Origin of the sequence: Parasaccharibacter sp. TMW 2.1891 (genome assembly GCF_023337675.1) — a bacterium.
Lineage (GTDB): Bacteria > Pseudomonadota > Alphaproteobacteria > Acetobacterales > Acetobacteraceae > Bombella > Bombella apis.
Map to the genome: position 1 here is coordinate 56,258 of NZ_QORT01000003.1, position 56,544 is coordinate 112,801.

General features: G+C 60.5%; 53 protein-coding genes and 3 tRNA genes (1 of these 56 running past the window's edge). 28 read left to right on the forward strand and 28 right to left on the reverse strand.

From position 1 onward, the window contains the following. Positions 1-115 precede the first annotated feature (115 nt). Positions 116-1,660 carry a GMC family oxidoreductase gene (locus DTJ15_RS07450; RefSeq protein WP_227431473.1) on the forward strand — a complete coding sequence of 515 codons (1,545 nt, stop codon included), beginning with the start codon at positions 116-118 and terminating at the stop codon, positions 1,658-1,660. A gap of 289 nt (positions 1,661-1,949) precedes the next feature. Beyond that, the gene (gene rho, locus DTJ15_RS07455) at positions 1,950-3,260 is read left to right on the forward strand and encodes a transcription termination factor Rho (RefSeq protein ID WP_043559152.1); all 1,311 of its coding nucleotides are present in this window, start codon (positions 1,950-1,952) and stop codon (positions 3,258-3,260) included. A 228-nt stretch (positions 3,261-3,488) separates the two neighbouring features. Here the strand turns inward: rho and cydB are convergent, their stop codons facing one another. From cydB to DTJ15_RS07470, 3 genes are all read right to left on the reverse strand, one after another. Continuing rightward, positions 3,489-4,508 (reverse strand): cytochrome d ubiquinol oxidase subunit II, encoded by a 1,020-nt coding sequence (gene cydB, locus DTJ15_RS07460; protein ID WP_043559149.1) that lies wholly within the window; start codon positions 4,506-4,508, stop codon positions 3,489-3,491. 1 nt (position 4,509) lies between these two features. Continuing rightward, positions 4,510-5,925, reverse strand: a complete 1,416-nt coding sequence (locus DTJ15_RS07465; protein WP_043559146.1) for a cytochrome ubiquinol oxidase subunit I — start codon at positions 5,923-5,925, stop codon at positions 4,510-4,512. Positions 5,926-6,164: 239 nt separating this feature from the next. Further along, positions 6,165-6,626, reverse strand: coding sequence for a methylated-DNA--[protein]-cysteine S-methyltransferase (locus DTJ15_RS07470; protein WP_249109753.1), 462 nt, complete (start codon positions 6,624-6,626; stop codon positions 6,165-6,167). Between the two features lie 88 nt (positions 6,627-6,714). On the opposite strand from DTJ15_RS07470, the gene mnmE reads away from it, so the two are divergent. The 9 genes from mnmE to DTJ15_RS07515 all read left to right on the forward strand — a co-directional run bounded on the left by mnmE (position 6,715) and on the right by DTJ15_RS07515 (position 15,004). Beyond that, positions 6,715-8,007, forward strand: coding sequence for a tRNA uridine-5-carboxymethylaminomethyl(34) synthesis GTPase MnmE (gene mnmE, locus DTJ15_RS07475; protein ID WP_249109826.1), 1,293 nt, complete (start codon positions 6,715-6,717; stop codon positions 8,005-8,007). Positions 8,008-8,017: 10 nt separating this feature from the next. Further along, on the forward strand, positions 8,018-9,889 hold the full coding sequence (mnmG, locus tag DTJ15_RS07480; RefSeq protein ID WP_249109754.1) for a tRNA uridine-5-carboxymethylaminomethyl(34) synthesis enzyme MnmG: 1,872 nt from the start codon (positions 8,018-8,020) through the stop codon (positions 9,887-9,889). After that, positions 9,889-10,467, forward strand: coding sequence for a 16S rRNA (guanine(527)-N(7))-methyltransferase RsmG (gene rsmG / locus DTJ15_RS07485; RefSeq protein WP_249109827.1), 579 nt, complete (start codon positions 9,889-9,891; stop codon positions 10,465-10,467). Before mnmG ends, rsmG begins: the two co-directional genes overlap by 1 nt. After that, a complete protein-coding gene (locus DTJ15_RS07490) occupies positions 10,451-11,251 on the forward strand; it encodes a ParA family protein (protein ID WP_408902176.1) in 801 nt (266 codons plus the stop codon). Before rsmG ends, DTJ15_RS07490 begins: the two co-directional genes overlap by 17 nt. A 5-nt stretch (positions 11,252-11,256) precedes the next feature. After that, the gene (locus DTJ15_RS07495; RefSeq protein ID WP_081562441.1) at positions 11,257-12,156 is read left to right on the forward strand and encodes a ParB/RepB/Spo0J family partition protein; all 900 of its coding nucleotides are present in this window, start codon (positions 11,257-11,259) and stop codon (positions 12,154-12,156) included. Between the two features lie 80 nt (positions 12,157-12,236). After that, positions 12,237-12,312: transfer RNA gene (locus DTJ15_RS07500), tRNA-Lys, on the forward strand. An 88-nt stretch (positions 12,313-12,400) separates the two neighbouring features. Beyond that, positions 12,401-12,751: a DUF3147 family protein gene (locus tag DTJ15_RS07505; RefSeq protein WP_043559132.1), complete on the forward strand. Its 351-nt coding sequence runs from the start codon at positions 12,401-12,403 to the stop codon at positions 12,749-12,751. 163 nt (positions 12,752-12,914) lie between these two features. After that, complete coding sequence (locus DTJ15_RS07510) at positions 12,915-13,331, forward strand: DUF805 domain-containing protein (RefSeq protein WP_249109756.1); 417 nt, start codon at positions 12,915-12,917, stop codon at positions 13,329-13,331. A 245-nt stretch (positions 13,332-13,576) separates the two neighbouring features. Further along, on the forward strand, positions 13,577-15,004 hold the full coding sequence (locus DTJ15_RS07515; RefSeq protein ID WP_249109757.1) for a hypothetical protein: 1,428 nt from the start codon (positions 13,577-13,579) through the stop codon (positions 15,002-15,004). A gap of 54 nt (positions 15,005-15,058) precedes the next feature. Here the strand turns inward: DTJ15_RS07515 and DTJ15_RS07520 are convergent, their stop codons facing one another. The 3 genes from DTJ15_RS07520 to DTJ15_RS07530 are packed head-to-tail and all read right to left on the reverse strand — an operon-like array spanning position 15,059 to position 17,995. Continuing rightward, complete coding sequence (locus DTJ15_RS07520) at positions 15,059-15,922, reverse strand: hypothetical protein (protein ID WP_249109758.1); 864 nt, start codon at positions 15,920-15,922, stop codon at positions 15,059-15,061. Between the two features lie 28 nt (positions 15,923-15,950). Next, complete coding sequence (locus DTJ15_RS07525; protein ID WP_052348979.1) at positions 15,951-17,318, reverse strand: lipopolysaccharide biosynthesis protein; 1,368 nt, start codon at positions 17,316-17,318, stop codon at positions 15,951-15,953. After that, positions 17,315-17,995, reverse strand: a complete 681-nt coding sequence (locus DTJ15_RS07530; protein WP_081563330.1) for a histidine phosphatase family protein — start codon at positions 17,993-17,995, stop codon at positions 17,315-17,317. The genes DTJ15_RS07525 and DTJ15_RS07530 overlap by 4 nt, the downstream gene beginning before the upstream one ends. A gap of 269 nt (positions 17,996-18,264) precedes the next feature. On the opposite strand from DTJ15_RS07530, the gene DTJ15_RS07535 reads away from it, so the two are divergent. After that, complete coding sequence (locus DTJ15_RS07535) at positions 18,265-18,450, forward strand: hypothetical protein (protein ID WP_043559129.1); 186 nt, start codon at positions 18,265-18,267, stop codon at positions 18,448-18,450. On the opposite strand, the gene DTJ15_RS07540 is transcribed toward DTJ15_RS07535, so the two are convergent. From DTJ15_RS07540 to DTJ15_RS07575, 8 genes are all read right to left on the reverse strand, one after another. Then, positions 18,437-19,273, reverse strand: a complete 837-nt coding sequence (locus DTJ15_RS07540; RefSeq protein ID WP_249109759.1) for a metal ABC transporter permease — start codon at positions 19,271-19,273, stop codon at positions 18,437-18,439. The two genes, DTJ15_RS07535 and DTJ15_RS07540, sit on opposite strands and share 14 nt — an antisense overlap. Then, positions 19,266-19,925, reverse strand: a complete 660-nt coding sequence (locus tag DTJ15_RS07545; protein WP_086431606.1) for a metal ABC transporter ATP-binding protein — start codon at positions 19,923-19,925, stop codon at positions 19,266-19,268. Before DTJ15_RS07545 ends, DTJ15_RS07540 begins: the two co-directional genes overlap by 8 nt. Then, a complete protein-coding gene (locus DTJ15_RS07550; RefSeq protein WP_249109760.1) occupies positions 19,922-20,848 on the reverse strand; it encodes a metal ABC transporter solute-binding protein, Zn/Mn family in 927 nt (308 codons plus the stop codon). Before DTJ15_RS07550 ends, DTJ15_RS07545 begins: the two co-directional genes overlap by 4 nt. 89 nt (positions 20,849-20,937) lie before the next feature. Then, the gene (locus DTJ15_RS07555; RefSeq protein WP_043559122.1) at positions 20,938-21,888 is read right to left on the reverse strand and encodes an HlyD family secretion protein; all 951 of its coding nucleotides are present in this window, start codon (positions 21,886-21,888) and stop codon (positions 20,938-20,940) included. Positions 21,889-21,896: 8 nt separating this feature from the next. After that, complete coding sequence (locus tag DTJ15_RS07560; protein ID WP_043559119.1) at positions 21,897-22,100, reverse strand: DUF1656 domain-containing protein; 204 nt, start codon at positions 22,098-22,100, stop codon at positions 21,897-21,899. Beyond that, complete coding sequence (locus DTJ15_RS07565) at positions 22,094-24,115, reverse strand: FUSC family protein (RefSeq protein ID WP_198027174.1); 2,022 nt, start codon at positions 24,113-24,115, stop codon at positions 22,094-22,096. The genes DTJ15_RS07560 and DTJ15_RS07565 overlap by 7 nt, the downstream gene beginning before the upstream one ends. Positions 24,116-24,250: 135 nt before the next feature. Beyond that, positions 24,251-24,326, reverse strand: a tRNA-Ala gene (locus DTJ15_RS07570). A 120-nt stretch (positions 24,327-24,446) separates the two neighbouring features. After that, entirely contained in the window at positions 24,447-25,037 is a 591-nt protein-coding gene (locus DTJ15_RS07575) for a nucleoside triphosphate pyrophosphatase (RefSeq protein WP_043559116.1), read from the reverse strand. A 223-nt stretch (positions 25,038-25,260) separates the two neighbouring features. Between DTJ15_RS07575 and hemE the strand changes: the two genes are divergently transcribed. The 3 genes from hemE to hemJ all read left to right on the forward strand — a co-directional run bounded on the left by hemE (position 25,261) and on the right by hemJ (position 27,511). Continuing rightward, entirely contained in the window at positions 25,261-26,298 is a 1,038-nt protein-coding gene (hemE, locus tag DTJ15_RS07580) for a uroporphyrinogen decarboxylase (RefSeq protein WP_154981108.1), read from the forward strand. Continuing rightward, a complete protein-coding gene (locus tag DTJ15_RS07585) occupies positions 26,295-26,984 on the forward strand; it encodes an HAD family phosphatase (protein ID WP_081562433.1) in 690 nt (229 codons plus the stop codon). Before hemE ends, DTJ15_RS07585 begins: the two co-directional genes overlap by 4 nt. 80 nt (positions 26,985-27,064) lie before the next feature. Further along, on the forward strand, positions 27,065-27,511 hold the full coding sequence (gene hemJ / locus DTJ15_RS07590) for a protoporphyrinogen oxidase HemJ (RefSeq protein WP_043559109.1): 447 nt from the start codon (positions 27,065-27,067) through the stop codon (positions 27,509-27,511). 148 nt (positions 27,512-27,659) lie between these two features. Here hemJ and DTJ15_RS07595 read toward each other — a convergent pair whose 3' ends face one another. After that, positions 27,660-28,364 carry a DedA family protein gene (locus DTJ15_RS07595; protein ID WP_227449746.1) on the reverse strand — a complete coding sequence of 235 codons (705 nt, stop codon included), beginning with the start codon at positions 28,362-28,364 and terminating at the stop codon, positions 27,660-27,662. 112 nt (positions 28,365-28,476) lie between these two features. Here DTJ15_RS07595 and DTJ15_RS07600 point away from each other — a divergent pair, with 112 nt between their 5' ends. Continuing rightward, complete coding sequence (locus DTJ15_RS07600; RefSeq protein WP_249109761.1) at positions 28,477-30,423, forward strand: prolyl oligopeptidase family serine peptidase; 1,947 nt, start codon at positions 28,477-28,479, stop codon at positions 30,421-30,423. On the opposite strand, the gene DTJ15_RS07605 is transcribed toward DTJ15_RS07600, so the two are convergent. Together DTJ15_RS07605 and DTJ15_RS07610 are read right to left on the reverse strand one after the other, a co-directional pair. Then, entirely contained in the window at positions 30,420-31,856 is a 1,437-nt protein-coding gene (locus DTJ15_RS07605) for an MATE family efflux transporter (protein ID WP_081847677.1), read from the reverse strand. The genes DTJ15_RS07600 and DTJ15_RS07605 overlap by 4 nt on opposite strands. Before the next feature lie 87 nt (positions 31,857-31,943). After that, positions 31,944-33,287 (reverse strand): TolC family outer membrane protein, encoded by a 1,344-nt coding sequence (locus tag DTJ15_RS07610; protein WP_043559475.1) that lies wholly within the window; start codon positions 33,285-33,287, stop codon positions 31,944-31,946. A 214-nt stretch (positions 33,288-33,501) separates the two neighbouring features. Here DTJ15_RS07610 and DTJ15_RS07615 point away from each other — a divergent pair, with 214 nt between their 5' ends. Together DTJ15_RS07615 and DTJ15_RS09135 are read left to right on the forward strand one after the other, a co-directional pair. Continuing rightward, entirely contained in the window at positions 33,502-34,902 is a 1,401-nt protein-coding gene (locus tag DTJ15_RS07615) for an HlyD family efflux transporter periplasmic adaptor subunit (RefSeq protein WP_081562429.1), read from the forward strand. Next, complete coding sequence (locus DTJ15_RS09135; protein ID WP_249109762.1) at positions 34,899-37,088, forward strand: peptidase domain-containing ABC transporter; 2,190 nt, start codon at positions 34,899-34,901, stop codon at positions 37,086-37,088. Before DTJ15_RS07615 ends, DTJ15_RS09135 begins: the two co-directional genes overlap by 4 nt. A gap of 406 nt (positions 37,089-37,494) precedes the next feature. Here DTJ15_RS09135 and DTJ15_RS07625 read toward each other — a convergent pair whose 3' ends face one another. Continuing rightward, on the reverse strand, positions 37,495-37,905 hold the full coding sequence (locus DTJ15_RS07625; RefSeq protein WP_193699497.1) for a hypothetical protein: 411 nt from the start codon (positions 37,903-37,905) through the stop codon (positions 37,495-37,497). Positions 37,906-38,252: 347 nt separating this feature from the next. Between DTJ15_RS07625 and DTJ15_RS07630 the strand changes: the two genes are divergently transcribed. After that, the gene (locus tag DTJ15_RS07630; protein WP_152332652.1) at positions 38,253-38,555 is read left to right on the forward strand and encodes a hypothetical protein; all 303 of its coding nucleotides are present in this window, start codon (positions 38,253-38,255) and stop codon (positions 38,553-38,555) included. An 86-nt stretch (positions 38,556-38,641) separates the two neighbouring features. On the opposite strand, the gene DTJ15_RS07635 is transcribed toward DTJ15_RS07630, so the two are convergent. Continuing rightward, entirely contained in the window at positions 38,642-38,851 is a 210-nt protein-coding gene (locus tag DTJ15_RS07635) for a heavy-metal-associated domain-containing protein (RefSeq protein ID WP_043559101.1), read from the reverse strand. Positions 38,852-38,979: 128 nt separating this feature from the next. Here DTJ15_RS07635 and DTJ15_RS07640 point away from each other — a divergent pair, with 128 nt between their 5' ends. From DTJ15_RS07640 to htpG, 6 genes are all read left to right on the forward strand, one after another. Further along, on the forward strand, positions 38,980-39,366 hold the full coding sequence (locus tag DTJ15_RS07640; RefSeq protein ID WP_249109764.1) for a hypothetical protein: 387 nt from the start codon (positions 38,980-38,982) through the stop codon (positions 39,364-39,366). Between the two features lie 63 nt (positions 39,367-39,429). Further along, a complete protein-coding gene (locus DTJ15_RS07645) occupies positions 39,430-41,148 on the forward strand; it encodes a copper resistance system multicopper oxidase (RefSeq protein ID WP_249109766.1) in 1,719 nt (572 codons plus the stop codon). A gap of 161 nt (positions 41,149-41,309) precedes the next feature. Continuing rightward, complete coding sequence (locus DTJ15_RS07650; protein WP_408734682.1) at positions 41,310-42,089, forward strand: copper resistance protein B; 780 nt, start codon at positions 41,310-41,312, stop codon at positions 42,087-42,089. Positions 42,090-42,371: 282 nt separating this feature from the next. Further along, the gene (locus DTJ15_RS07655) at positions 42,372-44,117 is read left to right on the forward strand and encodes a Hint domain-containing protein (protein WP_249109768.1); all 1,746 of its coding nucleotides are present in this window, start codon (positions 42,372-42,374) and stop codon (positions 44,115-44,117) included. A 112-nt stretch (positions 44,118-44,229) separates the two neighbouring features. Further along, positions 44,230-45,027 carry an SDR family NAD(P)-dependent oxidoreductase gene (locus DTJ15_RS07660; RefSeq protein WP_043559094.1) on the forward strand — a complete coding sequence of 266 codons (798 nt, stop codon included), beginning with the start codon at positions 44,230-44,232 and terminating at the stop codon, positions 45,025-45,027. Between the two features lie 173 nt (positions 45,028-45,200). Then, positions 45,201-47,075 (forward strand): molecular chaperone HtpG, encoded by a 1,875-nt coding sequence (htpG, locus tag DTJ15_RS07665; protein WP_043559091.1) that lies wholly within the window; start codon positions 45,201-45,203, stop codon positions 47,073-47,075. Between the two features lie 71 nt (positions 47,076-47,146). On the opposite strand, the gene DTJ15_RS07670 is transcribed toward htpG, so the two are convergent. Both DTJ15_RS07670 and DTJ15_RS07675 read right to left on the reverse strand, forming a co-directional pair. Continuing rightward, a complete protein-coding gene (locus DTJ15_RS07670; protein WP_143539845.1) occupies positions 47,147-47,644 on the reverse strand; it encodes a DUF892 family protein in 498 nt (165 codons plus the stop codon). A gap of 86 nt (positions 47,645-47,730) precedes the next feature. Next, positions 47,731-48,711 (reverse strand): bile acid:sodium symporter family protein, encoded by a 981-nt coding sequence (locus DTJ15_RS07675; RefSeq protein ID WP_043559087.1) that lies wholly within the window; start codon positions 48,709-48,711, stop codon positions 47,731-47,733. Positions 48,712-48,954: 243 nt separating this feature from the next. Here DTJ15_RS07675 and DTJ15_RS07680 point away from each other — a divergent pair, with 243 nt between their 5' ends. Then, positions 48,955-50,853, forward strand: a complete 1,899-nt coding sequence (locus DTJ15_RS07680) for a glycoside hydrolase family 32 protein (RefSeq protein WP_249109770.1) — start codon at positions 48,955-48,957, stop codon at positions 50,851-50,853. Positions 50,854-50,910: 57 nt separating this feature from the next. Here the strand turns inward: DTJ15_RS07680 and DTJ15_RS07685 are convergent, their stop codons facing one another. From DTJ15_RS07685 to DTJ15_RS07715, 7 genes are all read right to left on the reverse strand, one after another. Next, on the reverse strand, positions 50,911-51,771 hold the full coding sequence (locus tag DTJ15_RS07685; protein WP_193599752.1) for an aldo/keto reductase: 861 nt from the start codon (positions 51,769-51,771) through the stop codon (positions 50,911-50,913). Positions 51,772-51,935: 164 nt separating this feature from the next. Beyond that, positions 51,936-52,011, reverse strand: a tRNA-Phe gene (locus tag DTJ15_RS07690). A 131-nt stretch (positions 52,012-52,142) separates the two neighbouring features. Next, positions 52,143-52,340 carry a DNA gyrase inhibitor YacG gene (locus DTJ15_RS07695; RefSeq protein ID WP_043559082.1) on the reverse strand — a complete coding sequence of 66 codons (198 nt, stop codon included), beginning with the start codon at positions 52,338-52,340 and terminating at the stop codon, positions 52,143-52,145. Next, a complete protein-coding gene (locus DTJ15_RS07700; RefSeq protein ID WP_081562419.1) occupies positions 52,337-53,395 on the reverse strand; it encodes a ribonuclease E/G in 1,059 nt (352 codons plus the stop codon). Before DTJ15_RS07700 ends, DTJ15_RS07695 begins: the two co-directional genes overlap by 4 nt. Before the next feature lie 6 nt (positions 53,396-53,401). Beyond that, positions 53,402-54,022 (reverse strand): Maf family nucleotide pyrophosphatase, encoded by a 621-nt coding sequence (locus DTJ15_RS07705; RefSeq protein ID WP_154981062.1) that lies wholly within the window; start codon positions 54,020-54,022, stop codon positions 53,402-53,404. 31 nt (positions 54,023-54,053) lie between these two features. Then, positions 54,054-54,272, reverse strand: coding sequence for a translation initiation factor IF-1 (infA, locus tag DTJ15_RS07710; protein ID WP_043559458.1), 219 nt, complete (start codon positions 54,270-54,272; stop codon positions 54,054-54,056). 116 nt (positions 54,273-54,388) lie between these two features. Further along, complete coding sequence (locus DTJ15_RS07715; RefSeq protein WP_249109772.1) at positions 54,389-55,048, reverse strand: DNA-3-methyladenine glycosylase; 660 nt, start codon at positions 55,046-55,048, stop codon at positions 54,389-54,391. A gap of 172 nt (positions 55,049-55,220) precedes the next feature. On the opposite strand from DTJ15_RS07715, the gene DTJ15_RS07720 reads away from it, so the two are divergent. After that, complete coding sequence (locus DTJ15_RS07720; RefSeq protein ID WP_081563327.1) at positions 55,221-56,210, forward strand: energy transducer TonB; 990 nt, start codon at positions 55,221-55,223, stop codon at positions 56,208-56,210. A 119-nt stretch (positions 56,211-56,329) separates the two neighbouring features. Beyond that, positions 56,330-56,544: the start of a hypothetical protein gene (locus DTJ15_RS07725; RefSeq protein WP_193599751.1), read on the forward strand. It continues 805 nt past the right edge of the window; only the first 215 of its 1,020 coding nucleotides appear in the window; the start codon lies at positions 56,330-56,332; its stop codon lies off the right edge, out of view.

Genomic DNA, 56,544 nt, shown 5'->3' on the forward strand with positions numbered 1-56,544 from the left:
CATAAGGGGGTACAGTACCGTCCCCGGTACTCGGTACCTCTCCCGCTTCGGGCCGTACTGTCCCCATGTACCCCAGTACGAACATCTTTGATCCATAAGTGATGGAAACAGTTGCATGATGCAGAAAACGCATAATGATTTTTCACAGGAAACTGCCGATGTTGTCGTCATCGGGACGGGCGCTGGCGGCGCACCGCTCATTGCGCGGCTTGCCATGGCAGGGCGGAAGGTCGTGGCGCTGGAAGCCGGCCCTTCTTTCAAGGCCAGGTCCCACACGCCGGATGAGCCGACAGCACAGGAACTGTACTGGCTGCATGAGCGTCTGTCTGGTGGGGGAACACCGCAGGCCTTTGGGGGTAATAACAGTGGAACAGGGATTGGGGGGTCCCTGCTTCATTACGGGGCTTTCCTGCCGCGCATGGATCCCCGGGATTACCGCCTGTACAGTGAGAGCGGGAAAGGGGTGGACTGGCCTTTCGGGGCCGAAGAGCTTCAGCCTTACGTGGAAGAGGTGGAGCGCTTCATAGGTGTGAGTGGCCCAGCGTCTTATCCCTGGGATGAGAGCCGCCATTATGCCTATCCGCCCGCAGCACCCAACAATGCTGCCCTGAAGATGCGTCAGGCCTGTGACAATGTAGGGCTGCGTCATGCAGATGGTCCTCTGGCTGTCATCACGAAAGCTCATGACCAGCCTCATTTTGGCCGACGGGAAGCCTGCGTGAATTGCGGTGCCTGTCATCAGGGTTGCCGGAACGGGGCGAAATCGGGCGTGGACAACACCTATCTGCCACTGGCCTGTGCCCATGGGGCTGAACTGCGTCCTGGCTGCATGGCGACGGGGTTTGAGCGGGACAGCCAGGGGCGGATCACGGCGGTCATCTATGTCCGTGACGGACGGGAGGAACGGCAGAAATGCCGGGCTGTTGTCCTGTCTGCCGGAGCGGTGGAAACGGCCCGCCTGCTGCTGAACAACGGTCTGGCGAACAGTTCCGGGCAGGTGGGACGCAATTACATGACGCATGTATCCACGCAGGTCTGGGGTGTGTTTGATGAAGAAACCCGGCCCAACAAGGGTTACCCATCCCTGACCATTTCCGAAGACATGCTGAGGCCAAAGGATGCCGACTTTGCGGGAGGGTATCTGCTCCAGTCCCTGGGCATGATGCCGCTCACATGGGCTGCCAATCTGGTCCGGGCGGATGGGCGCCGTGGTGAGGCCCTCAGCCGCACGCTGGCAGCCTACAATTACAGTGCGGGTATCGGGATGCACGGGGAAAGCCTGCCACGGGATGAAAACCGTGTGACCCTGTCTGATGAAAAAGACGCTTTCGGTCTGCCCAAACCACGGATCGACCATACATACGGCCCCAATGAGGACGCCATGCATCGCCATGCATCCCGCCTGATGGTGAAGATGTGGGAGTCCATCGGGGCGAAGGACATCCGTGTCATCAGCCGGGCCGCACACATGATCGGCACCTGCCGGATGGGAACCGATGCAGGAGCGGCCGTGGTCAATCCATATGGGCGCAGTTTCGACATCGACAATCTGTGGATCAGCGACCACTCCACCTTCCCGAGTTCCGGTGCGGCCAATCCGGCCCTGACAATCATGGCCCTTGCCCTGCGCACGGCGGATGCCATGCTGAAAGTGGTCTGAAAGGCTGGCCCTGCCCCGCAAGGAGGGCCCGCTTGACAGTGCGGCCCTCTTTCACCTAGGAAGAAAGCCGACCTGATGGTGGCGGCGTCCTGCTTTGCCTTCCGGGTCATCTCCTTCGCACCGGAAGGCAGTTTTGCCAGTTCCCTGTGGGGCGGCAGCCCTGACTGTCCCTGAGGTCCGGCATGCCCCGTGGCGCATGGTCCTGCCGTGCGGGTACCCGGCCTGTATTCTGGTTTTTCGTCTATTCCGATTAGTTACCCCACCGGGGCATATCAAGGCGCATCATTTCATGCATCTCGCCGAACTGAAGAAGAAATCCCCTGCTGATCTGCTGGCTTTTGCTGAAGAGCTGGAGGTCGAAAATGCATCATCCCTGCGCAAGCAGGACATGATGTTTGCCATCCTCAAGACTCTCGCCGAGCGTGAGCAGGCCATTTATGGCGAAGGAACGCTCGAGATACTGCCGGATGGTTTCGGCTTTCTGCGCAGCCCGGAAGCCAATTATCTGCCCGGCCCGGATGATATCTATGTGTCTCCGGCCCAGGTGCGCCGCTTTGCCCTGCGGCCTGGTGATACGGTGGAGGGTGAGATCCGGGCGCCCCGGGATGGAGAGCGCTATTTTGCCCTCCAGAAGGTCAATACCATCAATTTTGAGGCACCGGAGCAGGTCCGTGCCCGTATCAATTTCGACAACCTGACCCCCCTCTTCCCCGAGCGCCGTCTCCGCATGGAAACCGAGCCGACAGGGGAAGCTTGCGCTGCTCCGGCCCCTGCCAAGGGCAAGGGGCGTGATCGCAAGGACCAGAAGGATTACACCTCCCGTGTGATTGATCTGGTCTCTCCCATCGGCATGGGGCAGCGTGCCCTGATCGTTGCACCGCCGAGAACGGGTAAGACGGTGATGCTTCAGAGCATTGCTGCTTCCATTTCTGCCAATCACCCGGATGTGTTCCTTATCGTTCTGCTGATTGATGAACGGCCTGAGGAAGTGACGGACATGGCCCGGTCCGTTCGTGGTGAGGTCGTTTCCTCCACCTTTGATGAACCGGCCCACCGCCATGTGCAGGTGACGGAAATGGTGCTGGAAAAGGCCAAACGCCTTGTCGAGCACAAGCGTGATGTGGTCATCCTGCTGGATTCCATTACCCGTCTGGCCCGGGCCTATAACACGGTCGTGCCCTCATCCGGCAAGGTGCTGACCGGTGGTGTGGATGCCAACGCCCTCCAGCGGCCGAAGCGTTTCTTCGGTGCGGCCCGTAACATCGAGGAAGGTGGCTCGCTGACCATCATTGCCACGGCCCTGATTGATACAGGTTCCCGCATGGATGAGGTCATCTTTGAAGAGTTCAAGGGCACGGGCAACTCCGAGCTGATGCTGGACCGCAAGCTGGCAGACAAGCGCACCTTCCCGGCCATCGACATCACCAAGTCCGGCACCCGCAAGGAAGAGCTGCTGGTGGACCGGGCCTCTCTTTCCAAGATGTGGGTCCTGCGCCGTATCCTTGCTCCGATGGGCACGATGGATGCCATGGACTTCCTGCTGGACAAGCTGCGTTACAGCAAGACCAATCAGGACTTCTTCGATGCGATGAACAACTGATTAACAGCCTGGTCTGTTGTCCATGAAAGAAAAGGCAGGGCCATGCATATGGCCCTGCCTTTTCTTTAGGTGAAGTCCATGTCAGACCATCAGCCATGGGGGATCAGAAGGTGAAGGAAGCTTGCCATCAAGATGATGGCAAGAGTGCCCATTCCCCAGAGGGCCAAGAACCACGCTAGACGTTTGGAGAAAGAGGCTGGCACCTTCTTCTTATCGTATGTGGTGAACTTAGTGATATCCATCGGCTTTTGTGACCTTTCCACGGAAAAGATAGTAGGAATAGATCGAATATCCCGTGATGATGGGGAGCAGGATGACGGTCCCGACGAGCTGGAAAAGCTGGCTGGGAACTGGAGATGCTACATCCCACAGGGTCAGGGTTGGTGGAACAGCGTAGGGCCAGATGGTAATGGCCAGGCCAACCAGGCTGAGCAGGAACCATCCAATGGCGCACAGGAAAGGCGTGATGGCGTGTTCCTTGTCTAGGGTCCGCCACATCAGGAAACCGGCCAGTGCCACCAGTAGAGGAACAGGCAGGCCGAACAGAATGTTCGGAAAGGCAATCCAGTGATGGAGATAGGGCGCATGGAGAAACGGCGTCCAGCAGCTAACAGCAATGATGCAGAGAATCATCAGAATGGATAATCTTTTGGACCAGCGGCGGCATCGTGCTTCCAGTTCATCGGATGTGCGCCAAACGAGCCAGGTCGTACCAAGAAGAGCATAACCTGTAACAACGGACAGGCCACAAAGAACGCTGAACGGTGTCAGCCAGTCCATGGCTCCTCCGGCAAAGGCACCGTGGCTTGTATGCACCCCCTGAACGTACCCGCCAAGAATGCAGCCCTGACAGAAAGCGGCAAGTGTGGACCCTGCCATGAAGCCCGTATTCCAGAAGGCCCGATGGTTGGGTGAGTGCGCCATGATGCGGAACTCGAATGCAACACCACGGAAGATCAAAGCCCCCAGCATGATGATGATGGGGATATAGAAGGCAGGCAGCAGCGTGCTGTAAGCACCGGGGAAAACACCGAACAGGGTTGCTCCACCCAGAACCATCCATGTTTCATTACCATCCCAGACGGGGGCAATCGTGTTGATCATGATGTCACGATGCTCCGGCTTTTTCTCGAAAGCAAAGAGCATGCCAATTCCCAAGTCAAAGCCATCAAGGATGACGTAGACCGAAATGGCCAGAATGACGATGAACGCCCAGATGAAGGGAAGATAGAATGCAAGGCCGGACATGTTATGACGCATCCTTGTTCTGAGAGATCGTATGATGATGGCTACCTAGGATCATGATGTCATCGCTGGTGTTGTCAGCAGCTTCTGGGGTGGCCCGTAGCAGGCGGATGAGCATCAGGAGGCCTGAGCCGAAAACAAAGAGATAGACCGCAACAAAAAACAGCATGGAGAAAGACAGGCTGGAGAGTGCCAGCGGTGAGGCGCTGTCTTTCGTGCGAAGCAGGCCATAGACCGTCCATGGTTGCCGCCCGACTTCTGTCGTAACCCAGCCACAGAGCAGAGCCAGAAACCCAGCTGGTGCCATGGTGAGTATCACCCGCAGAAAAAGAGGATGGTCGAACAAACGCTGTCGGCGCCGCAGCCAGAGTGACCAGAGGCCGCAGAGCAGCATAAGCCCCCCTAGGGCAATCATGATGCGGAAAGAAAAGAACACGATTGGCGCCGGGGCCCGCTGGTCTGCCGGATAATCTTTCAGGCCGGGCACCTTGCCGTTGATATCATGGGTCAGGATGAAGGAGCCCAGTAGCGGAATCCCTATGGCGTAATCCGTACGTTCTGTCTTCATGTTCGGGATGCCGAACAACAGTTCAGGGGCTCGTGTTTCGCTTGTCCAGTCGCCTTCCATGGCGGCAATCTTGGCGGGCTGATATTTCAGGGTGTTCAGCCCATGCATGTCGCCCGCTATGATCTGGAGAGGGGCTGTGATGACAATCATCCAGAGGGACAGGGAGAACATGAGGCGGATCGTACTGTCTGCCTGTGTACCTCCCTTTTTGGCCTTGAGCAGATGCCATGCACCTGCGGCAGCTACCGTGAAGGCCACTGAAAGCATGGCAGCCAGCCCCATATGGGTGATCCGGTAGGGAAAGGATGGATTGAAGATGATGGCCAGCCAGTCATGGGGCAGGAAATGGCCTGTCTTTTGGTCAATGACATAGCCTTGTGGGGTTTGCATCCATGAGTTGGATGCAAGGATCCATGTCATGGAGATCAGCGTTCCTGTAGTGACAGCACAGGTTGCAAAGAAATGCATTCTGCGGCCGACACGGTTCAGCCCGAACAGCATGACACCAAGGAAACCAGCCTCCATAAAGAAGGCCGTCATGACTTCGTAAGAGAGAAGCACGCCTGTGATGGGCCCTGCCTTGGCAGAGAAGCCTGCCCAGTTGGTACCGAACTCGTAAGCCATCACGATGCCAGAGACGACCCCCATGCCGAAGACGATGGAGAAGATTTTCAACCAGTATTTAAAGAGATTCAAATAACGGTTATCATTCGTTTTTAACCACATGCCTTCAAGAAAGGTAAGGAATACAGATAGACCGATCGAAAATGCTGGGAATATTATATGTACGCCAACGGTAAAGGCGAATTGTATTCGTGCGATTGTGAGAGGTAACTCATGGTCATTAACCATATATAATCATTCCTTTTCGTTGGAATGGGAGGAATTTGACATTTTTTCATTATTGATTTTGGCGAGTTTTCAACAATTGATTTTATTTTTCTTCTTATAAATATTTTTTAAATAAAAAATTCCCGTCATTTTTTGCGGGGTCAGGCCGATGGCAGGTGATGAAAATTTGCCATCATATTTTTGTAAGATCACGTGATGATCAGCTTTGGCAATAAGGTAAGGCTGGATGATCCCGTGTTTCAGGAACTGGATGCTTCTTGTTCCAGTTCCAGCAGGAAGGCCTTGCTCTCTGCGCCTTCAAACCCGCTATAGTCACCATGGCCCCTGCCGTGGGAGGGCAGGACACGGTGGCAGGGGATGAGAATGAGCAGCGGGTTGCGGGCCACGGCCTGACCGATGGACTGCGGGCTTCCACCGACAGTTTTGGCCAGGTCGCCATAGGTCCGGGTCTGCCCGTGCGGAATGGCACGCAGGGCCGCCCAGACACGTTTCTGATAGGCCGTGCCATCAAGCATCAGTGGAATGGATTGGAAATCCACCGGCTCTCCATCAAAATAATCCTGCATCATGTCCCGCACTTTCAGCAGGAGGGGCGTCTCACTCTGGTCCCGGCCCCAGCCTTCATCAAGGGAGACGATCTGCCCCTCTTCTTCGCTGAGGGTCAGGGCACCGAGGGGAGAATGGAAAGAAAGCTGTGGCATGGCTGTCAGGCTGCCCCTTTTGCGGGAGAGCGTCAATTCTTTCTTTGGCCCGCTGCTTTTCGGGCATGAGTGCTGTATGAAAGGCGGCATGACATCATCCAGCATTTCCACCAAGACGGTTTTTGCGTTGGCGACAGGCCCGGTGCAGGGGGCGATTGCGGTCATGCGGGTCAGCGGGCCGGAGAGTGCGGCCCTGCTGGCAGCTCTCTGTGGTGCCCTGCCAGCTCCCCGTCATGCCAGCCTGCGGGCCTTGCGGCATGAAGGTGACGTGCTGGATCACGCTCTCGTCCTCTGGCTGCCGGGGCCTCGGTCCTATACGGGGGAAGACAGCTTCGAGCTGCATCTTCATGCCGGTCCGGCCATCGTGGAGGCAGTGGCGCAGGCCCTTGTTTCCCTTGGTGCCCGCCCTGCCGAACCGGGAGAGTTCACCCGTCGGGCCGTGCAGGCAGGACGGATGGACCTGTTGCAGGCCGAGGCCATAGCCGATCTGATTGAAGCCGATACGCAGGCCCAGCGGCATCAGGCCCTGAAACAGGCTGATGGTGCCCTGAGCCAGCTTTACACAGAATGGGCGTCCCGCCTGCGGCAGGTTCTGGCCCAGCAGGAAGCCCTGATCGATTTCCCGGATGAGGAACTCCCCCCGGAGGTGGAAGACGCCCTGCTGGGTGACTGCCGGACCCTGGCGGAAGAGATGCAGGCCCATCTGGCCGATGAACGGGGCGAGATCGTTCGTGATGGTCTGAAGATCGTTCTGGCGGGGGCCCCGAATGTGGGAAAATCCAGCCTGCTGAATGCGTTGAGTGGTCAGGATGCTGCCATCGTCACGCAGAAGGCGGGTACGACACGGGATGCCATCGCCGTGGACTGGATGATAGAGGGCATCCGTGTCCGGCTGATTGATACGGCAGGCGTGCGGGAGACGGAGGATGAGATCGAGGCGGAAGGCATCCGCCGGACCATGCGGCACGTGAAAGAGGCCGATCTGCTCTTTCATCTTGTCGGGCCGGGGGATGAGACGCCCCTGCTGGCGGATCACGCCATAAGGCTGCGGACGAAGACGGACCTCGCCCCGGCACGGGAGGGTGAGCTTGGCATCCATACGAAGGATGAAGCCGGTCTGGCCCCTCTGAAGGCATGGCTGAAAGCCCATCTGGCCCGTCTCATGGCTCAGCGTGGCACCCCGCCCCTGACCCGTGCCCGCCATCGGGCAGGGCTGAAGGAGGCACAGGAACATATGACCCGTGCGCTGGAAGCCCCATGGCCGGAGGTGCGAGGAGAGGAGCTGCGCCTGGCCATGCAGGCCCTTGGCCGGTTGACGGGCCATGTGGATGTGGAAGCCCTGCTTGATACGATTTTTGGCCAGTTCTGTATAGGAAAGTGACGTTACCTCAATGAGCACATCACCTGCGCAAACCTATGATGTCATCGTGGTGGGGGGCGGTCATGCCGGGACGGAAGCCGCCGCTGCCGCTGCCCGCTTCGGGGCCCGGACATTGCTGCTGACGCACAGGCTGGACACCGTAGGCAGCATGTCCTGCAATCCGGCCATCGGAGGCATCGGCAAGGGCCATCTCGTGCGGGAGATTGATGCCTTTGATGGTCTCATGGGCAAGGCGGCAGACCGGGCGGGAATTCATTTCAAGCTGCTGAACCGTTCCAAAGGGCCAGCGGTACATGGGCCACGGGCGCAGGCGGACCGCTCGCTTTACCGGGCCGCCATACAGGACCTTCTGGCGGCCACACCAAACCTGACCATGCTGGCCGGGGCCGTGGGCGACCTGATTGTCGAGAAGGGCCATGTCCGGGGTGTGATCTGCGAGGATGGCCGCCGTTTTTCCGCCGGGGCAGTCGTGCTGACAAGCGGCACCTTCCTGCGGGGCGTGATCCATACGGGGCGGGTCAGCCAGCCAGCCGGACGCATTGGCGATGCGCCCGCCATGCAGCTTGGGGAACGGCTGGAAGCCCTGGGGCTGAAAATGGGCCGCCTGAAAACAGGCACCCCGCCCCGTCTGGCCCGTGACAGCATCGACTGGGAGGCCCTGCCTGCCGATGAGGGCGATGCCGAGCCGGAGGCCTTCAGTACGCTGACAGCCTCCCTGCCCAATAGACAGATCGTCTGCCGCATCACGCAGACAACCCCGCAGACACACAGGATCATTGAGGACAACCTGCATCTTTCGGCCATGTATGGCGGTGAGATCACCGGGCGGGGTCCCCGCTACTGCCCGTCCATCGAGGACAAGATCGTCCGTTTCGCAGGGCGGGACAGTCATCAGGTGTTTCTGGAGCCGGAGGCCCTGCCGGGCAATCCGGGTGGGGAGCTGGTCTACCCCAACGGCATCAGCACCTCCCTGCCTGCCGAGGTGCAGGCGCAGATGATTGCTTCCATGCCGGGGCTGGAGACGGCCCGCATTGTCACCCCCGGTTATGCCGTTGAGTATGATTATGTTGACCCACGGGAGCTGCGTCCGTCTCTGGAGCTGCGGGCCTTGCCCGGCCTGTATCTCGCCGGGCAGATCAATGGCACGACAGGGTATGAGGAAGCGGGCGCACAGGGTCTTCTGGCCGGTCTGAACGCTGCCCGGGCCGTGGCAGGCAGCGAGCCCCTGACGCTGGGACGGGAGGAATCCTACCTTGGCGTGCTGATTGATGACCTGACTCTGCATGGTATCAGCGAACCCTATCGCATGTTCACCTCACGGGCGGAATATCGCCTTCTTCTGCGGGCGGACAATGCGGACCTGCGCCTGACACCAAAGGCCATCGAGGCCGGATGTGTTGGCACAGAACGTGAGGCGGCCTTCCGTGAGACGGTGCGCCAGATTGATGAAGCGATGGAGGAAGCCCGGAAACCGGCCTTCCTGCCCCAGCACCTGCGGGAGCATGGTATCGAGGTCTCGCAGGATGGACGGCGGCGCAGCCTGCTGGACGTACTGGCGACACAGGCCGATGAGACACGGATTGCCAGTCTCTCTCCATGGTTTGCCGCTCTGCCGGTCCGTATCGGGCGGCATGTACAGACAGAGGCCCGCTATGGTGGCTATCTGCGCAGGCAGGAGCGGGAAATCCAGCAGCTGAAGAGTGAGGCGGCCTTGCGCCTGCCGGATGATCTGGATTACGGGGCGATCGGGGGGCTGAGCCAGGAAATGCAGGAGCGGCTGGGGGCTGCCCGTCCGGTCGATTTCGCCGCTGCGGGGCGTGTCCGGGGTGTGACGCCCGCTGCCCTCATTGCCCTGCTTGCCCATGTCAGGAGCCGTACATGATGACGCATGTTTCACATGAAACAGAAAAGAAGCTCGCCCATTTTGCCAGCCTGCTGATCCGCTGGAATGAGAAGATCAATCTTGTCAGCCCGAAGGATATCGCCCACCTCCGCCAGCGTCACATTGAGGACAGTCTCCAGCTCGTCCCGCATGTTGCGGCTGGTGTGCGGATAACGGACCTTGGTTCTGGCGGTGGTTTCCCCGGGCTGATCGTGGCGATTGCAACAGGAAACCCGGTCACGCTGATTGAGTCCGACCAGCGGAAGTGCGCCTTCCTGCGGGAAGCGGCACGGGAATGTGGTGCCCGTGTCACCGTGCTGGCAAAACGGATCGAGCAGGCAGAGGTGGAACCGGCGGACATTGTGACAGCCCGTGCGCTGGCCCCCCTGCCCCAGTTGCTCGACTGGGCACGGCCTCTGCTGAAGGAGGAAGGGTATTGTCTTTTCCTCAAGGGAAGAAAAGCGTCAGATGAGTTGACCAGTGCCCGTTCTGACTGGCACATGAGATATGAAAGTCTCCCAAGCCGAACAGACCCAGACGGGGTCCTTCTCAGGATCAGTGATTTCAGACGTGTCTAAAGCTGCTTCACATACACCGCACATCATCGCCATTGCCAACCAGAAGGGGGGTGTCGGCAAAACGACGACCAGCCTGAATCTGGCGGCAGCTCTGGCGCAGCGCAAGCGTGTCCTGCTGGTGGACCTTGACCCGCAGGGCAATGCGTCAACAGGCCTCGGGCTGGATTATGATGAGCGTGGCCGTGGCACCTATGGCGCCTTGCTGGAGGATGCCCCGGCGGAGACGCTTCTCCGTTCCAGCGTGGTGCCGAAGCTGGATGTCATGCCTGCCAATGGCGACCTGGCCGGAGCCGAGCTGGAGATGATCGACCAGGACCGGCGGGAATACCGGCTGCGGGATGCCCTGAAACCATTGCTTAACCGGTATGACATCATTCTGATCGACTGCCCGCCCAGCCTGGGGCTGTTGACCCTCAATGCGCTTGTCGTGGCCCAGAGTGTTCTGGTGCCGTTGCAGTGCGAGTTCTTCGCTCTGGAGGGGATCAGCCAGCTGGTCCGTTCCATCGAGCGGGTGCGTCTTGCCTTCAATGCGGACCTGCATCTGGAAGGGATCGTGCTGACAATGTTCGATACCCGCAACAATCTCTCTGCTCTGGTGGCGGAGGATGCCCGTGGCTTCTTTGGTGATCAGGTCTTCGAAACGATGATTCCCCGTAATATCCGTATTTCCGAAGCACAGAGTCATGGGCGGCCTGTCATGGATTATGCCCGCAGTTCCACCGGGGCACTGGCCTATGAGGCTCTGGGGGCCGAGCTGCTGAAACGGCTGAAGAAGAAAGGCTGAGCACCATGGCAAAGAAGGCATCCCCCTCCTCCCGCAAACTTGGCCGGGGTCTGGCTGCTCTCCTGGGGGATCAGGCGCCCAATCTGGCCCGTGTTGGGGCCCCGCAGGGTGAGGTTCAGGCTCCGTCCCAGCCAGGAAGTCTGGGGGTGGATCTGCTCGCTCCCAGTCCGTTCCAGCCGCGTCGGGACATGAATGAAGACCGGCTGGCCGAGCTTGCTGATTCCATCCGCTCCCGCGGGGTGATTCAGCCCATTCTTGTGAGACCGGACCCCGAGCAGAAGGGGCGGTATCAGATCATTGCTGGTGAACGCCGCTGGCGGGCTTCGCAGAAGGCGGGCCTGCATGAGGTGCCCGTCTATATCCGTCAGCTTGATGATACGGATGCCATGGCGGCGGCCATGGTCGAGAATCTCCAGCGGTCGGATCTCAACCCTGTTGAGGAAGCAATGGGGCTGCAACGGCTGCTGCAGGATTATAGCCTGACGCAGGAGGAACTGGCCGGGGCGATTGGCAAGTCCCGCTCTCACATCACCAATACCATGCGCCTGCTGAACCTGCCGGAGGCTGTTCTGGTCCAGCTGCGGGATGGTGGGTTGAGTGCCGGTCACGCCCGTGCCCTGCTGGGCCATCCCGACCCGGTGGCCGGTATGGCTGAGGTGCTGGCAAAGGGGCTGAATGTTCGCCAGACGGAAGACCTTGTGGCCCGGCTGAACAAGGCGGCCAGTGAGGAGAAGACCAAGGCTGCCCCGGCTCCGGAGATCACCCGGCTGGAGGAAGACCTCTCAGCCCGTTTCGGGCTGAAGACGCAGATACGCTTCAATGGGAAAAGTGGATCGCTGAAGATCAACTATTCCTCTCTGGAGCAGTTTGAGGCCCTCATGGCCCGTCTGACCGGACAGAGCTGATTTTTTTGAGAAAATATTTAAAATCCCCTTGTCAGCCTTCATGAAGGCTGATAGATAACCATCCATCGGTTACCGATTGTGGGCACATAGCTCAGTTGGTAGAGCAGCTGACTCTTAATCAGCGGGTCCTAGGTTCGAGCCCTAGTGTGCCCACCACAATCGGCCGGTTCCCCTGAAAAGATGTCGAAAACTTTCCGGATGCCAGCGGCAGGACACCCGCTCTGCGTTTTCTGCTGGAAAGAAGATGATCCCCTTTCTCCTAAAAACTGCTCTGTCCGCCGTGCTCGTGGCCTCCATTGCCACGGTGGCCCGTCGCCTTCCTGCTTTGGGTGCGCTCATTGCGTCCCTGCCGCTTGTGTCTGTTCTGGGGATGATTTTTCTCTGGGCTGAGAAACCGGACCGTGAGCTGATGGCCACTCATAGTGAGGCGACTTTCTGGTACGTTCTGCCATCCCTGCCCATGTTTCTGCTCATTCCCGCCCTCCTGCGGCGAGGCTGGCCTTTCTGGGGCAGTCTGGCGGTTGGCTGTGTATTGACGGTTCTGCTTTATCTTGTCGTGGTCTGGTGCGCCCGACGTTATGGCATGGTTCTGTAAATGGTCAGACAGGACATGCTCATGATTATTCTGCGTCTTGACTGACGTTACCCTGCGTTGACTTTTCATTTATTTTTTTGAAAAATTACTCTTTCTTTCTGGAGGATGAAACGTGAAGAGTGCCAGTCCGTTCGGCTATTTCATAAAAGGTATAAAAAATTAGGTGATATTCAGCGGACGGGAAACTTGTCCTGAATACTGGTATTTTAGGTTTTTTGAATGTATTTTTTATTTTGTTATTGAAATAATTTATTCTATATCTGGTAGTATATTTCCATTGATTGTTTTTTCTATTTTAATTTTTTTACCGGGTATAGCTGTTGGGATGCGACGGTTACATGATACTGGTCGGTCCGGTTGGTGGGTATGGCTGCCGTCAGCATCCTTCTCAGTGATCGTCGTTTACTATGTTGCGTTCCTGTATAAATTAAATCCGTCAGGGGGACATCTGTCCCCACTCGTTTTCCTTCCCATTATCCCATTCCTGCTTTGCCCGATCGCTACTCTCATTTTTTTGTGTCAGCCGGGGACGCCGGGGAACAACAGGTTTGGTCCTCCGCCTGGTAACGGCAGAGGCTGAGGGTAAAATCTGTTTCATGTCCTGAGAAAGGCATAAGCGATATTCAGCAAGTTTCGATGGCTGGCATCCTCATGGAGGTTGCCAGCCATTTTTTATGGGCAGACTGTTTCATGATGATGACGTGTTTCCTCATGTTAAGGATATATGGCTGGATCAGGGCACTTTATGCGGGCAGGCCGGCCATAAGTCTGTTATGGACAGGCAGGACAGGATAGGATGGCAGCGTCAGAGAAGATGAGAGTGCTATGCGTGTAAGCGATTTCAAGCCTCGGCCAGTCGCAGGGCGGCATCAGCCGGTGATAGCCCTGGTCGGGTGTGATGGAAGTGGGAAGTCCACCGTGGGGACGGCCCTGCTGGCGCTGTTGCAGGCCGAGCGGCCGACGGCTTTCTGCCATCTCGGCAAGCAGGCAGGTAATCTGGAGCGTACGCTTGCCCCCCTGCCCTTCATTGGCCCGTATGTGACAGGCAAGGCCAGGAAAGAAAACAGCCGGATACAGACCGGCAAAAAAGCAGGCGTGCTGGCGGCCATGTCGGGTTTCGTTCTGTCCATGCGGCGTGTGTTTCGTTTCGCACTCATGCGGTGCAAACATGAACGGGGCATGGCCGTGCTGACGGATCGTTATCCGCAGAACAGTGTGCCCGGCCCCATGGATGGCCCCACTCTGGCCAATCTGAACCGGGATGGCGTCCTGCTGCGGATTTTCAGCCGGGTGGAGCGGGCGCTCTATGCACGGATGGCCCGTTTCCGGCCAGATGTCGTCATACGGCTGAATGTTGACCTGGAGACGGCCCTGCAACGCAAGCCGGATCATGTTTCTTTCAAGCTGGCCCGCAAGATTGAAGACCTTGCCCGGCTGGATTTTTCTGGTGCTCCCATCGTTGATATCGATGCCACCGAGCCGCTGGCGCAGGTGCTGGCACAGGCAGAAGAAACAGTCCGCAAGGTGCTGGCACTCTATCCCCGTTCCGGCCAGGGATTGGCTGCGCAGCCCCGGGCAGGCTGTCTGGTTTCGCTGGTTGGGTGTGATGGGTCTGGCAAGTCCAGTATCAGCCAGTCTCTGGTCCAGCATTTTTCTGAAACACGTCCAACCGTTTATGGGTATCTTGGTCTTGGTTCGGGTGATCTTGGGCGGCGGATCGGGGCTCTGCCCCTTATTGGTCCAGCGTTGGAGAAGAAGCTGAACGGCAAGGCCAAGAAGGCCCGGACCAAGGGTGAAAAAATGCCGGGCCTGATGACGGGTCTTGTTCTGTTTGTCTTTTCTCTGGTGCGGCTGAAGCGCTTTCTACGGGTCAGGCGGGCGGTCGAGAAGGGATTTCTGGTGGTGACGGACCGTTACCCGCAAATGGAAATTCCTGGCCAGTGTGATGGTCCTGGTCTTTCAGCGGCTTATAGCAGCAATCCGCTGATCCGGTTTCTGGCCTGGCTGGAACGTGGCATCTATCGCCGGATCGTGGCCTTCCGGCCTGATCTGGTCATCCGGCTGAATGTGGATGCGGAAACAGCCCATGGCCGCAAACCGGACCATGACCTCGAGGCCCTGCGGATCAAGGCGGAGCTGATGCCGCAGCTGAATTTCAATCATGCTCCGCTGGTTGAGGTCGATGCCCGCCAGTCTTACGAAGCTGTGCGGCAGGACGTGCTGGATATTCTGGTACGGCACGGGCTTGTCTGAAGCAGGAAGGCCCATCCGTTTTTCTGAATGGGCCTTGCCGCAAGGGGCGGGCGTTCAGTGTGGGCTGCGTTCCAGGAAGGCCCGGATGCGCTGGGGAATTCCCTCCGGGGATTGGAAGCGGTCCCGCCGGTAATCCTGCGTTCCCTCCAGTTTTTTCTCGATCAGCCCGTCATGGAAATCGCCCATCATGCCGTTGATCGTGGCGAGATATTCTGAAAGCTGGTCCAGCGCTCTGGAGGGGCGGATCGTGCGCAGTGTGTCATTGAAGGCCACCCGGCGGCTGACGATCTTGCGCATGACATGGAATTCATGGCCGGTTGTGGCATCCAGCGTGCGTATCAGTTTTGCCAGTCTGGCATTTTCTTTCTTCTGGTAAGCGATGATGCCTGCCGTACTGTCTTCTTTCCAGAGGGCGATGGGGGCGGCGATCAGCCAGTAATAGACCGGTGAGAGCACGACCCAGAGGATGAGGCCGTTGATCAGCGTAGCCCGCCGCTGGTGGTTTTTGAAGGCATCCTGCATGTTGCCCATGATGATGGTGACAACATGCAGCAGGAGCGGATAATGGTGCTGCCTGGTGAAATTGGCACAGGCAAAGCGCATGTGCTTGAATTTGGCCCGTGCGTATTTGAAGGCCAGCTGTTCGTCCTTGCTGGCTGTGCCAGAGAGGGCAATCTTCAGGATCAGGCGACGGAAGGCCTTGCGGTCCACGCCATGTTCGAGAAGCTGCCAGCAGAGATTGTAGCCATCCCGGATTTCAGTCTTCTCACAGGCGGGCAGGACATCCTCGGGCAGGGGGGTGTCAGGGTGGGGAACGTCATCAAGGAGAACATGCTCAAAGACGGTATCCAGCATCTTCTGAGGGAAAGCCGGTGTGCTGCGGCGGCTGGCAGAAGGGCGGAAAGGGAAAATGGGCATGGCTGGGCTGGCATCTCCTGGCAAGGTATCAGCTGCCGGGCGAGGCGGGCAGGCTGTCGGTCTGGCGGATCTCCCTTTCATGAGGGAGGATGATCCTGTTGCGGCGCAGATAGGTTATACCCATTATGGCGAACGTGGTCATGGTAGCAAAGAACATGCCCAGGGCATAGGCAAGCCCGGCGCCGTTCAGGCCGTAGTGATGGCCCATGTAGACAAGCAGCGGGACGTAAAGAATCACGGAAACGAGCTGGGCCAGCATGATGTAATGGGAGCGTCCCGCCGTGTAGAGCACGCCTTCCATTGGCAGCCCGGCGGTGAAGAAGACCAGAGCCGGAGACATCCACATCATCAGGGTTGCGGCATCGCCAAAGCGGTGACCGAACATGCTGATGACGGGTTTTCCCCCGATATAGACAACCAGCATGGCCAGCATGCCCAGTGCGCCGGAAAGGACGCTGGTCCGCAGGGCCAGCTTCCATGGGGCGGAGGTCCGTGGATCCATGAGAACGACTTCGGGGTAGTAGCTTTTCTCCAGCAGTTTTGCAGGCCGCTGGACAGCATCCAGAAACTCCATGGCGAGGGAATAGAGGCCGGCTGCCGATGTGCTGACGATCTTGCCGACCAGCAGCTTGCTGATCGGCTCCCAGACCGTTTCCAGCAGGGTGGTGATGTTGGCGGTCCAGACGAAGCCCCACATGCCCTTTGGCATCTGCCGGGCTGCCTTCAGGATGCTGGGGCGCAGCCCTTTCAGCAGGTCATGGCGTTTCAGTTCCAGCAGGGCCGTGGCCCAGAGATATATCTGGCCAGCCAGAAGAGCCAGGTACCAGGCGATGACGAAACCGGCCAGCTTCATGCCACTGCCCCATGCCAGCAGGCAGCAGACAGCCCGGACAGCTGGCGTGATGAGCTGCTGCCGGGAGACGAGGTCTATGCGGTCGAAAAGGCGGAGGATGCCGTAGGCGGCCGTGCTGCCCATGCCGGGGATCAGCGTGCAGTAGAGCAGGATCAGCAGGGTTGGCTTGTCATGGACACCCAGCACTTTGCCCAGACAGAGGAAGGCCACCATGCCGAACACCATGGAGAGAAGCCCCGCACAGATATCCAGCCCCATGGCCAGGCTGATGCTGGTCTGAACAGTCTTGCGCTCTCCCTTCTGCCAGGGAACAGCAGCATAATGCAGGACAATCTGCCAGCTCTGGAACTGGCCGATGGCGGCAATCGTCTCGATGTAGGAGGCTATCAGTGTCAGCACGCCGAAATCATGCGGGCGCAGTGTTCGCCCGGTCACGACCAGTGCGACGAGGCCCATGACAGCCCCGATGAGTTTGGTCGATCCCAGCTTTCCCGCATTTTTCAGAACAACGCGGAAAAGATCATCCTTGAACCACCCCTTCATTCTGCGGGCTCGTGGAAGGCAGGAAGTTCATTGATGGCAACAACCCGCCAATGCCCGGCAATATGTTCGATGATGCTCAGGGAAAGATTCTGGATGCAGAAGCGCAGGGCCGTTTCCACGGGGATGTCCAGACAGTGGGCAAGAGCCATGCGAATGGCGCCGCCATGGCTAAGAATGACCATGTCTTTTCCGGCATTCTGTCGGGCATGGCTTTCCAGCGCCAGGCCGATGCGCTGGCGGACATCCACCATGCTTTCACCCTCTGGTGGACGTTCATCTGCTGCGATGGACCAGAAAGGGGGAGCCGGTTTTCTGAGCAGGGATGGAAACGTGTCGTGGGGGGTACCGTTCCATTGCCCGATGGACTGTTCAATGAAGGCGGGGTCAATCCTCATGGGAGTGGAGAAATTGCCGGCTTTCTGAATGGTCAGGCCGGTGTCGCGGGCCCGCTGGAGGGGGGAGGAAAACCATGTCGCCTTGCGGGGCAGGCGCCGGGCCAAGGCCTCGTAGGCGGGCTTCTGGCTGCGGAGATGCTGGGGACAGAGGGGCACGTCCAGCGTGCCGTACATGGTCTGTCGTGCTGCTTCTTCCACGATGGCATGACGCACCAGCCAGAAACGTGTCACACCGGCGGGGAGGTCCGGTCCATCCAGAAAATGCTCCTGAGGGTCTGGCATGGCGGGCTGCGTCACAAAAAAACCTCTCGAATGGGTCAGACAGCTGTGTCGGTTTGCCGGGGGAGGGCTGACAGGCTGATCACAGATTCATGATAAGGCGCATAGCGGGGAAAGAAACAGCTCTCAAGGAGAAGTTTCATAATTTGTGAAAACTGTTGCGGTCCTGGATGCGGTTTTTCATTCCGTTCTGACGCCGGGACAGCTATCTGATAAGCATGGCCCCGTCAGGTGGGGAACAGGCCAGAAAGCCACGAAGGAGAGAGACGGACATGAAACTTTCAGCAGGGCCGGTCATGGCTCCGGGTTTCTGGGTCAGGCTGTTCCGCACGGTCTGGCCGAAGAGCGACAATGAAGTATTCGTGCTGGATGGCAAATGGGTGATCCTGTTTCATGTCGTCATTGTTGCCATCCTTATCGGCGTCCATCTGATTCTGATGAACCTCAAGGATTTCTGACAGGACGCAAGGCTTTCCGGGTCATGACGGTTCCAGCCAGCAGGTAGAGGCCGACACCGCCCAGACTGATCCAGAATGGCAGGGGAATGTCGCTGTACCAGGCGAGGAGCAGCCCGCCCCATGAGAGCAGAAGCGCCCCCAGAACGGAGCAGACCATGCCCCGGAAGGGGGAGAGCTCCAGCTTCAGGGCAGCGGCAGCAGGGCCGACCATCAGGCTGAAACAGAGCAGTGCTCCGGCGATTTCCGCACAGGCCGCCGCAGCGAGGGCGGCAAGCAGGAGGAAGAGCTGGCCCAGCCGGGTTGGCGAGAGGCCCTGTGCCTCTGCCAGGCTGGGGCAAAGGCTGCTGAAAAGCAGGGGGCGCCAGAGGATGGCCACTCCTCCAAGACAGACAGAGACCAGCCCTGCCAGCATGCCAAGGGTTGGGCCATCCAGCCCCAGAACATCGCCAAAAAGCAGGGTCGTTGTCTGGGAAGACGCTTCATTCGCTTCATGAAGACACCAGACACCAATCCCCATGCTGGCGGCCAGAATGAGGCCGGTCATCGTGTCCCGCTGGGTGGGATGCTGTCTGCCCCGCTGTTCCTGCCCCATGAAGAGACCGCCCACCATGCTGGCGGCCATCATGCCTGCCAGTGGGGGGAGATGCAGCCACACGGCCGCTGCTGCCCCACTGAAGCCGATATGCGGCAGGGCATGGGCTGCAAAAGCCTGTCGCCGCAGCAGCATGAGCCAGCCCAGCGTGCCAGCCAGCAGCGAAACGAGAAAACAGCCCAGAAAGGCATGCTGCATGAAGGGGAAAGAAAAGGGATTGGTCTCAGACATGCAGCGCTCCCTTTGACAGAGTGATCTCTCTCATGGGCAGGTCAAGGCCAGTGGTCTGTAGCGGCCCATGAACCGTGATGAACAGACTGACCTTTTTCTGCTGGTGAAGCTGGCTGAAAAGCTGGAGCAACGCTTCATGGCTGGCACGATCCAGGGCGGCAAAGGGTTCGTCAAGAATGAGCAGCCTCGGGGAGCCGGCAAGGGCCTGTGCAAGGGCAACACGTTGTCTTTCGCCGCCAGAAAGCGCTCCGAGCGGGCGTGAGGCCAGAGGCAGGGCCCCGACTTCAGCCAGAAGGGCCCTGGCTTTCCTGCGGGTTTTGCGAGGGGCAGGAAAGCCCCAGTGCGTGCCATCCAGACAGGCCATGACATGGCTGATGACTGGCAGCATGGGCGCCGTGTCGTCAGCCTTCTGCGGCATGTACCCACAATGGCGGCGGGCTCTGGCGGGTGGGTGGCCATTGATGAGAAGCTCTCCCCCCTGTAGGGGAAGCAGCCCCATGAGGGCTCGGAGAAAACAGGTTTTTCCGGCTCCATTCTGTCCACGCAGGATGGTCAGGCCCTCCAGGGGAACATCAAGAGTGGCATGATGCAGGACAGGATGGCCCCCTACCTGGAGGCTGACATCCCGGCAGGTAAGGCGGGCTTCCTTCATGGATGGGGGGGCAGCGGGGTGTTGCGGGGCGCTGTCTGGTACAGGGCCTGTTCGAGCGATGTGAGGATGCCGTTCAGCCAGTCCTGCCAGTGTTGCCCGGTGGGCAGGCTTTCCCCGATGGCAAGGACTGGAATGCCGGACTGACGGGCCATGTCCTCCATTCTGCTCGCCTGTGGGGCGCTGATGGCCGGATTGCTGACCAGAAAGCGGATGGTCTTCTCGTGCAGGGCTGTTTCCAGCATGGCGGTGTCACGGGGGGACAGACCGGATTCGTTCATCAGGGCACGGGCCCAGCTCTGGTCTGTCATGACCAGCCCAGCCGCCAGCAGGAGACGTTCCCCGGCTGGTTCGGTCATGGCGAAGGGGGCGCCATGGTCTCTCTGCTGGATGGCCTGCTGGCGGGTGGCGATCTGGTCGATCTGCTGTTCGAACAGGGCGAGGCGCCTGTCGATGTCCTGCTGGGCCTGGGGGCGAAGCCCGGCAAGCCAGACGGCGATTTGTCGGGCCGTATTCCGGACCGTGGGGAGATCAAAAAAGAGATGCGGGTCTTCTCCGGTCTGCCAGCCCCCCTGACTGGCAGCAAGGAAGAGCTTCACAGAGGCGGGAAGCAGCTTCATGGCCCAGTCATCATAGGTGGCTCCATTGAGCAGCACGGCATCACTGGCTGCCAGCTTGCGGGCCATGAGGGGTGAAGGCTGGAGATGGTGCGGGTCCAGCCCCTCGCTGGTGATGAGCGAGCGTGTCCGTAGCGCTGGGCCACCAATCTGCTGGGCGATATCGCACCAGACGGGTTCCACGCAGCTCAGCAGGGGGGCTGGTCGGTCCGGTCCCGTTTCCGTGCTGGCCCGGGAAGGAAGGGGCAGCAGGCCTGTCAGCAATGTCAGAAAAAGCGGCAGGCAGGGGAGAAAACGCACCGTGAACATGGAAGCCTTTCAGGGCCATCAGCAGACGTGGATGTTATATAATAACATTTCGTTTGTCTGAAAAGGCACGGTCCTCCCCTCCCCTTCTCTCATTTGTGCCCGAACAGATGGCGGAGATCGTCACTGAGATGCTGGAAGGCATCCTCGTTGCTGCGCCGCCGCCTGTTCCCTTTCTCGGAAATGGCTGTAACGGTGACGGTCATGCCGGCAGCGAGGTTGAGGTCCGGCGGGATGGAATCCAGGCTGATGCGGACGGGAATGCGCTGGGCCAGCCGCACCCATGTATAAACAGGGTCCACGGTGGGCAGGCCGAGGGCATTGGTCAGGGCGTTCCTGCTCGCAATGCCACGGGTGATGCTGTGGACATGCCCATAAAGCGGGGTGTGATAGCCCATCAGATCCATGCGGACAGGGTCTCCCACGCTGAGGTCATGGACCTTCACTTCCTCGAAATACCCATCCACCCAGAATGAATTCGTGTCGATGACATGAATGTTCACCTGCCCGGCGGAGGCATAGTCCCCCGGCCTCATGGTCAGGTTTGTGATGATGCCGTCTATGGAGCTGCGGACGGTCGTGCGGTCCAGATTGATCTGGGCCTGTCTGCGCTGGGCAAGGGCTGTGCTGTAGATGGCCCGGGCCTGCTGTGCCAGAGCTTCATACTGCGTCTTTTCTTCCTGCGAGACGGCCGCTCCCGGGATGGCATGGCGCCACCGGGCCTGATTCAGGCGGAACTCCAGGTCTGCCTTGGCCTTGTTCACATCGGCATCGGCTTTTTCGAGGGCGACCTGATAGTCGAACGGGTCGATGACATACAGCACGTCTCCAGCATGGACCTGCTGGTTGTCATGGACAGGAACGGTGATGATCTGCCCGGAGACACGGGGAGCAATATTGGCCACCTGTACACGCACCTGCCCGTTACGGGTCCACGGGGCGGCGGTGTAATAGTCCCAGAGGACAACAGCCACGAACCCGGCCACGCAGAGGATGGAAGCCGTGACAGCAAAACGGATGAGGCGGTAGGCACGGGTAAACACTGGCAGCCTTATAGCAGGATGGTGAACAGGCCGAGCAGGCAGATCATGATGGCAAACTGTGCCAGAGGCGGGTTGGCGAAGAAACGCCAGAGCCTCATCCACTGGAGCATGAGGCGGAGCAGGAAGGTCCCCAGCAGGGCCAGGGCCAGGTCGATGATGAAGGAGGACACGAACAGCCCATCCAGATTGATGACAAGGTGGCGTGTTACCATCGCCTGCGCCCTATTCCGTAATGGCGGAGCGCGGATCCGTTCTGCTGGAGGAGGAAGCGGACTTCCTCCAGCCCTGCAGCACATAGAACCGCTGCAACATGGGCAGGCCCGCTGGAGGCTGGCGCCCGGGAGAGCATCTTCTCTGCCATGAGGGGCAGATGGTCTGCCAGTGAAAAGAGCTTCATGCGGGTCAGGCTCCTCTGCATGGTGTCCGCCAGTGGTGCCAGTTCCGTGTACTGGCGGGCCGTCTTGAGGTCCAGCTCCAGCCGGGCCAGGGCTGTGGTGAGGTCTGCCAGACTGATGAAACGCTGGCAGACCCTCCAGGCTGCCTTGCCTTTCTTCTCCTGGCTGATGGTCTGGCTCAGCATGTAGAGCTGGTGAAGCCGGTCATATTTGCGGCTCAGCAGGGCTGGTGTGAAGGATGGTGACCGGGCGGCAAACTGGCGTTCCAGCTCCCTAGCGATGGAGAGAGTGATGCGGAAGCGGGTCCGCCGTGGCCGTGGCGGCAGGAACAGGATGAGGAAGAAGGCGGTGATGCCAGCCGCACAGAGATAGAAGGTGTTGCGGTCCACAAAGGCAAGAAGGTTGTAGTCATGGTGATTGTTCAGCCCCAGAAAGACGAAGAAAAAGGCGCCGTAATGTGAGCCTGCGGCCGCCGTTGCGGGATTGATGATGAGCAGGCAGCTGAACATGACCTGGAAGAGCATGACAATGGCCATGCCCATCATGGTGTTGACATGCGGCAGGATGAAGAACGAGGTCAGCCCCGCCGTCAGGATGCCCAGCGGTGTTCCGATCAGGATACCCCGGCCGAAAGCGGCACTGTTGGGCTGGGTGATGCCCAGGCAGAGCAGCATGGCGCATTGAGAGAGTGCCGTGGCGGCATTGGGCAGGCCGCTGCCGATGAAGAGGGCCGCTGCCGCACTGAAACAGAGCAGCACCCTGATGGCATTGACGAGAGCTGCGATCCTGTCCGGGTGGAAGGCGAACCGGCTCATGGTTTTTACTTGGCCCAGTGGGGCTGCCTTCAGCAGCGTGTTGAGACCTTTGCGGCTGATGTGGCGGCTGGCAATCAGGCTGGCCGTGCGCTCCAGGCGCCAGGCATCGGCCAGGGTCAGCCGGGGGGCCTCTGGCGGCAGGCGGCCGAGCAGGTCTGCCAGGATGGTTTCTCTGTCCGTGCCAGAAGGGGCGTGTATGTCGAAGCGTGTCAGGGCCAGCACGGCGGGGGCGATGGTGGCCTGGCGCATGAGAGCCAGCAGGCTGCGGCAGCAGGACAGGGCCGTCACCATGCCAATGAGACAGACCTGTGCCCCTTTTGCGCGCAGCCGACCTCGGGTCAGTTCCGTGCGTGTATCATGCACCTGGTGGGTCAGGGCAAAGACCGTGCTGGAAAGCGCTATGGTTTCCAGCGGGGAAAGGGTTGGCACGGTGTCATCAAGGGCGAGACGGGTTTCATGGCGTACTTCGGCTGCCGTTTTCTGCAGACTGCGCACGAGTCTTTGCCAGACATGCGGTGTACCGGAAAGCAGGGCGACCGTGGCAATGGCGGCAACGCCGATCATCACGGTGGAGACACGGGCCACCGTGACATCAAAGGCATTCTGGGGGGCATCAATGTGGGAAATGGCGATCAGGGCCACGACATAGCCTGAAAGGACGGCCCCATAGGCCCGGAATCCTCGGCGCAACGTGCCAGCATAGGCGCATATGGCCATCCAGACAGCACAACCACCCAGCAGAAGCTGGCGTTCCTGCCCGAACATGGAGACAAGGCAGAGGGCCACGACACCACCAACCAGAGTGCCGACCACCCGGTAGAAGGCTTTGCTCAGGGCCTGCCCCCGCAGGGGTTGTGCCAGCAGCATGACGGTCACGGCAGCACTGGCGGGAGAATCAATCTGCGCCCAGAAGGCAACCAGCAGGGCCAGCACGAGCGCTGCCCAGATGCGCAGGGTGAAGCTCCACCAGCCCGGTGGAAAGATGCTGCCTGCGGCCACCCGGAGACGGGACATCATGGCGAGGGGTGCCTGCATCAGGAAAAACGCACGACCGGGCATGAAACAGCAGAGTAGCCAAAGCCGGGACAAGCACTGCCATCAGGCAGGTAAGCTGGCTGATGTTTCACATGGAACAATTTGTAAGAGGATATCTGGTGGAGCCAATCGGGATCGAACCGACGACCTCTTGAATGCCATTCAAGCGCTCTCCCAACTGAGCTATGGCCCCACTTTTGCGGTGTGTCGATAACGCACCGTGTGGGGAGCATATATCCCCACATGGGAGGAAAAGGCAAGGGGGAAGATGCAATTTTTTCCATAAATTATTGCACGGGCTTCCTGCTGCCTGTCAGCCAGGCAGGATACCATGCTGTCGCAGGGCAGCCAGCAGCGGGATGAGCGGCAGCCCGGCAATGGCATCACTGCTCCCGGTTACAGTGTCAAAAAGCTGGATGCCCAGCCCTTCGATCCGGTAGCACCCTACGCAGGAGAGCAGAACGTTCCCTTCCTTCTGGAGATAATCGTCCAGAAACACCTCCGAAAAGGAGCGCATGGTCAGGGTCGGGCTGCTGATGTGGGACCAGAGGGGCTGACCGTCCCTCCAGAGGGTCACGGCGGCATGGAGGGCATGGGTCCGGCCCCGCAGGGCCAGAAGATGGGTGCGGGCCTCGGTCAGGTCAGCCGGTTTGGCGAAGGCCCGGCCTTCCAGCTCCAGAATCTGGTCTGCAGCGATGATGAACCGTCCGGGGTGCTGGCCGGAGGCTGCTTCTGCCTTGGCCTGGGCCAGGGCAAGGGCCGTGTCCCGCAGGGAGAGACCTTGCGCTTCGGCCTGCCGACGCAGGGCGTCTTCATCCACATCAACCGGGCTGGCCGTGACAGGGACTCCGGCGGCATGAAGAAGCTGAAGCCGGATGGCAGAACCGCTGGCAAGAACAGGCATGGGGACCCTCCGTGTAAATGATCGGGCAGCCGCTATCATATCATGCCATCGCATGACAGAGCTTCATTCCATAGTTGACGCCTTCCGCCCCAGCGGGGCAAGGATAGCCGTATGGGTGCCATCATGGCTATGGCCGTGGGAGGGGGTATCTTCCCTTCCCTTTTTTCGGGATGTTGGACAAGGCGCAGGCATGACACAGCAGGACAGAGCAGTTCCTTCAGGGATGGACAAACAGGGCAAGCCGCTTCTGCGGGCCTTGCGGGGCGAGGCCGTCTGGCCGCCGCCTGTCTGGCTGATGCGACAGGCAGGGCGTTACCTGCCGGAGTTCCGGGCCATGCGGGAGCAGGCGGACTTCATCACACGCTGCATGACGCCCGATATCGCTGTGGAGCTGACCCTGCAACCCATCCGTCGCTATGGCATGGATGGAGCGATCCTGTTTTCGGACATCCTCATCCTCCCCTGGGCCATGGGGCAGGACCTGCGCTTTGAGGAAGGGCGTGGCCCGGTGATGACGCCCATCCGCAGCGAGTCTGACCTTGCCCGGCTGGATGAAGGCCGGATGATGGAAGCGGTGGCCCCCGTGCGGGAGGCCCTGCGCCGCCTGCGTGTGGAACTGCCGGAGGAGACGACCCTGCTCGGCTTTGCGGGCAGCCCCTTTACGGTGGCCTGCTACATGGTCGAAGGAGGCAGCTCCCGTGATTTCGCCCATATCCGGGCGATGATGCAGAAGAACCCGGCCCTGTTCGACAGGCTGATGGAGAGTCTGACCCGCAATACGGCAGAGATGCTGTGCGGCCAGATCGAGGCCGGAGCGGAAGCAGTCATGCTGTTCGATTCCTGGGGGGGTATCCTGCCGCCGGAGGCTTTCCGCCGTCATGTGATCGAGCCGACACGGCAGATCGTCGCCCATATCCGTGCCCGCCATCCTGATGTGCCGCTGATCGGCTTCCCTCGGCTGGGTGGTGTCATGGTGGCGGAATATGCCGAGAAGACCGGCATCAATGCCCTGGCCCTCGATACGGTGGCGGACATGGCCAAGGTGGCTGAAATGGTGCCCGAGACAGTGACCCTCCAGGGCAATCTCGACCCGATGATCCTGCTGAATGGTGGCGAGGCCCTGAAGGCAGAAGCCCGCCGCATCCGGGACAGCCTCAGGGGGCGGCCACATGTGTTCAATCTGGGACATGGTGTCATCAAGACCACGCCGCCGGAGCATGTGGCCACGCTGGTTGAGACGATCAGGGACATCCAGTCATGAAAAATGCATTACGGCCAGGGCTGAAGCTGGTCATTTTTGATTGTGATGGCGTGCTGATTGACAGTGAAGGGCCATCCTGCCGGGCGACGGCGGGGTTTGCCCGCTCGCTGGGCCTGAACATTTCCGATGAGGAAGGGCTGGCCCGCTTTGCGGGCAAGGCCCTGCCGCAGGTAGTGAAGGAGCTGGAGGCGGAGCTGGGCCATCCCCTGCCCCCGGGCACCCACACGAAAATGCGGGACAATCTTGTCAGGCTCATGAAGGAAGGTACGGAACCCGTGGCTGGGGCCGTTCCCCTGCTGGAGGCTCTGGCGGCACGGCATGTTCCTGTCCGTGTCGGCTCCAACTCATCCATGGCGGAGATGGAGGCAAAATTCGGTTTTACCGGGATGGATCGCCTCCTGCCGGAGGCCCGCATCCATTCGGCTGCCGATATGGGGCATCCCAAACCGGACCCGGCCGTCTATCTGCATGGGGCCGAGGTGGAAGGTGTCCGGCCGGAGGAAACGGTGGTGATCGAGGACAGTGACACGGGGGCGGAAGCAGCCCGCCGGGCCGGCATGTCCTGCATCCTGCTGCGTCCGGCATCCCATCCCCTGCCGGGCTTCTGGCCCGTGGAGGGATTCGTGCGGGTGGAGCATCTCGATGAGGTCATGCCCCTTCTTGAGGCGGCTCTGGCCCGGAAATGACATGACAGCCGGAGAGGCTGTCTGATGTGCGGGAAGACCGCCCCATGATGGAGGCGGGAAGAACGGAAGGTAACGGGATTATGGCACTGTTTCTGCTGAAGCATCTGAACTGGTTTGTCTCACTGCACATCATGGCTTTCGTGTCATGGATGGCAGGACTGTTCTATCTGCCCCGGCTGTTCGTCTATCATACGCAGATAAAAGCAGGCTCTGAGGAAAGTACCCGTTTCAGCCTGATGGAGCGTCGCCTTCAGAAGCAGATCATGGCACCGGCCATGATTGTGACCTTTTTTACCGGTGCTCTGATGGCCTCTCTCCCGGGGGTGGTGAGCTGGTCCTCCGGCTGGTGGTGGGTCAAGGTTTTCTGCCTGTTGGGCATGTTCATGTTCCACGGGGCCTGCTCTGTCTGGCGCCGTGATTTTGCTGCCGGGCGTAACCGGCATGGTGAGCGTTTCTATCGCATTGCCAATGAGATTCCGACCATCCTGATGGTCCTCATCGTCATCATGATCGTGGTGCGCCCATAAAGGGAGGGGGATTCCCCTCCCTCAGGCTTCAGTGGGAATGAGGGCAGAAGCCGTATCTGTTCTCTTCCGGCTGGCTCTTCAGGCAGAAGACAGTGCAAAGCGGCAGGAGACCCACGATGGTCACGGGCAGGAAACGTCTCCTGCCCGATCAGTGCTGATGCGCCCGTTTCTTTCTGGCCTCACGCCGTTTCTCATCGGCAAGGGCTTTCCTGATGAGGGCATGTTCGTGGTGGCGGAGAAAAAGGAACGACCCGCCCAGCACTGCCAGCATGACAACGGCAAGCCCGATGCCGAGAGGCCCCGTAAAGCTGTCGATCTGGCTGCCCAGTTCGTAGGGGACGAGAACATAGCATGTTCCCCAGAGCAGCCCGCCAAGGGCATTGTAAATTGAGAAGGGCAGCCAGGGCATCCGGGAGGCCCCGGCGAGGAGGGCGATGAGAATGCGCAGGAAAGCGATGAAACGGCCCAGCAGCACGCCCGCTCCGCCAAACCGGCGGAAGAGATAGCGGCCAAGGGTGAGGCGGTCCTTGTGCAGGCCGATTTTGCGCCCGTGTTTTTCCAGCAGATGATAACCGAGCTGATGGCCGATGAGGTATCCGACATTGTCCCCGATGATGGCCCCGCTGACAGCGGCGATGATCAGCCCCTCCGGTGTGAAGTGGTGCGTGTGGGAGGCATAGAGGGAGGCGAAGATGAGCAGGCTCTCGGCTGGCAGGGGAATCCCCGTGCTTTCCAGCAGAATGATAAACCCTAGTGTCAGATAGGCATAAAGCGGGGGGAGATGCTCAAGAAAGGCGGAGAGATGCTGTATCAGGGGATGGGCTTCCTCTAGAAAGGGGGCACTGCGCCGCACCAAGTCCAGTCAGAAGAAACCCGGTCCAGCAACGGCCTGCCAGTGCTTTCTCCTGTCAGAATACTGGGGTAGGCAGAAATAAGGCAAGAACGTTTTTTGCAGGAGAGACATCATGACAGCAGCCCCTTCCCTGCCCTGGGTCACGCCGGAGCTGATGACACGCCGGACACGCAGCCTGTCGGAGATCAGGGCCGTGGCGGGATGGGTGCTCTGGCTGGAGCGGCGGCCGGATGAACAGGGCCGGAGTGTCGTGGTCGGGCGTGCGCCGGATGGCACCCTGCACGATCTCACCCCACCAGAGGCCCAGGTGGGTACGGACATGCATGTCTATGGTGGGGGGGCCTGGGCTGCGGAACGTCATGGGTCGGACATGGTCGTGCTGTTCAGCGACAGCAGGCAGGGTGGCCTCTGGCGGAGCCGCAACGGTCAGGCTGCCCAACCGCTCTGCCCGGCTGCCGGTGATGATGGCGTGACATGCCGTTATGCGGACCTGTCCCTTCAGGACGGACGGCTCGTCTGCGTGCGGGAAGTGGAAACGCCCTCCGGGGAGGAAAAGGCCGACCTTGTGGAGGTTGATGCACAGGGGCGGCTCCATTCCCTCCAGAGTGGGGCGGATTTTTACATGTCGCCCCGGCTTTCACCTGATGGGCGGTTTCTGGCCTTCATCGCATGGCAGAATCCGCATATGCCATGGACGGAAACGGGCCTGTATGTGACGGACCTGTCCGGTGCGGGCGGGACGGTCTGCCTGACTGGTGGAACGGGGCAGGACTGTAGCGTCATGGGGCCGTTCTGGGATGGGCGGCGGCTTCATGCGCTGTCCGATGCCGCTCCGGCTGGTGCCTCGCCTGAGTCTGACCGGCACTGGACGCCGGTTGCTTTTGAGCCGGAAGACATCACCGGGGGCGGCACGGCATGGCGGGCCTGTCCCCTGCCCCCGGCTCCGGCCGAGGTGGGGCTGCCTGCCTGGGTGTTCGGGCAGTCCTGCTGTGCGGCCCTGCCGGGGGGGCGGCTGCTGGCCCGTGGTGTGCGGCAGGGCGTGCCGGTAACCCTGCTGCATGAACCGGCTTCAGGCTGGCGGGACGTGCTGGCAGGGGCCGTGCCGGATGATGTTCCCGTGCCGCTGGAGGGAGGCTCACGCTTTGCATGGCTGAACAGCCCGCCGGATGGTCCCCCTGCCCTGATGCTCGGCACGCTGGACGGAGCTGCGGAAGACCGGGAGGTCATCCGCAGGGCTTGGGAGATGCCGCCTCATGTGGTCGCGGCGGACATCGCCCTGCCGGAGACGCTGTCCTTTCCCGTGGAGAACGGGCCGGGGCCGCTCCATGCCCAGTTCTACCTTCCCGCCCGGGGGCCGCACTGTGAAAAGGTGGCGGGAAAGCCCCCTCTTGTGGTGATCGTTCATGGAGGGCCGACCGGGCAGGCCCGGACGGACCTGTCCTTCAAGGTCCAGTGGTGGACATCCCGGGGCTTTGCGGTGCTGGATGTCAATTATCGTGGGTCCACCGGTTTTGGCCGGGCCTATCGGGCGGCACTGGATGGCCAGTGGGGCGTGCTGGACGTGCAGGACTGCTGCCGGGCCGTTCAGGGGGTGATCGAGCAGGGGCTGGTGGACCCGCAACGCTGTGTCATCCGGGGCAGCAGTGCCGGGGGGCTGACGGTCCTTTCCGCTCTGGCCCGGTCCGACCTGTTCGTGGCGGGCACATCGCTCTATGGCGTGACGGACCTTCGGGCTCTGGCCGAGGAGACTCACCGTTTCGAGGCCCGGTATCTGGATGGTCTCGTGGCGCCGTGGCCGGAGGAGGAGGCCGTGTATCTGGCCCGGTCTCCCCTGTCATGGCCGGAGAAGATCACGGCTCCCGTCCTGTTCCTTCATGGGGATGCAGACCGTGTCGTGCCGCTGTCTCAGGGGCAGGCTTTGCAGAAGCAGCTTCCGGCCTCGTCGCTGCATGTCTATCCGGGTGAAGGGCACGGCTTCCGGGATGCCGGGGTGATTGCGGATTCCCTTGCCCGGGAGCTGGCTTTCTACCGGGACGTGTTCGCTGGCAGGAGAGGCTAGCGCATTTTCCCCTTCCGCTGGGGCAGAGTCTGGCCGAGGCGGTGGATGACGGTGAGGGCAGCGACAAGGGCCAGTGAGCCGATAAGCGTGACGCCCAGGGCCTGACCGATCATCACCCCTTTTGGCCCGTAATGGATGCCGATGGCTATGAAGGGAATGGTCCCTACTGTGGCCCTGCTCCAGTTGAAAGCTGTGGAGTAGAGGGGGTGCCCCAGATTGTTGAAAGCCGTGTTGGAGACGAAGAGCAGCCCGACAAACATGTAGCTGGCCACGGCCCAGTGGCAGAAGAGCCGTACCAGCTCCACCCCCGTGCCCTGGACATGGAATATCTGGAGGATCAGCGGCTCGCCAAGGGCAAAGACCAGCCAGTCCAGCCCGACACAGAGGGCCGTGAGCTTGAGGGCGCAGAGAAAGGTCTCTTTTACCCGGTCCGGCTGCCGTGCTCCCAGATTCTGGGCCATGATGGGGCCGACGGAGCCTGTCAGGGCGAAGACGAAGGCAAAGGCGACCGGCACCATGCGGTCCACCACGGCCTGCCCGGAGACGGCCTCCAGCCCGAAACGGGACATGGCGTGCGTGACGATGAGATTTCCGATAGGGGTAGCCATGTTGGTGCCGATGGCGGGCAGGGCAATGGCCCCTATGGCCCGGCTGGCATTGGGGATCGTCCTCAGGCGGGGACGCTCCAGCATGTCATGCCCCCGGAGATTGAGGAACCCGCTGAGAGAGATGACACAGCGGGACAGGACCGTGCTGATGGCCGCCCCTTCCAGCCCCAGATGCAGGCCAAAGATCAGGATGGGGTCCACGATGACCGTGCAGGCGGCCCCTGTCAGGGTGACCCGCATGGCACTTCTGGCATCCCCCACGGCCCGCAGCAGGGAGGAGAGAGCCATGCCGAGGCAGACCAGCGGCAGGGCGGGGGAGGTGATGTAGAGAAAATGCGTGGCGTGTTCCAGCGCTGCACCATGGGCGCCGAGCAGGGCCAGCAGGGGGCGGGCCAGAAAGGCCGTGATCAATCCCAGCGTGCTGGTGACAGCGAGCATGAGCACCAGAAAGGCGGAAGCCTGCCGTCTGGCCCGGAAATGGCGGCAGGCCCCGATAAGCCGGCCGGTGCTGGCTCCCAGCCCGATGGACATGCCCAGAGAGACGGCCACCTGCACGAACCCCAGAGAGGTGGCGAAGGCGATGGCCGCTGTCAGCGTCGGGTCATGCAGGTGTGAGATGTAGAAGAAATTGAGCAGGTCCACGAAAAAGACGGCCATCAGCCCGATGGCGCCTGTCCCGGCCATGGTGACGACATGGCGCATGATGCTGCCATGTACGAATCTGGCCCGTCTGGCTCTCTGCCGGGCGCAGGGGGACTCCTTGCCCCCGGCAGGAGTGACGGGGGAAGAAACCGGGGTGAGGGTAGGATCAGGCTTCGGCTGCATGGCTCTTCATTCTGCCCTGTTTGCCGGGGCAGGGCCAGTGCAGAATGAAAGGAAAGCAGCGTGTCTGCCATGTCTGGGGGAGGAGACTTACTCCATTCCGATGAGTTTCCATTTCACCTGATGGTAATGGGCGCGCGGGTCATACAGGGAGACGTGCAGGTTGAGCTCTTTGGCTGTCAGATGGCCTGTCGCAGCGGCCAGATGGTAGGAATCCTCAATCAGGTTGGCTGCATTCTGGACGAGGGTTTTCTGCTGGTCGAAGAGCAGTTCCTGCTGCTGGAGAACTTCAAAGGTGGTCCGTACGCCCAGCAGTTCCTGCTGCTGGATGGCATGGAGGGCCTCCACACCGGTGGCGACGGCTTTCTGGTTGCGGGCGAGCTGGTCGCTGTCGGCTGTCAGTTTCTGCCAGGCGCTCATGGCATTCTCGCGGGCCTCACGCCGCTGTTCGGCCAGATTGTGGAGAGCTGCATCAACGGCCTGCTTGGCGGCACGGATGCGGGCATATTCCGCACCGCCCTGATAGAGCGGAAGAGAGGCCTGAAGCATCACGGCTGTGGCGTCTTCCGAGAATTTGCCGTTCCCCTGGTTCACCTGCCTCTGGTAGGAGGCCTGGGCGGATATCTGGGGCAGCAGGTCGGCGATGGCCAGCCGGACATCATGTTTTGCTGATTCCAGCTGGTACTGGGCCTGCATGACCTGGGGAAGGTCATTGATGGCCAGCTGGTTTATTTGCGCCTCCGAAACGAAAGGGGACGGAAGCCGCTCCGCTGGAGACAGTTTCTCTGGCGGAATGATACCTATGACACGCTGGAACGTTGCCTCTGCCACGCGGACCTGTCCCTCGGCCTGACGGGTGGAGGCCTGTGCTGCCTCAAACTGTGATTCCGCCTGGAGGGCATCGGTGCGGGTGGCCTGGTTCAGGGCAAGCTGTCGTGTAGTCAGCTGGACCTGCCCTTCCAGCGTGTGTTCATTTTCCCGTGTCAGGGTCAGCAGGGCCCGGGCCTGTGTGACGGCAACATAGGCGGAAACAACATTGACGAAGAGCTGCTGCTCGATGTCCACAAGGTGTGCCCGTTCCCCGAGGATGGAGCTGCGGGCCTTGTGCATGGAAGCCCATGTCTTGCCTCCGCGGAAGATGGGCTCGGTGATGGTCACGCCCGCTGCATAGCCGGGGGCCCTGAATTTCTGATTGTACCGGAAGCTCCCGCCATACGGGAAGGTGACGTAGTTGGACTCGTTGTAGTTGGCGGTCGCACTTCCGCTCACGGTGGGCCGCCATCCGGACAGGGCCTCCGGCATGGATTCATCAGTCTGCCGCAATATGGCCTGCTCACGGAGTATCTGCGGGTTGGAGCGATAGGCAATGGCCATGGCTTCCGGCAGGGAGAGATGCGTGACGGGTGCAGGAGCAGGGTCCGGGTCTGCCGCCATGGCAGGAAGCGGCGAAAAGAGCCCGATGGACGCTATCAGACGAAAGGCGTGTCTTTTCTCTGGCAAGCAAAAGAAAAGATACATAAGTCATTAACCCTAAATTAATAAAGCATTAGCCATTTAACGACTTGCTTGTTTTGTGGACCACTATAGTATTATTCCTGAAAATTATTAATATTTCCTTATCGTTTTGTTTAACTGTACTGTGTGGTGTATGGCGGAAGACTCAGCAAGCCCGCTTTTCAGGGGGGAGGCTCTGAAATGGCGGCAGGAGGCGTGGATCGGCTCCGTCCAGTTGATCGAGCCTCTCTCGGGTAAAATTGCAGCGCTCTGTACGGTGGCGCTCGTTATCTGTGTGGGGATTTACGTTTTTTTCGGGTCTTATACGCGGCGCATCCATGCCAATGGTGTCATGCTGCCACCAGAGGGACTGGTCGTTGCGGAGGCAGATCAGGGTGGTGTCGTTGCGGCCATCCACATTCATGAGGGCGATCATGTTGCGGCGGGGGAACGGCTCTTCAGCGTGGATGTTTCCAGCTGGTCGGAGGATGGGGCCACCGGGCAGCAGCTTGTCGAAGGGCTGCGCCGACAGAAGGACCTGCTGGAACATCGCCAGAATCTGCTCGCTGCTGATGCGCCCGTGGAGCTCTCCTCCCTGAAGGATGAGCTGGAGTCCCTGCGTCAGCAGTATGGCATGTTGCAGGAGCAGTCAGGACGGGACAAGAAGTCCCTGCCGTTGATCGAGCGGGCCATGAATGAGATGCGGACAGCCATGGACCGCCACCTCGTGACGGAAACGCAGTTTCAGAGTCAGCTGTTCAGCTATGTGCAGTTCATGGACACGCAGTCCCAGACATTGCGGACGCTGGTTGAGATGAACGGGCATATGGCGGATCTTCAGTATCGGATCAACCGGCACCAGTACAAGGTGGCCGAGGACATGAATGATCTCGCTGTCCGCCTTTCGGACGTGCAGAGGCAGCTCATCCAGGCGCATGGGCAGAGCATGGGGGTCATCAATGCCCGTGTGAGCGGTACGGTTGATGGTATCCGCACGGTTGTAGGCCAGCGTGTCAATCCGGGGCAGTCCCTGCTGAGCATCCTGCCCGACAGGGCGACCCTGCAGGCAGAACTTTACGTGAACAGCCAGGCCATAGGGTTTGTTCGGCCCGGGCAGCATGTTCTGCTGAAATATGCTGCCTATCCGTACCAGCGTTTCGGTCTTTATGAGGGCGAAGTGGTGGAGGTTACCAAGGCGCCTCTGCCGGAGCGGAGCAACTACGCTGCCCGGACAGGGCAGCAGGGCGGCAGTGCTTCTGCGCCCCAGCCGGGGGCGGATGTGTACCGTATCCGTGTCCGTCCGAACCAGGAATTCGTCATTGCTTATGGCAAGCATGAAAAACTGAAGCCCGGCATGGCCGTGGATGCCGAAATCGCCATCGACCAGCGCAAACTCTACCAGTGGCTGCTCGACCCGGTCGTATCCATGGTGGATACGGTCCGCTCCATATCGGGTGGTGGTGCACCGGCACGGTCCCTGGCCGATAGTGCCGCCCAGCCGGATACGCCCTCACCTGCTCCATCCAGACAGAATGACACGAAGGGGACGCCGTGAATCTCCATACTATCCATACTGGTTTCCGGCGTAAGGTTCCCGTCATCCTTCAGACAGAAATTGCAGAGTGCGGACTGGCCTGTCTGGCCATGGTGCTGTGCCATTATGGGCGGCTGGTTGACCTTGTTTCCATCAGGCGGGAGACGTCTGTCTCCGGTACGGGGCTCAACCTGCGGGCCCTGATGACAATTGCCGGACGTTACGGGCTGCACTGCCGGCCTGTCCGGCTGGAGCTGGACGACCTTGGCAAGCTGGCCCGTCCCTGCATTCTGCACTGGGATTTCAATCATTTCGTTGTCATGACGAAGGTGACGGATACCGGTATCGTCATCAATGACCCAGCCCGTGGTGAACGGAAGATATCCCTTGAGGAAGTGTCCCGCCACTTTACGGGTGTGGCGCTGGAGCTGACGCCTGAGACGAAGTTCGAGAAGAAGGATGACCGCCGCCTGTTGAAGGTGGGGGACATGTTCCGCCACATCGTGGGGCTGAAGACGGTCCTCTGGACCCTTGGAGGGCTGTCCCTGGGGCTGGAAGTCCTGGCCCTGATCAACCCCATGCTGGGGCAGGTCGTCATTGATGAAGTGCTGACAACGGGGGACAAGTCCCTTCTCTGGACCATCGCTGCCGGGATGCTCATTCTCGTCATCGTGCAGGGTGTGATCTCTACCTTCCGCACATGGTTGGTGATGATTTTCTCCACCCGCATTTCCCTGCAGTGGAATGTCAGCCTGTTCACCCACCTGCTCAGCCTTCCGCAGGACTTTTTTGCCAAGCGTGGGGCCGGTGACATCATGTCCCGCTTTGGCAGTCTCGGGGCCATCCAGCATACCTTCACGACGGATCTGGTGCAGAGCATTCTGGATGGCATCATGGCTATCGGTATGCTGGTGATGATCATCATGTACGGCAAATGGCTGGCAGCGCTGGTGACCATCACCGTGCTGGTGGATCTGGTCGTGCGGTTCATCCAGTATGGTCCGTACAAGGAAATGACCGAGGAATCGCTGGTTCATTCGGCTGCACAGCAGGGGCATTTCATCGAAACCCTGCGGGGTATCCGCAGCATCAAGCTGATGGGGTTGCAGCGGCGCCGGACGGTTGTCTGGACCAACCGGATGATTGACAACATCAATGCCGGGCTGCGTATCCAGCGGTATGATCTCATTTTTGCCCGTGCACAGGAATTCCTGGTTGCTCTGGACAAGGTGGCAACCCTTGTGCTGGGGGCCAGGATGGTGATGTCCGGTGCCATGTCCATCGGTATGCTCATGGCCTTCATGAGCTATCGTGACCAGTTCTGTGGCCGGGTGGGCAATCTGATCAGCGTCGTGTTCAAGATCAAGAACCTCAAGGTCCAGTGTGACCGTCTGTCCGACATTGCTCTGGCCGAGGCTGAAGGAACCGAGGCAGACAGTCCGCTGGGCGAAACGGCGGGTGTTTCCGATGATGACGGCATGGAGAATCCGGACATTCCCATGCTGGAATGTCGCAATCTTGGCTACCGGTATGGCAAGGAAGATGCGTGGGTTTTCCGCAACCTGAATCTCAAGGTCCATCCCGGAGAGAGCCTGGCGATCATCGGTCCGTCCGGCTGTGGCAAATCCACCCTCCTGGGGCTGCTGATGGGGCTCATCCAGCCGGAAGAGGGCCAGATATTCTGGAAAGGCATGGAGCTGAAGGCCGCCAACAGGGACGCTTACCGCGCCCGGATTGCCGGTGTTCTTCAGGATGACATTCTTTTCTCTGGCAGCATTGCGGAAAATATTTCCGGCTTTGACGATGAGATGGATATGGAATGGGTGGCCGACTGTGCAAGGAATGCACAGATATATGAGGACATCCAGCGAATGCCGATGACCTTTGAAACCATTGTGGGCGAGATGGGCAGCACGCTTTCTGGTGGGCAGAGGCAGCGCCTGATTCTGGCCCGGGCGCTGTATCAGGCCCCTCGCATCCTTTTCCTTGATGAAGCGACCAGCAACCTTGATCCTGCTTCCGAGCAGGCTGTGGAAGCGGTTCTGAATGAACTGCCCATCACGAGGGTGATCGTGACGCATCGCCCTGGCACGGCAGAGAGGGCAGACAGGATTTTTGCCATGGGGTTGCCGCAGGAGATCGTGGACACTCTGGCGAAAGAAACGTCGGCCATCGTGACCGGTCTGCCAAGTCCCAGCTCGGCCTGATACTGGCTCTGGGGGAAGCAGGAGGGGGGGGATGGATGATTGGACATGATCACATGTCGGCAGGTGCTTTTTATTATTGCGGATAAAGTTATTTGTGTTTTTGGTCTTTGGTGAGGGGAGGTGCGATCAATTGCAAAATATGGCCGCGTTCTTTTAGGAATCTGCGTCCGGAGTGTCTGCAGATCATCAGAACGATCTAATAAGAACCTTGGATATGGAGAGAGGAGTGTGAGTTACTTTTGCAGACATAATGTGGCGGGCGTCTAAGAACCTTGGATATGGAGAGAGGAGTGTGAGTTACTTTTGCAGACATAATGTGGCGGGCGTCATAAAAAACACCCGCCAAGCCCGGGAGGCTTGACGGGTGTTCCTCAGACTTCAAGGATACATTGATGAAGACTTGGTATCAGATCCGGATTGCTGCTGCATTCGGACCCTGGCCAATTGTACCATTGGCCGTGCCCTGGATAAGCTGGTTGATCCATGTCTGGCCATTGCTGAAGCCATAGATCGCACCAAGGATACCACCGTCGATAGCCCCCATGATCGTCGGAATGACCAGACCAACAGCCTGACCGATAGATCCAATGCCCAGAACGCCACCGCCGTCACCACCATGGATACCGCCGATGATCATACCGCTGTTTGCGCCAATGGCAGCCCCGGCAATAGCACCGATGATGGAGTCACCGAGACCGGAAGATGTACCGCGGCCAGCTGCCTGATTGGCAGCCTGATTGTTGCCAAAACCAAGAAGGTTACCCAGGAAGCCGCCACCAGAAACGGAATCCAGTTCCGCAACGCTCAATTCACGCATTGTGTACCTCAAAAAGAAAGAATGTGGTTCATTGTGATATGAACCGGGAGTATTCTTGTACTATTTTTTTGAAAAAAACGTGAATAAAGAAGAAAAATAGTATGAAAAGCGGTAAAATTGTATAAAAAAAAATTATTACAGTGTTAGACCATAATTATAACATAATTTAATTGCTTTTAAGTATCGCTCGCATCTGCTGTTGGGTGCGGGTTATTTCGATAAGGTTCTGGATGATGCGTGAACTTTCTTTTAACGAGCTTGGCGCGGTATCTGGTGGTGGTCTTTTCGGCTACCGCGACGGGACGGCTTCTTCAGGAAGCAGCAATAGCAGCACTGGTCTTTTTCCTGTGCGCGCTTCGCTTGGTTTTGCGGACAGCCTCGTTGGCGGCGTCGTGGATGGTATCGTCGGCGCAGCCGTTGGTGGTCTCACGGGTGGTGCCAATGGTGGTGCCAACGGTACGGGCGGTGTTATCGGTGTCGGCGTGATCGCCGAGGCTGTCGGCGTGATCCTGGGACTGACGGTTGGTGGCCTGACGGGCGCAATGCTGGGTCTGTCCGGTGGTTATGTCGGGACGCAGGGCTACCGCGACGGTGCGGTGCAGGCCTTCCTGACAGGCAGCCTGTTGCCCAAGGGCGGCGGACTTTTCTGATCCGTCATGACATGACCGCCTGTCCAGGGCGGTGACATGGATATTGAAGAACCACCGGGGGGCCATGGACCCCGGTGGTTTTTTCTTCAGACCGTCCCGAAACCGGCCTTCTGGATGAGGAGCGCACAGTCTTCCCTGGAGAGGGCGGGGCCAGTGAAAATGATGTGTGCCTGTGGCGGGTCGAGCGTGACGGTGGCCGTCTCGATGGCTGGAGAGGCTTCAAGGGCACGGGTCAGAGAGCGGACACAGCCATCACATTTCAGGCCGGTGAGAGGGAGGACGAGGGTTTCGCTCATAAAAAATTCCGTTTCATGATAAGGGATGGCAGGGGGGACTGTCTTCCCACAGGGGAGGAACCTTCCTGATCTGGTGTCCGTTCCGGAGCGAGAAAAGGCATTTCATGTCTGTTGGGCGGTTTTTTTGCATGATGATGGGAGTGGTGCTGTACCTGATGATGCAGCTGCCGTCTTTTGTCATGCCCATGGCCATGGTGGACGGCATGATGATGTCCGCGCCTGCGCATCAGCTTCTGCCTGCCCGTGACATCGCTTCTCCTGATGCCGTGATGGTTCCGCCGGGGGGGGGCATGGTGATGGAGGCGGCTGTTTCTTCCCGGCCGGATGCGGAAGAGGATATCGCTCCCTGCTGCCAGAGTCACCATGCTGTCTGTGAAGCCGGCATGTTGCCGGAGGGGCAGAGGCTGGAACCGGCCGGTCTCTGGCAGAGGGCGGTCCCGTTTCACGATGTCAGGCTGCTGCTGCGTTCTGCTGTCGTGCTTCCCTGGCGCCCTCCAGCAATCCTGCCTGTCTGACCTGTCTCTGTGCTGCCTGTTTCCGGGCGGCATTTCTGTGTCACGTTTTTCAGGTAGTTTGTCATGTCACGTCATGTTTTGCTGCGCCGCCAGTTTCTGGGCGGGCTGGGCGCAGCTGGTCCGCTCATGGCTCTTCTAGGGCTGGGCCGGGCTGCGGCCGCCACGGCCGGGGCAGTGCCCCCGCTGGAGATGGACCTGCACATCACCCGCCGCAATGTCCGTATCGCAGGCCGCACCGGGGTAGGATATTGCGTCAATGGCCAGATGCCCGGCCCGGTTCTGCGTTGGCAGGAAGGGCGGGACGTCCGCATCCACGTTCATAATCACATGGATGAGCCAACATCCCTGCACTGGCATGGTGTCCGCCTGCCAAGTGATCAGGATGGTGTTCCGGGGTTGAGTTTTGCCGGGATTCCGGCAGGCGGACGGTTCACCTATTCCTTTCCGGTCCTTCAGAGTGGGACATACTGGTATCACAGCCATATGGGGCACCAGGAATCGTCCGGTCTCTATGGTGCCCTGATTATCGAGCCAGCTGGTGCTTCGCTGCTGCCGAGGGCGGACAGGGATCATACGGTCCTGCTGTCGGATTGGTCGGATGTGTCTGCCAGCCAGATCATCAACAATCTCAAGATGCAGGATGATTACTACAATTTCCGGCAGCGCAGCCTTGCGTCCCTGCCGGAGGAAAGCCGCCGGGCTGGAGGGCTGATACCCGCTCTGAAGAGTCGCCTGCAATGGTCCCGCATGAGGATGAGTGCCACGGACATCTCGGATGTCAGCGGTGCCATCTATACCTATCTCATGAATGGTGAGGCCCCGGCACAGGGATGGAGCGGCCTGTTCCGGCCGGGAGAGCGGGTCTGCCTGCGGGTCATCAATGCCGCGGCCATGACGCTGTTTGATGTCCGCATCCCGGGGCTGGAGATGCAGGTTGTGGAGGCGGACGGGAATCCTGTCGTGCCCGTGCCGGTGGATGAGTTCCGCATTGCTCCAGGGGAAACATATGTCGTGATGGTGACGCCGTTGCAGGCACAGCCTTACACGATCTTTGCCCAGAGCGAGGACCGCACCGGCCATGCCCGTGGCACGCTGACACCTCGCCCTGGCCTGTTGGGGCCTGTCCCTCCCATGGACCCCCGGCCCGTGCGGGGGATGGTGGACATGGGCATGCCCATGCCCATGCCCATGATGAAGGGCATGAAGGCAATGGGGGGCATGCCCATGTCCCCTCCCGTGGAGCGGACTCCGGCGGATGAAATTGATGATCCCGGCCCGCCCCCCCTGAATGTGGAAAACCAGAACATCGCCACCCATCCGGTGGAGCGTGTCGGCAGTCCGGGAGATGGGCTGGAGGGAACGGGCCGCCGGGTTCTGGCCTACAGTGATCTGGTGGCGTTGCGTCCGCCGCCAGACCAGCGACCGCCTTCACGAGAAATCATCCTGCACCTCACAGGCAACATGGAACGGTACATATGGGGGTTCAATGGCCGGAAATATTCCGAATCCGGGCCGATCCATCTGGCCCGTGGTGAGCGGGTCCGGTTCACGGTCATCAATGACACGATGATGGAACATCCCCTTCACCTTCATGGCCTGTGGAGTGAGCTGGAAAATGGGGCGGATGACCAGCACCGTCCCCTGAAACATACCGTCATTTCACAGCCGGGGTCTCGCATGAGTGTTCTGGTCACGGCGGATGCGCCGGGTGTGTGGGCTTATCACTGCCATCTCATGTATCACATGCAGACAGGCATGTTCCGGGAGGTGGTCATCTCATGATGGGAAAAGACATGCTGCCCCTGGGGCTTGTCGCCTGCTTTCTGGCCCTGCCAGCCCAGGCCATGGATGATATGGCTGGATCGGCCCGACCGGGCCAGACGATGGCTCATGACATGTCCGGAATGGCCATGGATGATATGGATATGTCGGACATGGCAGACATGGAGATGCCGACCACGGCGCCTCCGGCTGTGCAGAAAGCCCCGCCAGCGCCTCACCAGGTGCGGAAGAAAACACCGCATGTCGTTTACAGGGCTGTTGATGCCCCCGGCCCTGTCGTGGATATTGGCCATCATATGCAGGCCATGGACATGGGCCGCTGGTTCCATGGTGTGCTGGATGAGTTTGAGGGGCGCTACCAGGCGGGTGGCCGGTCTTCACTCCGTTGGGATGGGGAGGCCTGGTATGGTGGCGACTACAACCGCCTCTGGCTGAAGAGTGAAGGCACCATGACGAAAGGCAGGGTCCGTGACGGAGACCAGGAACTGCTCTACAGTCGGGCCATATCCACCTATTTCAACCTTCAGGGGGGCCTCCGGCTGGACCTGGACAGTGGTCCGACCCGTGCCTGGGGAGCGGTTGGTGTGGAGGGACTGGCCCTGTACCAGTTTGAGGTGCAGGCGACCGGTTATTTCAGTGACCGTGGCGTGGCGGGACGGTTTGAAGGGTCTTACGACATCCTGTTGACCAACAGGCTGATTCTCCAGCCACAGGTGGAGCTGAATCTGTATAGCCGGGCTGATCCCCGGCGACAGGTCGGATCAGGCCTGTCGGACATTGATACCGGGTTGCGCCTGCGTTATGAGGTCTGGCGCAAGATGGCTCCCTATGTGGCTGTTACATATGATTCCCCCCTCACCCAGGGACGCCACATGGCCCGGAAGCGAGGCGAGCGGGCAAGTGAGGCCCGTTTCACGTTCGGAATCAGGAGCTGGTTCTGAAATAATGGTAACAGCCTGCCCTGCCGGCTCTGGCTTGGCCGGCGGGCTGTTCCCTCCCCTTTTTTAAAGAAAAACAGGTTACTGTGACAGATTCTTTCCCAGATTAAGTTCTTTCTGGGGTGTTTCAGGAAAAGGTTGCTGTAAATATTCCGTTAATATGAGAGCGGAAAATGGTTTATCTCAACATTATGTGATCAGCAGGAGCTTACCTGTAATCTTTTTTTAACCCCTGTTGCCTTAAGGCGGCCTTGTCGTCGAACATGATGAAGGTCAGGTTATCTTATGGCAACGGCGTTGGTCAGGGTGTCAGCCGGAACGGCTACCGTTTACAGCAGCGGGTCTCTTTCCAGCCTGGTGGGCTTGGGGGCCATTTCTTCCATTGTCGTAACCCGAACAGATCAGACACCGCCCAATGACCCGGTGAAGGTTGATCTGTCGTCGATCCTGGGTCAGTTGCGGGGAGACTGTACCATTACCGTCCAGGGCGGGGCCACGGCCTATGTCGGGGGTGGCCTGGTCAATGTCGGGGTGGTGAACGGGCTGACCCTGAATGGGGGGCGGCTGGTTATCCAGTCCACCCTGCTCAGTGCTTCGCTGGGCTCGACCATCACGGTAGGCCCCAATGCTGGCGAGCTGCGGATAGAGCCACAGGGCTTTGGCGTGAGTGTCGATTTCCCCGTGAAATTCGTGGATGCGCAGGGCAATCCCACAACCAGAATTCCGCCCAATTTTGTCATGGATTTCCCCAACACCCAGTCGGTGGGAGCTGTCTATAAGCCTTCGACGAACCAGACCGTGATTGGTGATGGCGTGAGCGCACTGGGCCTCATCAACGTCGGACGGACGACCACGCTGGAAGGGGACCCGTTCAATCTGAGGGTCAATGGCAAACCGCAGACGGATTTTTTGGGTGGGCTCACGGGGTATGGCTATACGTTCAGCCGCAACAACGGTCATGATGATGGCAGGAATGGTGTCATCACCTGCTATCTGGCTGGCAGCCTGATCCGGACCGAGACGGGTGACGTGCCCGTGGAGGTGCTGACGGTGGGGGATGCCGTGGCCGTTTTTGCACCGGATGGCCAGCCGCAGGGCTTCAGGCGGGTAAAGTGGGTAGGCCAGGGCCGTGTGACTGTTCAGCCAGCTCTGCCAGATGATGAAGCTGGCTGGCCAGTGCGCATCCGTCGTGGCGCCCTGGGGGCCAATATCCCCCACAAGGACATGCTGGTGACGTCGGAGCACTGCCTCCTGCTGGAAGGGCACTTCGTGCCGGTCCGCATGTTGGTTAACGGCAGTTCCATTGCCTATGACCGGAGTCTTGAGGAGTACGAGTACTGGCATTTCGCCGTAGAGCCGCACGCCATTGTCGAGGCGGATGGAGCCCTGACAGAAAGTTACCTGGATACGGGCAACCGGCAGGGATTTGTCTCCCAGGCGGGGCAGTGGGCGGAAGGGGCCCGGGGCTGTTGGGAGACGGATGCCGCCGCTCCGCTGGGGGTCAGCCGGACATTTGTGGAGCCCCTGCATGAGGCGATCCGGCGGCGGTCTGGAGGCCGGATGGAGAAGCCGGGCGAGCTGGTGGATGAGCCGGATCTGATCGCCCTGACTCCTTCCGGTCAGACCCTGCCGCTGGTGCGGCAGGCGGGGCAGCGTTACCTGTTCCGCCTTTCCGAAGGATGCAACGAGATATTGCTTGTCTCCCGTGTCAGTCGCCCCTGTGATGTCATCGGTCCGTTTGTGGATGACAGACGCTGGCTCGGGGTGCTTGTCAGCCAGATACAGCTCTTCTGGGAGGATGGAGAACGGAAAAATGTGACGGAATTCCTCTCCGCACCCCGGCAGGATGGCTGGGATGTACAGGAGGCTGCCCCCTGCCGCTGGACAAACGGGGCGGCCCGCCTCGTGCTGCCGGTGCATCCGGGCAGGAAACAGCCGCTGTTCGTGTCGGTCGAGGTCTTGGCAGGAGGGCCGTATCTTGCCAAAGCCCGTCCGACCGAAGGAATCCGTCTGGGGGGAGGGATGTTCTGACAGGACCGGCTCCGGGGCGGCATGGTGGACAAGCCATGCCGACCTGCCCATTATCTGGGTGCGATGGCCATTCAGGGCCATGCGTGATGAGATATAGGGGAGGAGCTGGATCATGGCACAGGGCAGAACCGTACTGGTAACCGGGGGAACGTCCGGTATCGGGCTGGCAATTGCGGAGACGTTCGCCCGGGCGGGGGACAGCCTCATCCTGCTGGGCAGCAGCCCGGAGCGTGACTATACCAAGGCCGTGCAGGCGGTGCAGGCTGCCGGGCGTGAGGCCGGGCACGACGTGCAGGTCTGTGCTCATGGGGTGAACATCACGGATTTTGATGCCGTGAAGGCCCTGCTGAAGACCATCAGCGACAGGGTGGGCCTGCTGGACGTGCTGGTCCATTCCGCAGGTGTTTTCTTCAACACGCCCATCACGGATGAAACACCCGATGCGTTCGACAGGGTGATGCGCATCAACGTCAATGGCATGTGGCACATCGTGCAGGCCGCCCTGCCTTTCATCCGGCGGAAAGAGGGTGACGTGCCGGGTGGGAAGGTCGTGGCCATTTCGTCCATCTGCGGATTTTACAGTTTTGCCGGCTATGCGGGCTATGCCGCCAGCAAGGCGGCGGCCACGGCTCTGGTCCGCAGTCTGGCCCTCGAGCTCGGCCCGCTGGGCATCAACATCAATGCCGTGGAACCGGGCCGCGTGAAGACCTCCATGCATGATGCACTGATCAACGATCCCTCACAGGCGGATGCCCTCAGGGCCGTGGCGGAGGCCAATCCCAGCAAGCGGACCTTCTCCTCGCCGGAGGACATCGCTGCCGTGGTGCAGTTCCTTGCCAGCCCGGGGGCGGTGGCCCTGCACGGCTCGGCCATCGTGGTTGATGAAGGCACATCGCTCGGTCTCGTCTAGGCCATACATCCCGTCATCATGATGCTGGAGCTTGAGGTCTCCCCCGGTGCGGGGATGCTTGAAAGCCGGGGAGGCCTCTCCCATATCTGCTCCATCTTTCAGCGGCGGGGCAGGCTGGCCGCCGAAGATGGAGCACATACGGAGCCTGCCATTTTGGAGGAGAGCAACGCATCATGAGTGATGGCAAAAACGCAGCGGAGATGCAGCAGCACAGTTTCAGTGCCGAGGTCGGGCAGCTGCTCGATCTGGTTGTCCATTCCCTTTATTCCGATCGGGAAATCTTTCTGCGTGAGCTGGTCGCCAATGCGGCTGATGCCATGGACAAGCGGCGGTTCGAGGCCCTGACCAACCCGGCCCTGTCCCTGCCGGAAGTCCCGTCCATCCATATTTCCACCGACAAGGACGCAAAGACCATCACGCTGTCCGATGACGGACTGGGGATGAGTCCGGAAGAGCTGACCCAGAATCTTGGCACCATTGCCCGTTCCGGCACCAAGGCGTTTGGTGAGAAGCTGAGCAATGCCAAGCCGGAGGAGCGTCCGAACCTGATCGGTCAGTTCGGCGTGGGTTTCTATTCCGCTTTCATGGTGGCGGACAAGGTGGATGTCGTCTCCCGCCGTGCCGGTGAGGATGTGGCCGCCCGCTGGGTGTCCGAAGGCAAGGGCTCCTACAGCCTTGGCCCTGCCGAGCGTGACCGTCCGGGCACGGACATCGTCCTGCACATGAAGGATGATGCTGAGGAATTCATCGATCCGTGGCGCCTGCGTAGCATCATCCGCAAATGGGCCGATCACATCGCCTGGCCAGTCGTGCTGCACGAGCCGGACGAGGATGGCAAGGAGAAGGAAGAGACCATCAACGAGGGCAAGGCCCTCTGGCTGCGTCCGAAATCCGAGATCACGTCCGAGGAATACACCGAGTTCTACCGCCATGTGGCCCGTGCGTTTGATGAGCCGTACGCCACGCTGCACTGGAAGGCCGAAGGCACGGTCGAGTTCGCCTCCCTGCTGTTCCTCCCCGGTGCCCGTCCGTTCGACTTCATGGAGCAGAGCAGCCGTGAGAGCCGCCTGCACCTGCATGTGAAGCGCATGTTCATCACGGATGAAGCCAGTCTGGTGCCGAACTGGCTGCGTTTCGTGCAGGGTGTGGTCGATACGGATGACCTGCCGCTGAACGTCTCCCGCGAGATGCTCCAGTCCACCCCGGTTCTGGCCCGCATCCGCAAGGCCGTGACCAAGCGTGTCATCAGCGAGATCAAGAAACGGGCGCAGGAAGGTGGCGAGTCCTTCACCGGTTTCTGGAACAATTTCGGCCTCGTCATCAAGGAAGGGCTGTGGGAGGATTCCGAACACCGGCAGGAAATTGCCGAGTTCTCCCGCTTCCACTCCACACATGATGATGAGCTGACGACGCTGGACGACTATATCAGCCGCATGAAGCCGGAGCAGGAGACCATCTATTATCTGGTCGGGGACAATCTGAAGGCCCTCAGGGCCTCCGCCCAGCTGGAAGGGTTCCGTGCCCGTGGGCTGGAAGTCCTGCTGCTGTCTGATGCCGTGGACAGCTTCTGGCCGGACCGTCTCCATTCCTACAAGGACAAGACCTTCCGTTCCGTGGCCCAGGCGCATGGTGATCTCGAGAAGTTCGCACCGGAAGCCGAGGAGCAGGGCGAAGCAGCCAATGTCGAGAAGCTGACCCCCGCCCTGAAGGACGCTCTTGGTGAGGCTGTGAAGGATGTCCGCAGCACCGTGCGTCTGACAGGCAGTGCCGTGGTGATGACAAGCGAGGGTGGGCCGGACCTGGCCATGCAGCGTCTCATGCGCCGTTCCGGTCAGGAGATGCCTGCCCTGCCGCCGGTGCTGGAGATCAACCCCCGCCATCCGCTCATCCGTGCGCTGGCCGAACGTGTGGAGAAGGGCGAGAGCGTCGCAGAACATGCCCGCATCCTTCTGGACCTCGCCCGTGTTCAGGAAGGCGAGGCCCTGCCCGACCCCAGCGGCTTTGCCCGCACGCTCGCAGGCCTGCTTGCCGGGACTGTCGAAAAGTAATCTCAGGCAGATCGTCTGATGAAAAGGAAGGGGCTGCACGCCGGGTCGTGCAGCCCCTTTTCTGTTGAGCCTCAGTCTTCGTCCGTCAGCAAAGCAGGCAGGACTTCCTTGAGGCTGCGGGACGCATTCCGGCTGTTCTGGCGCAGCTCCGTGAGGATGGCGGCATCCTCTGTCAGGGAGAGTTTTTCTGCCAGCAGCAGGAGCAGGGCAAGGGAGGTACGCAGCCGGGCGATGCAGCCCGCAATGTCCAGCATCACGCCCAGAAGATGGACGGGAACATCCCCCGAGGGAAAGCAGGTCACCACCGTGTCCAGCAGGCCAGAGAGCGTGTCGGAGTCGTTGCGGGGTTTTTCCCCATGCGTGCGGAGGAGGTGGGCGACCTGCCGCTCCTGCTCCCGATTCTGGTCCAGGATGGTGGTGATCCAGTGCTGGAGAGGGGGTGGAGCGGCCGGGCGGCTGAGTAGCTCCAGCAGGCTCTCCCGCAACGTGCCCGTCAGGACCAGATGGGCATGGAGGCGGTCACGGTAAGTACGGCGTATGGAGGGCTGTTCGGCAGGATGACGTGGCACGTCTGTCTCCATGACGAAAAGGGGAAGGGAACCTTCATGGGTGCCCTGTCCTTCGGCGGAAGGCAAGCCCGTTCCAGTGGAGCTGGTCAGGTTTCGTGCGGCTGCTGGGGGCGTTGCGCATAATGGCGGGCAATGACGGTGCAGACAAAGAGCTGGAGCTGGTGGAAGATCATCAGCGGCAGGACGATGATTCCGGCCGAACCGGGAAAGATGACGCTGGCCATGGTCACGCCGGATGTCAGCGCCTTCTTGGAGCCGCAGAACTGTAACGTGATGTCATCCTCGATGCTCTGGCCCATCATCCGGCCCAGCAGATAGGTGAGCCCGAGGGCCAGGGCGAGCAGCAGGGCATCCGCCACCCCGACACCGGCCAGCAGGATGAGCGGAATGCGATGCCACAGCCCCTGAAGCACCGCTGCACTGAAGGCGGAATAGACCAGCACGATGATTGAGCCACGGTCACTGCATGAGATGAGAAACTTGTGGCGGTGGACAACCGGCCCCAGCCAGCGTTGCACGCACTGGCCCAGAATGAAGGGCAGGAGCAGTTCTTCTGCCACGTTCAGGATGGTCTGAAGACCGGACCCGCCACTGCTGCCGTGATCAAAGAAAAGGCCACAGAGCAGGGGGGTGATGAGGATGCCCAGAATGTTCGAGACCGTGGCCGCACAGATGGCGGCCGGGACGTTGCCCCGGGCCATGGAGGTCAGGGCAATGGAGGACTGTATGGTGGAGGGCAGGCAGCAGAGGAACAGCATCCCGGCCCAGAGGTCCGGCCCCAGAAAACCGGTGGAGGACAGCCGGTAGGCAAGCCAGTACATGCCTGCCCCGAGCAGGGGGAACACGGCAAAGGTGATGAGCAGCGTGCAGCCCTGCAACCGCCAGTTTTTCACGCTGTCGAGCAATGCACGGCGTTTCAGCTTGGCCCCCTGGAAGAAGAACATCAGCATGATGAGCAGTGATGTCAGGCGGGAGAGCCAGGGCTGCCACACAACAGGGCAGGGCAGGAAGGAGGCCAGCAGAACAGCGCCGATCAGGCACATCAGGAAAGGATCAAGGCGTTTCATTGGGCGGTGTCCCTGCAAGGCTGTGGCATCATGGTGGCGAAAGCGTGCCCTGTATGGGGCTGCTGGTACAGGGGGACGGTAAAACAGAAGGTCCGGGCTGCCAATGCGTGGCACCAGGGAAAGATGTCCGTTCCGTGTCACGGTCAAGGAATGGCTTGCCAGAGAGGGCTGGAAAGAGGCATTTTCCCGGCAGGCCTTCGGACAGGGCCATCTCCATCAGATCGTAGAGAGGGGGGTCAGAGGATGACCGTCAATCGACGTATGGTTCTGGGATCATTTCTGGCGGCAGGTGCCCTTCTGGGCAATGGCAGAGCCCGTGCAGCCGTTGGGGGTGGAGGCAGCGCCGCACCGGCACAGCCCAACAATGCCCATGCCGAGCCGGGCAATGCGGCGGCGGCGGCTCCGCAGCCCGTGCATGAGACACTGGCCGACAAGCAGTACCGCCCCCGCATCCATTTTTCACCCTCCACCGGGTTCATGAATGATCCGAACGGGCTGATCTTTGATGGACGCTATTACCATCTCTATTACCAGTACAATCCGTTTGGGCCTTATGCAGGCCATGTGCACTGGGGCCATGCCGTCAGCACGGACCTCTATACATGGCAGGATCTGCCGATTGCGATTCGGGAGACGGAAGCCGGAGAGGCCTACAGCGGCTGTGCCGTGCTGGACAGGGACAACCGTTCTGGTCTGTTTCCGCCCCGCACGCAGGACAAGCCTCAGCCGGGGTCGGTCGAGACAGCTGCCCAGAAGGCCGCCCAGCTTTTTCCGTCACTGCCGGAGGATGAGCAGGCACGGCGCCTTGTGGACAGGCAGTCGCACGATCTTCTGAAAGGGTCGAATTCCTCCCCCAGCCTGTTGAAGGAGCTGGGGGATGATCCTGTCTCCCGCGAGCAGTCACCCGTCCCCATGTCTCCGGCCCTGCCGCCAATGGCGGGCGGCCTGGTCGCCATCTATACACGGGCAACGCCGCAGCGGCAGACGCAGTATATCGCCTGGAGCCCTGACGGAGGGCAGACGCTGAAGGATTATGAAGGGAACCCGGTGCTGGATATCGGGCACAATTCCTTCCGTGACCCCAAGGTGTTCTGGCATGCTCCGACTGAAAAATGGGTCATGGTCGTGGTGCGCTCCCGGGAGCACAAGGTGTCCTTTTATGGGTCATTCGACCTGAAACACTGGATGCATCTGAGTGATTTTGGCCCATCTGGCATTACTGGCGTGGATTATGAATGTCCGGGGCTGGCCGAGGTAGAGGTGGAAGGCGAGATGCCCGGTGAAAAACGCTGGGTCCTGTTCGTGTCCATCAATCCCGGTGGACCGCAGGGGGGCAGCATCACGCAGTATTTTGTCGGCCAGTTCGATGGTGAGCGCTTCACGCCGGATGATACGATCGTGGATCTGACAGATTTCGGCAAGGACAGCTACGCCCTCCAGACTTACGAGAACATGCCGGGCAATCAGACGGTCTATGTCGCCTGGCTGGACAACTGGCAATATTGTGAGGAGCTGCCCAACAAAAGCTGGCGTGGCGTCATGACCATTCCTCGCAAGGTTGTGCTGCGGCGTGACACGTCAGGCTGGCTGCGTATCGCCCAGACTCCTTATGCTCTGGAGGCCCTGCGGCGTCCTGCCATCCCATTCACCCTGTCCCGTCTGGAGCCCCAGAGCAGTCGGCAGGTGTCTCTGCCTACCGGCGAGGCCGTGGAGCTGCTGCTGGATGTCTCTCTGGAAGACCGGGGCAGTACCCTGCCAGATGGAGACCATGGGCGTGCCGGACGTTTTGTCGTGGCCTTCTCCAACCATCAGGGAGAGAGCCTGAGCATCGGTTTTGATGGTTTCTCCTGCCAGCTCTGGCTGGACAGGAGCAACCTGCATGGCTTTACCCATCCCTTCTTCACGGGCACCTTCTCTTCTGCCCTTGTCCCGGGCAGCCGCCGTTTCAACCTGCGGATCGTGCTGGATGCCTGTACGCTGGAGGTCTTCGCCAATGAGGGCATGTCCGTCGGCACGGCCCTGATCTATCCGGCCAACCCTCTGGAGACGCTGAGTTTCCAGGTCACCAATGCGGCAGCTGTCATTCATCAGATGGCTCTGTATCCCCTGCGGCAGACGATGGACCGCATGGAACAGGGGTAACGACCCTTTGTTCTGGCGCCCCTCTCTGCCCCGAAGGTGGGAGGGGCGCCGTTTCTGTCAGATGACAGCCAGCGTTTCCTTGCCATCAGGTGGCGGGAAGGCCGCATCAAGGGCTGCCAGATCGTCATGGGAGAGCCGGATTTCCTGAGCGGCGATGTTGAGGGCCTGATGATGGGGCGTGCCGGCTTTGGGAATGGCGATCATGTTCCTGCGACGCAGCACCCATGCCAGGGCAATCTGCGCCGGTGTGGCGCGGCCGAGGCTGGTTTCATGCTGGTGGGCAATGGCCCGCAGGGCAGGGTGATGCAGCAGCTCGCCCCCTTGGCCGATCGGGCAATAGGCCATGCTGGTGATGTGCGCCTGTTCGTCCCGTGGCAGCAGGTCATACTCCGTGCCACGATATTCCAGGCTGTAGAGAATCTGGTTGACGAGAGGATAGGCTCCCAGCTCAGCCAGATCGTTCATGTCGGCCGTATCGAAATTGGAAACCCCCCAGTCCCGGATCAGCCCCCGTTCCTTCAGTGTTTCAAAGGCGTAGAGTGTTTCAGTGAAGGGAGTGGAACCGGGCCAGTGCAGGAGATAAAGGTCCAGATGGTCCGTGTTGAGATGTCTCAGCGAGCGTTCGCAGGCTTCTATCGTTCCTCTGGAGGTGGCATTGCCCGGCAGGACCTTGCTGATGAGAAATGCCTGATCCCTTCGCCCCCGCAGGGCTTCGCCGACCACCTCTTCTGAGCGGCCATGGCCGTACATTTCTGCCGTATCGATGATTCTGAGGCCAGAATCCAGCCCGCTCTGCAGGCTGTGGACTTCGTGGGCCCGCTGGGCTGCATCATCGCCCATACGCCATGTGCCCATGCCGAGCGCTGGAAGCGTGATGCCGTTTCTGAGTGTGACAGTAGGATAGGGAGTCGTGGTCATATGATATCCTTCCCTTGGGCACGGACGAGCGGACTCGCCCCCGTGTGCACAGGGTAAGCCTGTGCCGGACGGAGGAAAAGGCATTTCGCACGGAGGTTCTGCCACGCCATGGGAGAAGAGGCGCTTTGTGGCGGACGTCAGCCAGTTTTTCAGGGAAATAAAAATGGTGCCCAAGGGCGGGATCGAACCACCGACACTGCGATTTTCAGTCGCATGCTCTACCAACTGAGCTACTTGGGCACCGGGCCATGGCAGCAGGGCCACCCGGCTATGGAGAGGGGTTTACCCTATGCAGGGCGGGTTATCAACCCTCTTTGCAGAAGAAAATGCACGGATCAGCGGGCTGATTCAGCGGGTTATGGCCCCCGGGATCAGGGCCTGTGGCGGGAGGTTTCCTCCGCCAGCCGTGCGGCCTCGGCCTCCAGTTCTTCCGGGTCGTTGTCCTGCCGCAGGGACGGCACACGGTAATCCCCCTTGAACCAACGGCCAAGGTCCACATCAGCGCAGTGCTGGGAGCAGAACGGGCGGAAGGCGGGCATGGTGGGTTTCTGGCAGATCGGGCAGCTCATGAGAGACTCCAGCAGGATGATGGAGACACGGGATGACTGAGGAGGGTAAGGCGATGGCCTGTGAGATGGAAGAGGTCTTCCAGCGCCCCGGAATCGGCTTCAAGTGCCTGGATGATGGCTGGTGGTGCGTGGAGCCGGTCGCCCTTCAGCCCCTCACTGGCGATGCGCTGGAGGATGGCCAGCCCTTGCCCGTGGGGTGAGGCGTACAGCTCATGCAGCGGGGCCCGATGGCGGGGGCGGGTCATTTCCAGAAGGCCGCCGGGCGTGATGCCGGTGATGCGGGGCTGGAGCGGGTCCTGCTCCCTGTCCGCTGCCTTGCGGAGGAACGGGACAAGGGCGGGCCGTTTGCTGCTGCGGACACCTGCCGGGTCGATCAGGATGGTACCGGAGAGATTGCGCAGCCGGATTTCCCGCAGGAGTGGGCCGAAACAGGCCAGATTGGCGGCAAAGTCCGGGGTCTGATGGGCGTCCAGATCAATGGCGGTGAGGGCATGGGTGGGCGTGATATGGGCTGTCAGCGGTCCGACCTGGGCATCCGGGCTGGTCAGGGCGGCCCAATCGGCCTCCAGAACCTCATCAAAGCTGCGGCTCACCCGGTGCAGGCGGGCATGAAGACGGGGCGGCAACCGGGCCGCCAGGGCGGCACTGTCGGTCAGGATGGGGCAGTCTGATGGGGCCAGCCCCAGAATCTCATCCAGTGGCGTGGGACCGGATGTGAGACGGCGGGGGGCGGTTCCGGCCTCCATGTCCTCCGGCCATGGGAGGGCACGCAGGCGCAGGCCCTTGCCATTCTGTGCCGAACGGGTCACCTGGGCACGGACGAGACTGCCTTCGGGAGGGAGTTTGCGCCCTTTCATGAAGCCCGTACAGGCTGGACTGGCCAGCTCGACGAAAGCCCCCCCCAGGGCTGGCGCATGGGCGGTGATGCGGACGATATGGACATCCCCCCAGCCATCCGGCGCACCGGGCCGCCAGAGGGCAGCATCCAGCAGCGCATCGTCCTTCAGCAGGGCGATGCGGATTTCTCCGGGCGCACTGGCAAGACGGATTTCCATGCCGTGTCAGCGCAGCCAGTGCTGTCCGGCGGGCAGGGGCTGACCCCGGAGCAGCTGGGCGGTCTCGAACAGGGGCAGGCCGATCACGCCGGAGGGGCTTCCCCCGACCTGTCGGATGAAGGCGGCCGCCTGCCCCTGAAGGCCATAGCCACCAGCCTTGCCGTGCCAGTCTCCCCCTTCGATGAGGGCGTCAATCTGCCGGGGTGTCAGGCGATTGAAGATGACGTGGCTTTCCACCACACGCTCGCAGTAGCGGCCTTCGGCCCAGTCTGCTGTCGGCTGGCAGACCACGGCGGTGAAAACCTTGTGGCGGCGGCCGGAGAGAAGGGTGAGGCAGCGGCGGGCTGTCTCGGCATCTTCTGCTTTGGGCAGGATGCGCCGCCCGGCCGCCACGACCGTGTCCGCCCCGATGATGAGGGCGGGGCCATCATGGCGGGCGGCGACGTGGGCCGCCTTGGCCCGGGCCAGCCGCAGCGCATGGGGACGGGGAAGTTCGTCCTTCTGCGGTGTTTCATCCAGGTCTGCCGGGCAGACAGCATCCGGCTCCACCCCGATCTGGCGGAGCAGGGCGATGCGGCGGGGCGAGGCAGAGGCCAGGATGAGAGCGGGCCGGGAGGAATCAGCCATGAGGGAAGAGATGGTCCTGTCTTCCGCTGTCTTACTTGAAGCGGAAGGTGATGCGACCCTTGCTGAGGTCGTAAGGGGTCATCTCGACATTGACCCGGTCACCGGCCAGCACGCGGATGCGATTCTTGCGCATCTTGCCGCTCGTATGGGCGAGAATGGTGTGCTCATTGTCCAGCGTGACGCGGAACATGGCATTGGGCAGAAGCTCAGTCACCGTGCCGGTAAATTCGATCAGGTCTTCTTTAGGCATGAATATCCCTTGCAGGAAGTGGGTAGAAACTGTGTGGGCCACGGGCCAGCTCTGGAGAGGCCTAGCCTGCAGCCCCGTCATGACGGCGCATTATGTGCGGGCACGGAGGTGGGACGTCAAGGTTTTTTGCTGGGTGGAGCGGGATCAGGCAGGCGGGCTTTGGCCTGCCAGCAGTACCATGCCAGTGTGGAGCGATGGGGACTGAAGCCCATCGTGGCGTCCCGCAGCTGGCGGGGTGTGGGGCGGACAGGCAGTTTTTTCAGCCTCTTCCATCCTTCCTGAACGCCAAGATCGCCCGCTGGCAGGACATCCGGCCTGTTGAGATGGAAGATGAGCAGCATTTCGACTGTCCATTGTCCCACGCCACGCAGGGCTGTCAGCTGTTTTATCAGTGTGGCGTCATCCAGCTGGCGGGCTTCAGCGAGGCTGGGTACCAGCCCGTCCAGCCGCCCCCGGGCGATGGCCCGCAGGCTGGCGGCCTTGGTGGCGGAAAGGCCGCAGCGGCGCAGGGTGGCATCATCAAGGGCCAGAAGTTCCTGTGGTGCAGGGGGCGGCCCGTTTTCGTCATGGTCGGCCCCAAGGGCGCAGAGACGCCTGAAGATGGTCCTGGCCGCAGCATTGTGGAGCTGCTGGCCCGTCACAGCCTTGATGAGTGAGGCATAGGGATCGATTGTCTGCGGGTCTGGCGCAGCCTGTTCGTGCAGGCGGCAGGGGCCGACGGTGGCGATGAAGGCTGCCAGATCGGCATCCCGGGCAAGGCAGGCAAGTGGATGCATGGAACGGACTTTCTTCATGGGGCTGATGGTGGTGGAAGGGGGTTACACAAAAGTAGCGGTGGGGCACTTTTCCGGTGATGACAATATGGCCCTTTTTGAGGCACAAGGGAGGGGTCATGATCCTTATCAGTCTGCGCCCCTCTTTTTGCCAGCGGGTTTTCCGCCCGTGACGATGCAGGACGCCCCTTTGCAGAGGCGCCGGGAGCGGCTGGGAGATCATGCCGAACCCGTGGCCGGGTTGCGGACTGAAGCGCGCACCCCCATGCGGCGGACGCAGGTTCTGGTCGATCCACCACTGTTCGGGCCGCTGTTTCTGGCGGCCAGTGTCCATGGCATTGCCCTCTGGCTGATGATGCAGACCAGCGCTGCCGTGCATGGTACGCCAAATGGTGCACAGCAGCCGCAGGTGGAGATGGTGTTTGATGCCCCTCCGGCAAAGCACAGCATGAAGGGGGAGCCGACACATGAGGTTGGTGGTGCGGCCAGCGCTCCGGCGCCGACCACGCCGGAGGAGGCAACCCCAGCCCCGATGGAGCCGACGCCTCACACGCCGTCTTCCCCGCCGACGGCCCCCTCACCTACCGGGGAGCTGACCCGTGCGGAGATGTCGGAAAAGCCGCTCTCCAGGGCTGCTCCCCGTCGCCCCCGCCGGAGCCGGGCAACCCCGACGCATCAGCGTATGACCCGGCAGAGCGAGACAAACCCTTTCGCTCACCCGATGGATCTGTCCTTTGATGGTGAGCCAGCCTTGCATCCTCACAAGCGGGGACGCCATGGGGGGACACGGGGGCCGGTCGATTTCTCTCTCGGGCCGCTCAGCCTGAATGGGCAGATCAATGCGCCGTACAAGACGAGCAGCAGCGTCCGGGGTGTCAGCTCCGATTACGGGAGCGAGATTGACCGTTGGGTGCGGAACCACATGTTCTACCCCGATGAGGCTGTGCAGAACGGGGAGGAGGGGCCATCCTCCGTCCATGTAGTGATTGACAGGAGCGGGAAGGTCATCCGTGTGCGGCTGACGGATTCATCAAACTCTTATGCGCTGGATGCCGCCACGACAGGCATGTTCCAGGGGGCGCAGCTCCCTCCCGTTCCGCCGGACATGCAGGGTGACCATTTTGATCTGGATGTGACGATCCATTACATGCTGATCCGCCATTAGGGGCTCTGGCCAGCGCTCCCCCTGTGGTCAGGAGAGGGAAAGGGCGTTAAGTTGCGGGGCCTGCCGGTCGGGTCCGGTCGGCTCTTGTCCAGAAATATTGCAGGGAAAGTGGGCTGTTCATGCGCTTCTGTCGTAAGCTGCTGCTATCAGGGCTGTGTGTGCCTCTTCTCGGACTGGGGGGGTGCCTGCAGGTGTACAAGCCATTTGCCCATAATCCGGGCAATCAGGCCCAGCATCTTGTCAGGGACAACATTCCGCCTGCCCGGCTGGCTGTGCCTGTTCCCGTGCCAGAGAAAGCGCCATGGCGGGCGCCTACGGCCATGTGGGCACGGGA

Coding starts and splice junctions, on each gene's coding strand:
- DTJ15_RS07525 (WP_052348979.1), bottom strand. CDS start 17,318: ATGAAGGGGTGGTTCAAGGATGATCTTTTCCGCGTTGTTCTGAAAAAT.
- DTJ15_RS07695 (WP_043559082.1), bottom strand. CDS start 52,340: ATGAGCTGCCCGATCTGCCAGAAACCCACCATGCCCGCCTTCCGCCCG.
- DTJ15_RS07680 (WP_249109770.1), top strand. CDS start 48,955: ATGACCGTCAATCGACGTATGGTTCTGGGATCATTTCTGGCGGCAGGT.
- DTJ15_RS07720 (WP_081563327.1), top strand. CDS start 55,221: ATGCAGGACGCCCCTTTGCAGAGGCGCCGGGAGCGGCTGGGAGATCAT.
- DTJ15_RS07585 (WP_081562433.1), top strand. CDS start 26,295: ATGAAAAATGCATTACGGCCAGGGCTGAAGCTGGTCATTTTTGATTGT.
- infA (WP_043559458.1), bottom strand. CDS start 54,272: ATGCCTAAAGAAGACCTGATCGAATTTACCGGCACGGTGACTGAGCTT.
- hemE (WP_154981108.1), top strand. CDS start 25,261: ATGGACAAACAGGGCAAGCCGCTTCTGCGGGCCTTGCGGGGCGAGGCC.
- hemJ (WP_043559109.1), top strand. CDS start 27,065: ATGGCACTGTTTCTGCTGAAGCATCTGAACTGGTTTGTCTCACTGCAC.
- rho (WP_043559152.1), top strand. CDS start 1,950: ATGCATCTCGCCGAACTGAAGAAGAAATCCCCTGCTGATCTGCTGGCT.
- DTJ15_RS07540 (WP_249109759.1), bottom strand. CDS start 19,273: ATGTCTGAGACCAATCCCTTTTCTTTCCCCTTCATGCAGCATGCCTTT.
- DTJ15_RS07505 (WP_043559132.1), top strand. CDS start 12,401: ATGATCCCCTTTCTCCTAAAAACTGCTCTGTCCGCCGTGCTCGTGGCC.
- DTJ15_RS07465 (WP_043559146.1), bottom strand. CDS start 5,925: ATGGTTAATGACCATGAGTTACCTCTCACAATCGCACGAATACAATTC.
- DTJ15_RS07615 (WP_081562429.1), top strand. CDS start 33,502: ATGGCGGAAGACTCAGCAAGCCCGCTTTTCAGGGGGGAGGCTCTGAAA.
- DTJ15_RS07575 (WP_043559116.1), bottom strand. CDS start 25,037: ATGCCTGTTCTTGCCAGCGGTTCTGCCATCCGGCTTCAGCTTCTTCAT.
- DTJ15_RS07450 (WP_227431473.1), top strand. CDS start 116: ATGATGCAGAAAACGCATAATGATTTTTCACAGGAAACTGCCGATGTT.
- htpG (WP_043559091.1), top strand. CDS start 45,201: ATGAGTGATGGCAAAAACGCAGCGGAGATGCAGCAGCACAGTTTCAGT.
- mnmG (WP_249109754.1), top strand. CDS start 8,018: ATGAGCACATCACCTGCGCAAACCTATGATGTCATCGTGGTGGGGGGC.
- cydB (WP_043559149.1), bottom strand. CDS start 4,508: ATGTCCGGCCTTGCATTCTATCTTCCCTTCATCTGGGCGTTCATCGTC.
- mnmE (WP_249109826.1), top strand. CDS start 6,715: ATGACATCATCCAGCATTTCCACCAAGACGGTTTTTGCGTTGGCGACA.
- DTJ15_RS07640 (WP_249109764.1), top strand. CDS start 38,980: ATGATGATGGGAGTGGTGCTGTACCTGATGATGCAGCTGCCGTCTTTT.
- DTJ15_RS07550 (WP_249109760.1), bottom strand. CDS start 20,848: ATGTTCACGGTGCGTTTTCTCCCCTGCCTGCCGCTTTTTCTGACATTG.
- DTJ15_RS07685 (WP_193599752.1), bottom strand. CDS start 51,771: ATGACCACGACTCCCTATCCTACTGTCACACTCAGAAACGGCATCACG.
- DTJ15_RS07600 (WP_249109761.1), top strand. CDS start 28,477: ATGACAGCAGCCCCTTCCCTGCCCTGGGTCACGCCGGAGCTGATGACA.
- DTJ15_RS07545 (WP_086431606.1), bottom strand. CDS start 19,925: ATGAAGGAAGCCCGCCTTACCTGCCGGGATGTCAGCCTCCAGGTAGGG.
- DTJ15_RS07605 (WP_081847677.1), bottom strand. CDS start 31,856: ATGCAGCCGAAGCCTGATCCTACCCTCACCCCGGTTTCTTCCCCCGTC.
- DTJ15_RS07520 (WP_249109758.1), bottom strand. CDS start 15,922: ATGCCCATTTTCCCTTTCCGCCCTTCTGCCAGCCGCCGCAGCACACCG.
- DTJ15_RS07530 (WP_081563330.1), bottom strand. CDS start 17,995: ATGCCAGACCCTCAGGAGCATTTTCTGGATGGACCGGACCTCCCCGCC.
- DTJ15_RS07700 (WP_081562419.1), bottom strand. CDS start 53,395: ATGGAAATCCGTCTTGCCAGTGCGCCCGGAGAAATCCGCATCGCCCTG.
- DTJ15_RS07515 (WP_249109757.1), top strand. CDS start 13,577: ATGCGTGTAAGCGATTTCAAGCCTCGGCCAGTCGCAGGGCGGCATCAG.
- DTJ15_RS07495 (WP_081562441.1), top strand. CDS start 11,257: ATGGCAAAGAAGGCATCCCCCTCCTCCCGCAAACTTGGCCGGGGTCTG.
- DTJ15_RS07650 (WP_408734682.1), top strand. CDS start 41,310: ATGGAGATGCCGACCACGGCGCCTCCGGCTGTGCAGAAAGCCCCGCCA.
- DTJ15_RS07655 (WP_249109768.1), top strand. CDS start 42,372: ATGGCAACGGCGTTGGTCAGGGTGTCAGCCGGAACGGCTACCGTTTAC.
- DTJ15_RS07535 (WP_043559129.1), top strand. CDS start 18,265: ATGAAACTTTCAGCAGGGCCGGTCATGGCTCCGGGTTTCTGGGTCAGG.
- DTJ15_RS07645 (WP_249109766.1), top strand. CDS start 39,430: ATGTCACGTCATGTTTTGCTGCGCCGCCAGTTTCTGGGCGGGCTGGGC.
- DTJ15_RS07660 (WP_043559094.1), top strand. CDS start 44,230: ATGGCACAGGGCAGAACCGTACTGGTAACCGGGGGAACGTCCGGTATC.
- DTJ15_RS07565 (WP_198027174.1), bottom strand. CDS start 24,115: ATGATGTCCCGTCTCCGGGTGGCCGCAGGCAGCATCTTTCCACCGGGC.
- DTJ15_RS07610 (WP_043559475.1), bottom strand. CDS start 33,287: ATGGCGGCAGACCCGGACCCTGCTCCTGCACCCGTCACGCATCTCTCC.
- DTJ15_RS07625 (WP_193699497.1), bottom strand. CDS start 37,905: ATGCGTGAATTGAGCGTTGCGGAACTGGATTCCGTTTCTGGTGGCGGC.
- DTJ15_RS07470 (WP_249109753.1), bottom strand. CDS start 6,626: ATGCCACAGCTTTCTTTCCATTCTCCCCTCGGTGCCCTGACCCTCAGC.
- rsmG (WP_249109827.1), top strand. CDS start 9,889: ATGACGCATGTTTCACATGAAACAGAAAAGAAGCTCGCCCATTTTGCC.
- DTJ15_RS07705 (WP_154981062.1), bottom strand. CDS start 54,022: ATGGCTGATTCCTCCCGGCCCGCTCTCATCCTGGCCTCTGCCTCGCCC.
- DTJ15_RS07715 (WP_249109772.1), bottom strand. CDS start 55,048: ATGCATCCACTTGCCTGCCTTGCCCGGGATGCCGATCTGGCAGCCTTC.
- DTJ15_RS07635 (WP_043559101.1), bottom strand. CDS start 38,851: ATGAGCGAAACCCTCGTCCTCCCTCTCACCGGCCTGAAATGTGATGGC.
- DTJ15_RS07675 (WP_043559087.1), bottom strand. CDS start 48,711: ATGAAACGCCTTGATCCTTTCCTGATGTGCCTGATCGGCGCTGTTCTG.
- DTJ15_RS07560 (WP_043559119.1), bottom strand. CDS start 22,100: ATGGTAACACGCCACCTTGTCATCAATCTGGATGGGCTGTTCGTGTCC.